Raw genomic sequence first — 55,672 nt, forward strand, 5'->3', positions numbered from 1 at the left:
GGTCCATGATCTCCAGGAAGTAGTTCTCCTTGCCGAAGATCTCCTGGTACCTCGCGGCGGCCTTCAGCGCCTCGTCGTACTGGCCCAGGCGCAGCCGGGTCTGCACCTCCCCAGAGGGGCAGCCGGTGGTGGCCATCAGCCCGTCGGAGTTCTCGGCCAGCAGCTCCGCGTCCATCCGCGGCCACTTGACGAAGTACCCCTCGGTGAACGACCGGGTGGTGAGCTTGAAGAGGTTGTGCAGGCCGGTCTTGTTCCGGGCCCAGATCGTCATGTGGGTGTAGCCGCCGCTGCCGGAGACGTCGTCGCTCTTCTGCTCCGGCCGGCCCCACCGCACCCGCTGCTTGTGGAAGCGCGACTCCGGCGCCACGTACGCCTCGATGCCCAGGATCGGCTTGACGCCCGCGGCCGTCGCCTGCTTGTAGAAGTCGTTCGCGCCGTGCATGTTGCCGTGGTCGGTCATCGCCACCGCCGGCATCCCCTGCCGGCTGACCTCGGCGAACAGGTCCTTGAGCCGGGCCGCTCCGTCGAGCATCGAGTACTCCGTGTGCACGTGCAGATGCGCGAACGAATCGCCCATGCGGAGCGCCCCCCAGGGTCGGATCATGGGATGGTCGAGGTCGGTCCGCTTACCCTATCCCCGCCGCGCCGGGGGTCTCCAGCAGCGCCGCACGGCACGCCGGGCCGGGTGGTGTGGATCTCTTCCCGGCCCCGCCCGGGCAGTCGGCTGCCGGACTCGCTCTCGCCGCCCCGGGCGGGCCCGGTCCACCTACCGGGTGGGGGCGGTGCCCGGTCGGCCACCGCCCCCCACTGCGGAAATCCGCGTCACAGCAGGGTGGCGTCCCAGTACGACAGCACGGGTCCGATCATCTGGAAGCGCACCCAGGAGGAGCATGTCCGGGTACCGCCCTGATTGTTGCGGGGACAGACGAACTGCGGGCTCGCCGCGCCGACGATGGTGCCCGCGTAGGCCCACCGGGGGCTGACGATGTGCACCGGGCCGCCGCTGTCGCCGTGCCCGGCGGCCGCCACCCCGTCTTTACCGGCGGTGGCCGTGCCGCAGGTCAGCCGGCCGGTGATGTCGGTGCAGTAGTTCGTCTTGATGACTGTCAGCCCGCCACACACCTCGCCGCTGTAGGCGCCGTTGAAGCAGACCCCCGAGCCCTCCGCCGACGTCCAGGGCGTCGCCGACATCGTCTGGATGGCGGTGTCGGTACGGAACATCGTCGGCGACCCCGTGCCGGTGACGATCGCCGTGTCCGTACCCCCGTCGCGGGTGTCGATCCAGTTCTTCCGGCCGACGTACTCGGAGCCGTTGTAGAGGTAGGCGCCGTTGGCGAAGCAGTGCGCGGCGGTGAGGAAGTAGTTGACGCCGTTGCGCCGGATGCCCGGGCCGATGGTGCACGACGAGTAGCCGTCGTTCAACTCGGCGCCCGCGCTCCAGGGAGAGAAGTCGTCCCAGCGGGAGAGGAAGAGGGAATCCTTCTCCGGCTCCGGAACCTCCTCGATCTCGACGTCCGCACCGAACTTGTCGCGCAGTGTCCGCACCGTTGCCTCGGACGGCTCGACCACCCCGAGGCGCAGCGTGTTGGTGGACTCGTGCGGCCCCCACTCGACCAGCCGGATGCCGGCCTGCCGCAGCGCCGCCACGTGGTCGCTCACCGTGTCCCGCCGGTCGACCAACTCCCGGTAGGTGTACCGGGCCCCCTCGTGCACGACCACGTCGCTGGAGATCGCCCGGACGGCGGCCGCACTCGCCGCCGCCGCGCCCCGCCCCTGGTAGGAGACGTGCACCCGGCCGTCCGGGTCCACCCAGTGGCCCGCGTACCGGCTGTCCCCGTGCGCCGCCCGCCACGCGTCCTGGGCCACGGCGGTGGCCTTCATCAGCCGGTCCTCGCTCGACGCCGGCGCGGCGCGGCCCGGCGCGCCGCTGGCCGCCCCCGGCGCGACGCCGGCGGCGGCCACCAGGGCGAGCACCAGGAGCGCCCCGGGCAGTGTCCTTCCTCGCATGTACAGCTCCTCTCACGGAAGCACTACCGCATGAGGACACACGGGAGCGACGGACGACCTGATCTGGTCGAGCCGTCGGAGGGCAGCGCTCCACGCAGAGCGCTGAGTCACGAACTGACAAAACGCGGCGTGGAGCAGCCGGCTCCGCGGGGCGGACGTCGGCTGGTCAGAAGTCGAGTCGTCAGTCGGAAGAGCTGGGTGCGCGCGATCGACAGGACATGGATCCCCCGTGATGATCCTCCGCCAAGAGATTGACGTGCGCCGAACTCTACGGACCCCGGAGAGCGATGTAAAGACCACGCAGCGGAACGGTCTCGGCTACTCAGACATCATCGTGTTCCAGCCCAACGATATGGGTGTGGACAACAGTGTGTGCCACACAGTATCGTGTGATGCATGGTCAGCGATGACACCCTCCGGACCCACCTCCAGGAGCTGCGACGGGGCACGGTCGTGGTGGCGAGCCTCATCGCCCTCCGCCGTCCCGACTACGGCTACGCACTGCTGCAACGGCTCACCGGCCACGGCTTCCCGGTGGACGCCAACACCCTCTACCCGCTGCTGCGCCGCCTCGAGGACCAGGGGCTGCTGACAAGCGAGTGGAACACCGAGGAGAGCCGACCGCGCAAGTTCTACCGGACCAGCGAGGAGGGCGAGCAGCTGCTCGGCCGCCTCCTGGACGACCTGACCGCCGTACAGACATCCCTCACCGGCCTCATCGAAGGAGTGGACCGATGACGTCCCTGACCGACCGCTACCTCGCCGCCACCCTGCGCGCGGTACCCGCCGCCCGGCGCGAGGAGATCGCGATCGAGCTGCGCGGCTCGATCGAGGACATGATCGACGGGCGCCGCGCCGAGGGGCGCGACGCCGAGACCGCCGAGCGCGAGGTGCTCACCGAGCTGGGCAACCCCACGCAGCTCGCCGCCCGCTACGCCGATCGGCGCCTCCAGCTCATCGGCCCGGCCTACTACCTGGCCTGGGAAAAGCTCATGAAGCTGCTGCTCAGCTTCGTCCCGGCCCTGGTCGGCGTCATCGTCGGCCTGCTGGAGGCGACCGACGGGGGCAACCCGGGCGGGGCAATCGGCGAGGGCATCTCCACCGCGCTCATGGCCGCGATCCAGATCGCCTTCTGGGTCACCCTGGTCTTCGCGGTGCTGGAACGCACCAACACCTCGCTGAACCTGCCGGCGTGGACGGTCGACCAGCTCCCCGAGGACCACACCAACCGGCAGATCACGCTGGTCGACACGGCCGCCGCGATCGGCTGGCTCGTGCTGGTCATCGCGTACCTGCCGATCCAGCACTTCCGCTCGTTCGTCCCCAGCGCCGACGGCGAGAACCTGCCGATCCTCGACCCGGCGCTGTGGAGCTTCTGGCTGCCGTTCCTGATGGCGGTGCTGGTCCTGAACGTCGGGCTGGAGATCGCCAAGTACCGCGCCGGCCGATGGACGTGGCCGCTCGTCGGGGCCAACGCGGTGCTCAACCTCGCGTTCGCGGTCCCGGTGATCTGGCTGATCTCGACCGACCGGCTGCTCAACCCGGACTTCGTGAACCGGTGGGAGTGGCTGTCCCGCGAGGAGAACCTGAACAACCTCGGCACCGTCGCGATCGTCGGCACGGTCCTGATCGTGCTCTGGGACGTGATCGACAGCGCCCGCAAGGCGTACGCCAACCGGCACTGACGCCACGGTCGTCGCGGCCCGGCACCCACGGGGGTGCCGGGCCGCGGCGCGTTCCGGGTGCGGCGTGTCCTCGGTCACGTTCCATCCGCGGCCGGTGCGGCGGTCGCGCCGCCCGGCCTGGACTGGCACCCGGGTGGCACCCCTCGGGGTGACATCCTTGGGAGGGTGACCACCCCCACCCCCGACGACGACTGGCGCCGGCCCGGCCCCACCCCCGAACAGCGGCGGCTCGACCTGTACGCCGGACTCGCCCTGACGGTGCTGGCGCTGTTCAGCCTCACGCTGACCCGCAGCACCGGGGCGTTCCTCCTGGGGCCGCCGCCTTCCGTGCCGGAACAGTTCTTCTGGACCGTGGCGGTGCCGCTGCCGCTGATCTGGCGACGGCGGTACCCGGCCAGCGTGCTCGTCGTCGTCGCGGCCGTGTTCATCGCCGCCCAGGCCCGCTCCGCCCCGGAGGCGCAACTCTCCTCCTGGGCGCTGTTCGCCGCGCTGTACTCGCTCGGCGCCTGGGGCCCGGACCGCCGGCTGTCCCGGCGGCTGCGCGTCGGGGTGATCGCCACGATGTTCGCCTGGCTGGGCGTCTACTACGCCGTCACCGTCGGCAGCATCCCGCCCGACGCGTTCGCCCGCGCCGTCGGGCCGGTGCCACCGGTGATCGCCGCCATGGTGAGCGGGGTGCTGGTCAACGGGCTGTACTTCGGCTTCGCGTACTTCTTCGGCGAGACCTCCTGGTTGGCCGCCCGCCGGCAGCACGAGCTGGCGGAGCAGGCGGAGGAGCTGCGCCGGTCGCAGGCCGACGCGCGGGGACGGGCGGTGATCGGCGAGCGGGTACGCATCGCCCGGGAGCTGCACGACGTGGTCGCCCACCACGTGTCGGTGATGGGTGTGCAGGCGTCGGCCGCGCGGCGGGTCTTCGACAAGGACCCCGGCAAGGCCCGGACGGCGCTGACGGCCATCGAGGAGACCGCCCGCACGGCGGTCGACGAGCTGCGACGCATGCTGGGCGTCCTGCGGGCGGGCGAGGGCACCCCGGAGCGGGCCGAACCGCCCGCCGGCATCGACCGGATCGCCGCGGTCGTCGACCGCGCCCGCGACGCCGGGCTGCGGGCCACCCTCGGGGTGTACGGGGAGCCGGTCCCGCTGCCGGAGTCGGTGTCCCAGGCGGCGTACCGGATCGTCCAGGAGGCGGTGACGAACGTGCTCAAACACGCCAGCGGCGCGGCGGTGCTCGACGTGCGGGTCCGGTACCTGGCGCGGGAGGTCGAGGTCGACGTGACCGACGACGGGCGGTCCACCCGCCCGGCGAACGCCGACGGGCTGGGCCTGGTCGGCATGCGCGAGCGGGTCGCGACGCACGGCGGCGCGCTGGAGGCGGGTCCCCGCGCCGGCGGCGGCTGGCGGGTACGCGCCCGCTTCCCCCTGGCGGTCGCCCTGGCGGAGGCGGCATGAGCGCCCCCGGGGCCGGCGGCATGAGCGCCGCCGAGGCGGGCGGCACGGGCGCCGTGCCCGGCGTGGACCGGCCGATCCGGGTGCTGCTCGTGGACGACCAGCACCTGGTGCGTACCGGCTTCCGGGTGATCCTGGAGGTGGAGGACGACCTGGAGGTGGTCGGCGAGGCGGCCGACGGCGAGCGCGCCGTGGGCATGGCCCGGGCGCTGCAACCGGACGTCGTGCTCATGGACGTGGAGATGCCCGGCATGGACGGCCTGGAGGCCACCCGGCAGATCACCGCGCCCGGCTCCCCGGGCGGTCCGGCCGTCCTGATCCTCACCACCTTCGACCGGGACGACTACCTGTTCGCCGCGCTGCGGGCCGGCGCCAGCGGTTTCCTGCTCAAGAACGGCACCCCGGAGGCGCTGATCGAGGCGATCCGGGTCCTGGCCCGGGGCGACGGTCTCCTCGCGCCGGAACTGACCCGGCGCGTGATCGCCACCTTCGCCCGACCCGGAGGCGGCACGGCGGCGGGCGGAGCGGCGGCGGGCAGGGCGGCGCTCGGTGAGCTGACCCCCCGGGAGCGGGAGGTCCTCGTGCTGCTGGCCAGGGGCGCGAGCAACGCCGAGATCGCCGCCGAGCTGCACCTCGGCGAGGCCACCGTGAAGACGCACGTGAGCCGGGTGCTCGCCAAGCTGGACCTGCGCGACCGGGTGCAGGCGGTGGTCTTCGCGTACGAGCACGGGGTGGTGCGGCCCGGCGGGTGACCCGGCTCCGCCGTCGGGGGGACACCGGAACTCCCCCGACGGACGGACGGCAGCCGGGGATCGGCGATCTAGCGTGATCGCCGTGACCGATGTGCTCCGCCTCGACGGCGTCGACCGTAGCTTCGGCGACCGCCAGGCGCTCAAGAACGTGTCCTTCGACGTGGTAGCCGGCCGGATGACCGGCTTCGTGGGCGGCAACGGGGCCGGCAAGACCACCACCATGCGGATCATCCTGGGCGTCCTCGCCGCCGACGCCGGCCGGGTGACCTGGCGGGGTGCGCCGCTGACCCGGGAGGCCCGCCAGCGCTTCGGCTACATGCCGGAGGAACGCGGCCTCTACCCCAAGATGAGCGTCCGCGAGCAGGTGACCTACCTGGGCCGGCTGCACGGGATGACCGCCGCGGCGGCCCGGCAGGCCACGGACGCGCTGCTGGAGCGGGTCGGTCTCGCCGAGCGCGGCGACGACCTGCTGGAGACTCTCTCGCTGGGCAACCAGCAGCGGGCGCAGATCGCCGCGGCGCTGGTGCACGAGCCCGACGTGCTGGTGCTGGACGAGCCGTTCTCCGGCCTCGACCCGCTGGCCGTCGACACCGTCGTCGGCGTGCTGCGCGAGCGGGCCGCCGCGGGTGTCCCCGTGCTCTTCTCCAGCCACCAGCTCGACGTGGTGGAACGGCTCTGCGACGACCTGGTGATCATCTCGGACGGGGTGATCCGGGCCGCCGGTGGCCGCGAGCAGCTGCGCCGGACGTACACCTCGCCCCGCTTCGAGCTGGTGGTGGAGACCGACGCCGGCTGGCTGCGGGACCAGCCGGGGGTGACGCTGGTCGACCTCGACGGCGCGCGCGCCGTGTTCGACCTCGCGCCGGACGCCGACGAGCAGCCGGTGCTGCACGCGGCGCTCGCCCGCGGCCCGGTGCGCGCGTTCCGCCCGGTCAGCCCGTCCCTCACCGAGATCTTCCGAGAGGTCGCCCAGTGAACACCATGCAGGCCACCCGCCTGGTCGCCGCCCGGGAGATCCGGGTCAAGCTGCGCGACAGGACGTTCCTCATCAGCACCGTGTTCTTCCTGCTGCTCGCCGCGGCGGCGACCATCCTGCCGGCCGTGTTCGCGGGCGGACCGTCCACCGTGGCCGTGACCGAGCAGGCCGCCGGCCCGCTGCGCTCCGCCGGACTGGAGGTGCGGGTCGTGCCCGACGACCGGGCCGCCGAACGGGCCGTGCAGGACGGTGACGTGGACGCCGCGGTGGTCGCCGGCCCGACCGTGCTGGCCCTGGACGAGGCGCCGGACGACGTGGTGGGGGCGCTGAGCACCCGGCCGCCCGTCCGGCTGCTCGACCCGGACGCGGTGGACCCGGCGGTGGCCTTCCTCGTGCCGTTCGCGTTCGCGTTCATCTTCTTCGTCACGTCGCAGGGCTTCGGCGTGCAGATCGCGCAGAGCATCATCGAGGAGAAGCAGACCCGCATCGTGGAGATCCTGGTCGCCGCGGTGCCCGTCCGGGCGCTGCTCGCCGGCAAACTCGTGGCCGGCACCCTGCTCGCCCTCGGCCAGATCGCCCTGGTGGCGCTGGTGGCGCTCGTCGGCATGGCGTTCGGCGGCGACGGCGGGCTGCTCTCCCTGCTCGCACCGGCGATCGGCTGGTTCCTGCCGTTCTTCCTGCTGGGCTTCGTGCTGATCGCGGCCATGTGGGCGGCGGCCGGCGCGCTGGTCAACCGGATGGAGGACATCGGTGGTGTGTCGATGCCGGTCCAGCTCACCGTGATGCTGCCGTTCTTCGCGGTGATCTTCCTGCACGACAACCCGACGGCCATGCGGGTGCTGTCCTACGTGCCGTTCTCCGCGCCGACCGCGATGCCGCTGCGGCTGTTCACCGGCGACGCGGCCGGCTGGGAGCCGGTGGTGGCGCTGGTCCTGCTGCTGGCCTCGGCCGTCGCGTTCCTGCTCGCCGGGGTCCGTGTGTACGAGGGTGCGCTGCTGCGGACGAACGGCCGCACGTCGATCGGCACGGCATGGCGGTCGCGGGAGACGGTGGCCTGAGCCACCGGCACGGCCGGACGGGGGCGGGCCGGGCCGACGCCCGCACGGGTGTGGCCCGGCCCGACGGTCAACAGGGGACGGTGTCCCAGCCGGCGGGCAGCCGGGGCGCCGGCCAGCCCGGGTCGGGCCGCCACGCGGCCCACCGCTCGTCCCACCAGCGCCGCCCGGCGTCCAGGAGCCCGGCGATCCGGTCGCCCTCGGCGCGGATCGCGTCGGCCATCCCCGGGTAGCGTCCCTCCGCGAGACGCTGCGCGAACATCTCCACGTCCTTCCAGACGTACCGCTCGGCGTCCGCGGCCCACCACAGGTCCAACTCGTGGTCGAGGGTGTCCACCCCGATCGGCGTACGCCGGAGCGGGTCCTGGAGGTTGAAGTACCAGCCCGCGAAGGCGCGGTCCGGCCCCGCCCAGAAGACGTCCACCGAGTGCGCCTCGCCGGGGCGGTGCAGCATCAGCTTGCCGTGCCCGCTCCACGCGCGGTGCCCGGCGGTCTGCCACGGGTGCCGTCCCGCCGGGAACGTGCCGGCGTCGGGGAAGCCGAACTCGGCGCCCGGCGGCAGGTACAGGGCCAGCAGGTCGGGCGAATCCTCGACGCAGATCGTCGGGCAGCCGAACCAGACCTCGCCGAGAAGGATCTCGCGCCGGACGACCACGTCGCCCGGCGCGAACCGACGCCCGCCGGCCGGTCCACCGCTCTGCCCGGCACCACCCCGCTGATCCACTCCCCCAACCTACCGACGGGAGTGTGCGCCCCGCCGGCGCGCGTCGTGCGTCGTACGTCCGACAGAAGCGGCGAGCGGGGCTGTCCGGCGCGGACGCATCCATTAGCATCCATCCCGCAAGCCCCCCGGCCAGGCGTACGGAGGCGAGCGTGACGATGTCCGGTTTCCAGGTCGATCCCGCGTCACTGCGGGCCAGCGCGGCGTTCCTCGACCAGACGGTGGATCAGCTGGCCGACGCCCTGGAGCAGTTCGAGAGCACCGTGCAGGCTCTCGGTCAGCCGTGGGGCGGCGACGACCTGGGCACCCTCATCGGTGAGCTCTACCTCGGCATCCACGACCTCGCCATGAGCTGTTTCGAGGGCAACGGCGAGGTGCTGGGGCAGTTCGCCGAGGGTCTGCACACGATGGCCGACACCTTCGAGGCGGTCGATCAGCAGGCCGAGGCGGCCCTACGGCGTATCGGCGCAGCACTCGGCGGGTGACCATGGGCCTCCAGCTTCCCGGTGAGCTCGTCGCCCTGCTCGGCATGCTCGGCTACACCTGGCCCGAGGCCGACGAGCAGAAGCTCTTCGAGCTGGGCCAGCACTGGCTGGAACTGGCGGGTACGGTGCAGGCGGCCGGCGCCGGGGCGCAGCAGGCCGGCCAGTCCGTCTGGAACGGCAACTCGGGCCAGGCGATCGACGCGTTCCAGCAGCGGTGGAGCGGGCCGGAGGCGCCGGTCGCGAACCTCTCCGACGGCGTCACCGCCGCGCAGGGCGTCGCGGTGGGACTGTTCCTGACCGCCGGGGTCGTCCTCGTCCTCAAGATCAATGTGATCGTGCAACTGGTCCTGCTGGCGATCCAGATCGCGCAGGCGATCGCCACCGCCGGGCCGACGTTCGGCGCGTCGCTGGCCGAGATCCCGATCTTCAAGATGATCACCTCCCTGGTGATCGACCAGTTGCTCGGCCTCGCCGTGGACGCGGTGCTCAATGGGTAAGGGGAAGCTGCGCCGGCTCCGCCGCCAGGGCCGCGGCGGCTTCGCCCGGGGTGTCTTCGGCCCGATCGGCGACCTGCTCCGCCCGGGCCAGGACCTCACCAACCTCAACCTGCCCCGCAACCGGCTGCGCCACCCCGGCGCCACGCCCTTCCCCGTCCGGTCCCTGCGCGGAATCTCCATCGGCTCCCTGCGGAAGCAACGCCCCCGGAACTGGACGGAGACGCCGACCCGCAACAACGAGGGCTTCATCTGGAAGGACGAGAACGGTGTCGAGCGGCTGCGCTTCATGCGCCCGACCGGCGACAACCCGAGCAACAGCCAGTGGAGCCGCCAGGCCAACGGCTACCTCCGGTGGCAGTCGTCCCAGTCGGGCGACAGCCCGGCGGATAACCTCTTCCTCGATCAGGACGGCCAGATCGTGGACAGGGACGATCCGCTGTTCGCCGAGAAGACACACATCGTCTACGAAGGCCCTTATCCGTAAGGAGAGAGCGTGGAACCGATGCGGGACCCCGGAGCGGCACTCGGCCACATCATGGAGGCCCTCGTCTTCTCCTACGTCTACGAGCCGGAACGGGCCACCTTCACACTGGTCACCGAATACCCGTTCAAGTCACCCGGCAGCATCCGCGAGTTCGCGGCGTTCGTCCTCTCGGCCGCCGAGTTCGAACGGCTCCCCGGCGACCTCGCGCCCTACCAGCGCTTCCGGGAGTCCTACCAGGGCAGCGGGCCGGGCGGCATGGTGGTGCAGGACGTCCAGCAGCGGGACGTCGGGCCGGACCGGCACCGCCTGGAACTCTGGTTCGGCGACAACTTCGGTGGGGTTGCCGTGACGTACGGCGAGGCGCGCGGCTGGACCCGGGGATCGACGGCGGAGCAGGTGGGCCCGCGGCAGTGGGTCTACCGCGACCTGCGGACGAACGAGCCGTTCGATCTCGACTACCCGTTCCCGAGCCTGGCCGGCGGACCCGCCTGAGACGACTGTCGGCCCCCGGTGGGAGCACCGGGAGCCGACGGTGGGCGGGGTACGACCGGCCGCGGTCAGCCGACCGCGGCCATCACCTCGTCGCTGACGTCGAAGTTCGCGTAGACGTTCTGCACGTCGTCGCAGTCCTCCAGGACGTCGATCAGCTTGAAGATCTTGCGAGCGCCCTCCTCGTCCAGCGGGACGTTGACGCTCGGGATCAGCGAGGACTCGGCCGACTCGTACTCGATGCCGGCGTCCTGCAGGGCGGTGCGCACCGCGATCAGGTCGGTCGGCTCCGAGACCACCTCGAACGCCTCACCGAGGTCGTTGACCTCCTCGGCGCCCGCGTCGAGGACGGCCATCATGACGTCGTCCTCGGTGGTCCCCGTCTTGGGGACGATCACCACGCCCTTGCGGGAGAACATGTACGACACCGAGCCGGCGTCGGCGAACGAGCCGCCGTTGCGGGTCAGCGCCGTCCGCACCTCGGTCGCGGCGCGGTTGCGGTTGTCTGTGAGGCACTCGATGAGCAGGGCGACGCCGTTCGGGCCGTACCCCTCGTACATGATCGTCTGGTAGTCGGCGCCGCCGGCCTCCAGGCCGGAGCCCCGCTTGACCGCGCGGTCGATGTTGTCGTTGGGGACCGAGTTCTTCTTCGCCTTCTGGATGGCGTCGTAGAGGGTCGGGTTGCCCGCCGGGTCACCGCCGCCGGTCCGGGCCGCCACCTCGACGTTCTTGATCAGCTTGGCGAACATCTTGCCGCGCTTGGCGTCGATGACGGCCTTCTTGTGCTTGGTGGTCGCCCACTTTGAGTGGCCGGACATCTGCTACCTCCGTCTGTCGTTCCCACGCCTGCGTCGACTGCCACGCCGATCTCTGCCACATGCGGCGGTCGTTGCCGTATCCAGCGATCCGGCGGCCGGTCGGCTCCCGCGGGAAACGCCACGCGGGCGATGGTCCTGCCGAACCGCGGCAATCCTACCGAGCCCGCGCCCCGACATGTCACACCCGGTCACCGCCGGGGACCGCGCCGGGCTTCCGGGCGCACCCTGGAGACAACGCCCGCCGGCCGGAAAACATGCCCCGCCGCCCCGGGGAATTCACCCGTGTGGCCTTGAGCCGTCAGGTGGCGGAGCGGACCAGGTCCACGAAGTAGGCGTGCAGCCGGCGGTCGCCGGTCAGCTCCGGGTGGAACGAGGTGGCCAGCAGGTTGCCCTGCCGCACCGCCACGATCCGCCCGGCTGCCGGGCCGTCGCCGACCTGGCCCAGCACCTCGACGCCGTCGCCGACCCGCTCGACCCAGGGCGCCCGGATGAACACCGCGTGGAACGGCTCCCCCTCCACGCCGGTGATCGACACGGGAGCCTCGAACGAGTCGACCTGGCGGCCGAACGCGTTGCGCCGGACGGTCATCGCGATGCCGTCGAACCCGCGCTGGTCGGGGCGCCCGTCGAGCACCTCGGTGGCCAGCATGATCATGCCGGCGCAGGAGCCGTAGACCGGCATCCCGCCGGCGATCCGCTTGTCGATCGGCTCGCGCAGCTCGAAGATGTCGACCAGCTTGCTGATCGTCGTGGACTCCCCGCCCGGGATGACCAGGCCGTCGACGGCGTCCAGTTCCCGCGTACGCCGGACCGGGCGGGCGTCCGCCCCCGCGGCTGCCAGGGCCGCGACGTGCTCGCGCACGTCGCCCTGGAGGGCGAGCACCCCGATCACTGGCGTCCCGCTGGTCACGTCCGTCCCTCCCCGGTCCCGGCCGGCGTGGCCGCGGTCACCAGCCGCGCTCGGCCAGGCGGTGCGGCTGCGGAATCTCGTCGACGTTGATGCCGACCATCGCCTCGCCGAGGCCCCGCGAGACCTTCGCGAGCACGTCCGGGTCGTCGTGGAACGTCGTCGCCTTGACGATCGCGGCGGCGCGCTGGGCCGGGTTGCCGGACTTGAAGATGCCGGAGCCGACGAACACGCCCTCGGCGCCAAGCTGCATCATCATGGCGGCGTCGGCCGGGGTGGCGATCCCGCCGGCGGTGAAGAGCACCACCGGCAGCTTCCCGGTCTCGGCGACCTCCCGGACCAGCTCGTACGGCGCCTGGAGCTCCTTGGCCGCGACGTACAGCTCGTCGGTGGGCAGCGACTGGAGCCGGCGGATCTCCTGGCGGATCTTCCGCATGTGGGTGGTCGCGTTGGAGACGTCGCCCGTGCCGGCCTCGCCCTTGGAGCGGATCATGGCCGCGCCCTCGGTGATCCGGCGCAGCGCCTCACCCAGGTTGGTGGCGCCGCACACGAACGGGACCGTGAACGCCCACTTGTCGATGTGGTTCTCGTAGTCGGCGGGGGTGAGCACCTCGGACTCGTCGACGTAGTCGACGCCGAGCGACTGGAGGATCTGCGCCTCCACGAAGTGGCCGATGCGGGCCTTGGCCATCACCGGGATGGAGACCGCGTTGATGATGCCGTCGATCATGTCCGGGTCGCTCATCCGGGACACGCCGCCCTGGGCGCGGATGTCCGCGGGGACGCGCTCCAGCGCCATGACGGCGACCGCGCCGGCGTCCTCGGCGATCTTGGCCTGTTCGGGGGTGACCACGTCCATGATCACGCCGCCCTTGAGCATCTCGGCCATGCCGCGCTTGACGCGCGCGGTGCCGACGACCGGGCTGGTGCTGCTGGTCTCGGAGGCGGTTTCGGGCACGGGACATCGCTCCTCAGGCGTGCTCGGGAGGTGACGGCGAAATGCTACGTCCGCTGCAACGCCGTTCCGACAGCCAATCAGACCCCCGGTGGCCTGGACTGTGCGGGCCGTCACCGCGTCCCTGGACGGCCCGCGCCCGGGGGCGCCCATCAGGGCCGGAACCGGACGCCGGACGTGATCGACACCAGATCGCCGAAATCGCGCTATCGGGACGCGCGGAACACCGCGACTTCCGGGAACCGGAGTCGATCACCTCGGGCGGTGACCCAGTCGTGTAGGCGCTGTCGAGCTGCCTCAGGCATGGGGCGCGGAGGGGTCACCCGTCGTCAGCCGGGGCGTCCCACCAGCTCAGGCGGTCCGGTCCGGCGGCGAGCGCGGCGTACTCAGCCGGTGGGCACGTCCGCCGGTGCGCTCAGGGTGGGATCGTCGATGTCGAAGTAGCGGGGCCACTCCCGGCCCCGCCCCATCCGCAGCAGGCGTACCAGCGGACGGCCGCGCGCCGCCCGCGCGTCCCGCACCAGGTCGGTGTGCACCTGCCGGGCCAGCGCGAGCCGGCGGCTGGCCGCGATGACCGCCTCGCAGTCCGGGTCGGTCGGGTCCAGCTGCACGGCGCGCAGCTGCCGGGTCAGGTCGTTCTCGGCGGCCTCGCGCTCGTCCGGGCGGGCGTCGAGCGCGATCCGCGCCGCCGCGTACAGCTCGACGCCGTAGCGGCGCTCGGCCAGCACGGCGGCGGCCGCCGCGCGCCGCAGCAGGTGCGCGTCGAGCGCGCGGGCCGCGAGCTCCGCGCGGTCCTGCAGCCGCTGCACCCGGCCGGCGGTCCAGACGAGGTACGCCGAGACCAGCCCGACGGCCACGGCCGCGCCCACCGCCCACCACATGCCCGGCATCGTAGTGCTGCTCCGTTCCCGTCCCGCGGGGCCCGGCCGACGCGCGCTCGCTCACGTCGATGCCTCGTGGCCCTCGTCCCGCACCCGCCGGTGGGCGGGCGCCGGTTCAGCCCAGCCCCACCCACTCCTCGTCGATGACCCGCCCGTCGGTGGCCTCGATCGCCGCCGCGTACACCTCGAGCACCCGCCGCGCGACCACCGGCCAGTCGAAGCTCGCCACCACCTGGTCGCCGCTGGCGGTCAGCACGGCGCGCGCGGGCGCGTCGTCGAGCAGCTCGACCAGCGCGTCGCCCAGCGCCGCCGCGTTCCCTGTGGGGAAGAGCCGCCCCGCCCGACCGCCGTCGAGCACGCGGCGGAACGCGTCGAGGTCGCTCGCGACCACGGTGGTACCGGCGGCCAGCGCCTCGGTGAGGATCATGCCGAACGACTCGCCGCCGGTGTTGGGCGCCACGTAGAGGTGGACGCTGCGCAGCATGCGCGCCTTGTCCGGCTCGGACACGAGGCCCAGGAAGGTGACCCGGTCGCGCAGCGCGGCCGGGAACTGGTCGAACAACTCGTCCGGCTCGCCGGGCCCGGCCACGAGCAGCCGCAGCCCGGGGCGGCGCGGCGCCAGCGCGACGAACGCGTCGCGGAGCACCGGGAAACCCTTGCGGGGCTCGGTGAACCGGCCCAGGAAACCGAGGGTTCCGCCGGTGCCCGGGCCGCACTCCCCGGGCCAGCCGGGCAGCGGCTCGGCGTCGGCGAACTTGGCGACCGCCACCCCGTTCGGGATCTCGACGGCGCCGCCGTCCAGGTGCTCGACCTGCACCTTGCGGGCCAGCGCGCTCACCGCGATCCGGGCGGTGATGCGTTCCAGCACGATCTGGAGCACGCCCTGGGCGGCGGCCAGGGCCCGGGACCGGGTGATGGCGGTGTGGAAGGTGGCGACCACCGGCCCGCGCGCGGACAGGACGGCGAGCAGGGACAGGCTCAGCGTCAGCGGCTCGTGGACGTGCAGCACGTCGAAGTCGCCGCGGGTGATCCACCGGCGGACCCGCGCGGTGGAGACGGGCCCGAACGCGATGCGCGCCACCGAGCCGTTGTACGGAAGGGGGACGGCCCGGCCGGCCGGCACCACGTACGGCGGCAGCGGGGAGTCCTCGTCGGCCGGGGCGAGCACGCTGACCTCGTGGCCGAGCGCGATCAGCGCCTCGGCGAGGTCCATGACGTGGTTCTGCACCCCGCCCGGGACGTCGAAGGAGTACGGGCACACGATGCCGATCCGCACGTCATCGCCCTCTGTCCGCGTTCGTGGTGCGGCGCTGGTCGAGCCACATCCGTTGCAGCATGTGCCAGTCCTCCGGGTGCCGGGCGACGCCCACCGCCAGCTCGTCGGCGATCCGCTGGGTGAGCGCCCGGACGCGCTGGTCGAGCGGCCCCTCGTCGGGGCCAGGCACCGGCAGCGGGCCCTCGATGGCCGCGCACGCCCGGTCCGGTTCGAACCACAGGGAGGCCACGTAGAGGGGCGCGCGGGTGCGCAGGGCCAGCAGGGCCGGCCCGGCCGGCATCCGGGTCCGGGAGCCGAAGAAGTCCACCTCGACACCGCGGGCGGAGAGATCCCGGTCGGCCAGCAACGGCACCACGGCACCGGCCCGCAGCCGGTCGACGAGCACGTCGAACGCTGGCCGTGGGCCGCCGCGGTTGGGCAGGATCTCCATGCCGAGACCCTCCCGGAAGGCGACGAAACGCTCGAACATGCCCTCCGGCAGCCGCTCGGCGACCGTGGTGATCGGCCAGCCGTTGGCGGCCACCCACGCCCCCGCGGCGTCCCAGTTGCCGGCGTGCGGAAGCGCGATCACCGCGCCCCGGCCGGACGCCACGGCCGCCGCCAGCTCCTCCTCGCCGTCGAGCCGGAAGGTGGCGAGGATCTGCTCGCGGCTGAGCGAGGGCAGTCGGAACGCCTCCATCCAGTACCGGGCGTACGAGCGCAGGCCCCGACGGACGAGGTCGTCCAGCTCGGCGTCCGGCATGTCGGGCCCGACCACCCGGCGCAGGTTCGCCCGCAGCCGGTCCGTGGCGCCGCCGCCTCGCCGGTGGACGCGATCCGCACCGGCCCGGAACGCCGCGGCCACGACGGGCCGCGGCAGCGCGCGCACCACCCGCCAGCCGGCGACGTAGCCGAGCTCGGTGAGATTCACCCGTTTCCGCCCGGTGTGGGGACCTGCCGCGCCTGCCGGTAGACGTGCGTCATGCGCTGCCCGACCGTGAAGATCGACACGGCCGCGAGCAGCCAGAGCGCGATCTGCAGGGCCGGGTCGACGCCCAGGCCGGTGAGCAGGCCGCCGACCCCCACGATCAGCAGCCGCTCGGTGCGTTCGGCGATGCCCACGTTGGCGGTCATGCCGAGGCCCTCGGCGCGGGCCTTCACGTACGAGACCACGCTGCCGGCGGCCAGACAGAGCAGCGCCGCGGCCACGCCGGCGTGCTCACCCTGGGTGGCCAGCCAGTACGCGACCGCGCCGAACACGGCGCTGTCGGCGATCCGGTCCATGCTCGAGTCGAGGAACGCGCCGAACCGGGTGGAGCCGCCGCTCATCCGGGCCATCGTGCCGTCGAGGAGGTCGGTGAGCGCGAAGACCGTGACGATCAGCGCGCCGGCGACCAGGTGACCGCGGGCGCCGAAGCCGAGCGCGCCGACCAGCACGCCGACGGTGCCGGTCACGGTGACCGCGTTGGGGGTGACGCCCGCCCGGAGCAGGCCGCGTGCGAGCGGCTCGACGACGCGGGTCATCCCCGCGCGGGCCGACACTTGGAAGATCTTCGCCATGGCGGTCCCACGATAACGGTCCACCGAGGTGCGGCGATACGGCCGGTCAGGGCACGGCCGCCGCGGAGGCTTGTGCCCGCCCGGCAACGGGTGTGAGATCGGGTCAGGAAGGTGACCCAGGTCACCCGCCCGACCGTCCAGTTCCCGCTGTGCAGCAGACCACCGGAGGATATCGCCGCGCACTCGCCCCGGGCCGCACCCCGTCACGCGCGGCGGTCGCCACCACCACCGGCTGAGGGAGGTGCGCCCGATGGCGCAGAAAAGTCAGGAGAAGGGTGTCACCGGCGTCGCGCCGGTGGTGACCGAGCCCGGCAGGGTTCGCAACGTGGTGCTCGTCGGGCACTCCGGCGTGGGCAAGACGACCCTGGTCGAGGCGCTGCTCACGGCCAGCGGCACGATCGGCCGCGCCGGCACGGTCACCGACGGCACCACGGTGTGCGACCACGACCCCGCCGCCGTACGGCAGCAGCGGTCGGTGAGCCTGGCCTGCGCGCCGCTGCTGCACGACGGCATCAAGGTCAACCTTCTGGACACCCCCGGTTACGCGGACTTCGTGGGCGAGCTGCGCGCCGGGCTGCGCGCCGCCGACGCCGCGCTGTTCGTCGTCTCCGCCGCCGACGGGATGGACGCGGCCACCGCCGCGCTCTGGGAGGAGTGCGCCGCCGTCGACATGCCCCGGGCCGTCGCGGTCTCCCGGCTGGACCACCCGCGCGCCGACTTCGACGAGGCCGTGGCGCTGTGCCAGCGGGTCTTCGGCGACAACGTACTCCCGCTCTACCTGCCGATGCTCGGCGACGACGGCGTCTCCACCGTCGGCCTGCTCGGCCTCATCACCCGGCGCGTCTTCGACTACAGCAACGGGCTGCCCGCCGACGTCCGTGAGCCGGACCCGGAGCACCTGCCCGCGATCGCCGAGTCCCGCAACGAGCTGATCGAGGGGATCATCGCCGAGAGCGAGGACGAGTCGCTGATGGACCGCTACCTCGGTGGCGAGGAGATCGGCACGGACGTACTCATCGACGACCTGGAGAAGGCCGTGGCCCGCGGCCACTTCTACCCGGTGGTGCCGGTCTGCGCCGAGACCGGCGTCGGGCTGGACGCGCTGCTGGAGGTGCTCACCGCCGCGTTCCCGTCGCCGCTGGAGCACGAGCTGCCCGCGGTCAGCGGGGTGGACGGCTCCCCCCGCCCGCCGCTGACCTGCGACCCGGCCGGCCCGCTCGTCGCCGAGGTGGTCAAGACCACCATCGACCGGCACGTGGGGCGGGTGTCCCTGGTCCGCGTCTTCTCCGGCACGCTGAGCCCGGAACAGACCGTGCACGTCTCCGGGCACGGCATGGCCGAACGCGGGCACCCCGACCACGACGCCGACGAGCGGGTCGGGCACATCTACACCCCGCTCGGCGCGACCCTGCGCGAGGTGTCGTCGTGCGTGGCGGGCGACATCTGCGCGATCACCAAGTCGGGCAGCGCCGAGACCGGCGACACCATCTCCGCCAAGGACGAACCGCTGCTCATCGCGCCGTGGGAGATGCCCGAGCCGCTGCTGCCCGTGGCGATCGTGGCGAAGTCCCGGTCGGACGAGGACGCCCTGGCCCGCAACCTGGCGCGGCTGGTGGCCGGCGACCCGACCCTGCGACTGGAACGCAACGCCGAGACCCACCAGCTGGTCCTGTGGTGCATGGGCGAGGCGCACGCCGACGTGGTGCTGGACCGGCTGCGCGCCGGCGGCGTCGAACTGGAGACCGAGCCCGTACGGGTGGCGCTGCGGGAGACGTTCACCAGCGGCGCGAAGGGGCACGGCCGGCACGTCAAGCAGTCCGGCGGCCACGGCCAGTACGCCGTCTGCGACATCGAGGTCGAGCCACTGCCCCGCGGCGGCGGCTTCGAGTTCGTCGACCGGGTGGTCGGCGGCGCGGTGCCGCACAACTACATCCCGTCGGTCGAGAAGGGCGTCCGGGCGCAGATGGAGCGCGGCCTCGTCGCCGGATACCCGGTGGTGGACCTGCGGGTGACGCTCTACGACGGCAAGGCGCACAGCGTCGACTCCTCCGACGCCGCCTTCCAGACCGCCGGCGCGCTCGCACTGCGGGACGCGGCCGAGAAGGGCCAGCCGACGCTGCTGGAACCCGTCGACGAGGTGACCATCCGCGTACCGGACAGCGCGGTCGGCGCCGTGATGGGCGACCTGTCGGGGCGGCGAGGGCGGGTGCTGGGCACCGAGCCGGACCCGGACGGCGAGGGACGGACCCTGGTCCGCGCCGAGGTGCCCGCCACCGAACTGCTCCGCTACGCCGTGGAGCTGCGGTCGATGACTGCCGGCACCGGCACCTTCCGGCGTACCTTCGTCCGCTACGACCCGATGCCCCCACACCTCGCCGACCAGGCCCGCAAGGAACACACCGCAACCTGACCCCCGCGCGGGTCTACGACGCCCGCCCCCGCGCGCCAGACCTCCCCGCCGAGCCCGACCTCCCCGCCGAGCCCGACCTCCCCGCCGATCATGCAGTTGTGGTGCCCGAGCTCTCCGCTTTCGCCAGGTTTGCGGGGCACCACAACTGCATGATCGCGGGCGAGAGGCGCCGGAGTGCGGGCGTGTTCCTGTCGGGGGGTGTGTTTCGGGCACGGTGGGCGGGCCTGGGGTGTGGGCTTCCGACAGCGGCTTCCCGGCACCGGATCCCCGCGGGGCCTCCCCGCCGATCATGCAGTTGTGGTGCCTGGAGTCACCGCTTTCGCCGGGTTTGGGGGGCACCACAACTGCATGATCGCGGGCGGGGGCGGGGCCGGGAGCGCGGCTGGGCGAGGGGCGGCTGCTCGACATGGTCTTCGCCAACGATCGCGCGGTTCCTGGGCGGGGGCAGGCGGGACATCTCAGGGGCGCGGGGGCTGTCAGGGGTGGGTCGCGGGCACGGTGGGGCGGGGCCAGCGCGGGTGGTCGGCGTCGCGCAGCGCCGCGCTGCGTAGGGCAGCGAGTTGGCGTTCGACCTCGGCGAACTGGTCCGGGCCCAGCGGGCCGCGCCGCAGGGCGGCGGCGTTCTCCTCCACCTGGGCGACGGTCCGGCACCCGGGGATCGGGATCGTCCGCCCGCTGCGCGCCCAGATCCAGCCCAGCGCGCCCTGGGCCAGGGTGCGCCCGTCGCCGGTCAGCGCCTCGCGTACGGCGGCCACCCGGCGCAGCCACTCCGGCGCCGGACGGCCCCCACGGAACCACTCCAGCCAGCCCGGCGCTAGCCCGCGTACGTCGTCGCGGGGCAGCGTGGAGTCCGCGGTGTACTTGCCGGTCAGCAGGCCCATGCCCAGCGGCCCCCGGTTGACGCTGGCCAGGTCGTACTTCTCGCACACGGCGAGCAGCTCGGGCGCGTCGCGCAGCACGGACAGCGCGTGCTGCACGGCGGTCGCGCCCGGGGCCCCGTGGCCGAACGCGGCGGCCCGGTCGGGGCGGTCGGTGCTCCAGCCGTACGCCCGGATCAGCCCCTCGGCGACCAACTCCTCCAGCGTGCCGATCAGCGCCTCGGCCCGCGACAGCGGCAGGTCGGCGAGGTGCAGCTGGTACAGGTCGATCCAGTCGGTGTCCAGCCGGCGCAGCGAGGCGGTGACGGCCCGGCGCAGGTACGCCGGTGAGGCGTCCTCGCCGGTGGCCTGCCGCGTCGCCTCGTCGAAGGTGTAGCCCCACTTGGTGGCGATGACGGCCTCGTTCCGTCGGCCCGCGAGGGCGCGGCCGATGATCCGTTCGCTGTGGCCCGCCCCGTACGTGTCGGCCGTGTCGAACAGCGTGACGCCGAGGTCGAGCGCACGCCGGACGGCCCGCACGGACTCGTCGTCGTCCACGGCGCCCCAGCCCAGGGGCTGGCTCCCCTCAGCCCACGGACCACCGATCGCCCAGCACCCCATGCCCAGGGCGCTCACCTCGATGCCGCTGCGTCCCAACGTCCGCGTCGTGACAACCACCGGCCGATCCTGCCACCTCGAGTCCGCTCAACCGCAACAAAACCGCACCGGGACTTCCGCGCCCTGCCGACCCCGGTGATCATGAAGTTATTGCCGCGACACGCCGTGTAATCGAGCAATAACTTCATGATCACCGGGGTCGGGGCGGGAGTGGCGCGGGACGGGGGTTGGTGCGGCATGATCGGCGCATGCGGCGGCTCGGGGTGGACATCGGCGGCGTGATCATCGAGCCGAGCGACGACGACGCGGACACGTCGTTCTTCGGCGACCACTACCTGCGTACGCCGGCGGTCGCGGGAGCCTTCGACGCACTCGCGACGCTCTGCGCCGAGATGGACGAGGTGCACCTGGTCAGCAAGTGCGGCGAGGACACCGAGCGGCGGACCCGCGAGTGGCTCGCCCACCACGACTTCCACACCCGCACCGGCGCACCGGCGGATCGCGTGCACTTCTGCCGCACCCGCCCGGCGAAGGCGCCCATCGCCCGGCGACTCGGGCTGACCCACTTCGTCGACGACCGGCTCGAGGTGCTCGGCTACCTGGAGACGGTGCCGCACCGCTACCTGTTCCGCGGCCGGCCCGCCGAGGTCGCGGCGCACCGCGCGCAGCTGCCCGGCGTACACCAAGTCGCGAGCTGGCCGGAGCTGGTCGCGGCGCTGCGCGCGACCTGATCCACCGACGCCGGCCGCCATGCGATGCCGACGCCGACACCGCTCGGCCGGGTCGGACGAGACGCCCCGCCACCGCCGGCCGCCGTGCGATGCCGACGCCGACACCGCTCGGCCGGGTCGGACGAGACGCCCCGCCACCGCCGGCCGCCGTGCGATGCCGACGCCGCGAGACCGGGTCGGACGCCGCGCCACGCCACCCCCGGAAGCCGTGACGCCCGCGAGCGCCACCCGGGCCTCCGCCCTCAGGACGGCCAGGCGCTCGCGAACAGGTCGCGGGTGTCGCCGAGCAGCTGCGGGAGCACCTTGGTCCGCCCGATCACCGGCATGAAGTTGGCGTCGCCGCCCCAGCGCGGCACCACATGCTGGTGCAGGTGGGCGGCGATGCCCGCGCCGGCCACTCCGCCCTGGTTCATCCCGAGGTTGAAGCCGTGGGCGCTGCTGACCTTGCGGATGACCCGCATCGCGGTCTGGGTGAACGCGGCCAGCTCCGCGGTCTCGGGCTCGTCCAGCTCGGTGTAGTCGGCCACGTGCCGGTACGGGCACACCAGCAGGTGGCCCGGGTTGTACGGGTAGAGGTTGAGCACCGCGTAGACGCGCTCGCCGCGCGCCACGACGAGACTCTCCCCGGGCGGGAGCTGCGGCGCCCGGCAGAACGGGCAGCCGGTCGGCTTCTCGTACCCCTCGGCGGGGCGGTCCTCGCCCGAGATGTACGTCATCCGGTGCGGCGTCCAGAGCCGCTCGAGGCCGTCGGCCATCCCGTCGCTGTCCGTGTGCCGTTCCACCCCACTCACGCAGGCGATCCTACGGACCGCCGCCGAGACGCCGCCCGCTGCCACCCGGCGCCCGTCCCCCGCGAAACCCGCGCGGGACACACGCGAGGCCCGCGCAGTTCCCACGACCGGAATGTCGGCTGTTCAGCAACGCGTCAAATGGAAGTTGTTGACGATCCAACACCCAGCACTGAAACTTCCATTCATTCATGTACTTCCATGAGTCGATGGAGGACTCCCGTGATCCGACGTATCGGCACCTTTCTCGCCGCCATGGCACTGACCGTCGTCAGCACCGTGGTCGGCGTCACCGTCACCACCAGCGCGGCACACGCCGACGGCTGTTACACCTGGGGACGCACCCTGTCCGAGGGGATGTCCGGTGACGACGTCCGGCAGCTGCAGATCCGCGTCTCCGGCTACCCGGGCTACGGCGCCGTCCTCACCATTGACGGCGCGTACGGCCCGGCCACCCGCGCCGCGGTGCAGCGCTTCCAGCAGGCGTACGGCCTCTCGGCCGACGGCATCGCCGGACCGCAGACCTTCAACAAGATCTACGCCCTGCAGGACGACGACTGCACCCCGGTCAACTTCAGCTACGCCGAACTCAACGACTGCAACAGCGACTGGTCGGGTGGTGCGGTGTCGGCCAGCACGGCCAAGTACAACGCCCGCGTGGCCATGTGGAAGCTCCAGGCCATGCGGCACGCGCTCGGCGACCAGCAGATCGTCGTGACCAGTGCGTTCCGCAGCTACGCGTGCAACAACGCGGTCGGCGGGTCGTCGACCAGCCGGCACCTCTACGGCGACGCCGTCGACCTCGGCGCCGGGCCGCACTCGCTGTGCCGGCTCGCCCAGCAGGCCCGCAACCACGGCTTCAACGAGATCCTCGGCCCCGGCTACCCCGACCACAACGACCACACCCACGTGGCGCACAAGTCGACCCGGACCTGGTCCGCGCCGAACTGCGGGATCTGACGCGCACCGCCGGCCCGTCGCCGGAGATCGTGCCCGGACATGGAAGTAGTGGCCTCCCCGCCTCGGGGAGGCCACTACTTCATCGATCGTGCGTGATCATGGCCGCGCGACCACGACGGCGCGACCACGACCGCGCGGCCGCGACCGGGCTCGCGACCACGACCGCACGGCCGCGACCGCGACCGCCGGTCGGCTACTCGGCGGCGGCGGACGGGCCCGAGTTCGTGCGGGAGCCGACCACGTCGAGGATGTGGGACACCGCCTCCGGGATCGGTACCCCGTTGCGCTGGGACCCGTCTCGGTAGCGGAACGACACGGTGCCGGCGGCCACGTCGTCGTCACCGGCGATCACCATGAACGGGATTTTCTGCTGCTGCGCCGTACGGATCTTCTTCTGCATGCGGTCGTCGCCGGCGTCGACCTGGGCGCGGATGCCCTCGGCCCGCAGCGCGGCCACGAAGCCGTGCAGGTAGTCGGTGTGGTCCTCGCGGATCGGGATGCCCACGACCTGCACGGGGGCGAGCCAGGCCGGGAACGCGCCCGCGTAGTGCTCGGTGAGCACCCCGAAGAAGCGCTCGATCGACCCGAAGAGCGCCCGGTGGATCATCACTGGCCGCTGGCGGGTGCCGTCGGCGGCCTGGTACTCGAGCCCGAACCGCTCCGGCTGGTTGAAGTCGACCTGGATGGTGGACATCTGCCAGGTCCGGCCGATGGCGTCCTTGGCCTGCACCGAGATCTTCGGCCCGTAGAAGGCCGCGCCGCCCGGGTCGGGCACCAGCTCCAGGCCGGACTGCTCGGCCGCCGTGCGCAGCGCCTCGGTGGCCTCCGCCCAGTCCTCGTCGCTGCCGATGAACTTCGGCGAGTCGTCCCGGGTGGACAGCTCCAGGTAGAAGTCGTCCAGGCCGTAGTCGCGCAGCAGGTCCAGCACGAAGGTCAGCAGGGTGCTCAGCTCACCGGGCATCTGCTCGCGGGTGCAGTAGATGTGCGAGTCGTCCTGGGTGAGCCCGCGTACCCGGGTCAGGCCGTGCACCACGCCGGACTTCTCGTACCGGTAGACCGTGCCGAACTCGAACAGCCGCAGCGGCAACTCCCGGTAGGACCGCCCGCGCGCCTTGAAGATCAGGTTGTGCATCGGGCAGTTCATGGCCTTGAGGTAGTAGTCCGCGCCCTCCAGCTGCATGGGCGGGAACATGGTGTCCGCGTAGTACGGCAGGTGGCCGGAGGTCTCGAAGAGGTGGGCCTTCGTGATGTGCGGGGTGTTGACGAACTCGTAGCCCGCGTCCTCGTGCCGGCGGCGGGAGTAGTTCTCCATCTCCCGCCGGATGATCCCGCCCTTGGGGTGGAACACCGCGAGACCCGAGCCGATCTCGTCGGGGAAGCTGAACAGGTCGAGGTCCGCGCCGAGCTTGCGGTGGTCGCGCCGGGCGGCCTCCTCCAGGAGCTTCAGGTACGCCTTGAGCTCGTCGCGGGTCGGCCAGGCGGTGCCGTACACCCGCTGCAGCTGCGGGTTCTTCTCCGACCCCCGCCAGTACGCGGCGGCCGAGCGCATGAGCTTGAACGCCCCGATGAGCCGGGTGTTCGGCAGGTGCGGGCCGCGGCACAGGTCCGACCAGCAGACCTTCTCCTCGTTGGCGGCGAGGTTGTCGTAGATCGTCAGCTCGCCACCGCCGACCTCCATCACCTCGGAGGAGTCCAGCCCCTCCCCCTTGATGTCGATCAGCTCCAGCTTGAACGGCTCGGCGGCCAGCTCGGCCCGGGCCTCGTCGAGGCTGCCGAACCGGCGGCGCCGGAACCGCTGCCCGGACTTGATGATCTCCTGCATCCGCTTCTCGAGCTTCGCGAGGTCGTCCGGCTGGAACGGCTTGTCGACGGCGAAGTCGTAGTAGAAGCCGTTCTCGATGGGCGGGCCGATGCCGAGCTTGGCCTCCGGGAAGACGTCCTGCACGGCCTGGGCGAGCACGTGCGCGGTGGAGTGGCGCAGCACGTTCAGCCCGTCCGGCGAGTCGATGCTGACCGGCTCCACCTCGGCGTCGGTCGCCGGCCGCCAGTCCAGGTCGTGCAGCTGGCCGTCCCCGTCGCGGACCACCACGATCGCCTTGGGGCCGGCCAGGGGCAGCTCCGCCGCGGCCACCGCGTCGGCCGCCGTCGTCCCGGCGGCGACGACGACGGGGTCGGCCACGGCGGGGGTACGGGGTGCGGACACGGTGACTCCTCACAGCAGACGGCACGAACGGGCCGGTACGGCCCCCGCCGATGCTATCGGTCGCCCCGTCCGCCCCGACCGCCGACGCCTCAGCCGCGGAACGCGCCCCCGTCACCGTTGAACCTTTCGCGTCCGCCGGCCGAACTACCGGGTGTGGCCGGAGACCGGTGCCGGCCCCGTGGACACGGATGGGGAGCGACATGGCGATGACCCGAGGGAACCGTCGACGCCGGGCCGGGGCGCTCGCCGCCCTGGTGGGCGTCGCGGTGCTGAGCGGGCCCGGCGCCGCGTACGCCGCGGAGGTGACGACCACGCCGGGCCAGGCCCGGCAGGGCGACGCGGTGCGGCTGGAGTTCGTGGTGCCCGAGGAGCGACCCGGCACCCGCACCCGCCAGATCGAGATCCAACTGCCGGCGGACGCCCCGATCGCCGAGGTGTACCCGATGTCGGTGCCCGGCTGGGCCCCGCGGATCAGCTCCCGCACGCTCGACGAGCCGGTGGCCGGTATGCACTCGTCCGGGGTGAGCACGGTCACCACCGCGGTGACCTGGATCCGGGTCGGCGAGGACACCGCCGGGCCGGCCCGGCTGCCGCTGTCCATGGGGCCGCTACCCCGTACCGACCGGCTCGCCTTCCCGGTGGTCCAGACGTACGCCGACGGCACCGTGGTGCGCTGGGCCGGAGCGGCCGGGTCGCACCCGGCCCCCGTGCTCACCCTGCTGCCGGCCGACCCGGCCGCGGCGGGTGGGCCGGCCGGGCACGCGGGTCACGGCGGCGCCCCGGCCGGCGGGTCGGCCGGGCACGGGGGTCACGGCGGCGCTCCGGCCGGCGGGTCGGTCGGTGCCGGTGCGGCGCCGGGAGACGCCGCCGCGGCCGCGCCCGCCGGCGTCGGGGACGCGGGCGCGGCCGGCGACGCGGGCGCGACCGACCGTGCGGGCACGGCCGGGCACGCGGGAGGCGGAAACGCGGACGCCCTGCTGGCTGCGGGCCTGCTCGCGGGCCTCGGCGGCGGCGCGGCGATCGGCTGGCTCGCGAGCCGCTGGCGCCGCCGCTCCCCCAACCCCTCGCCGACCGACACCCCCACCCCCGACTCCGCCCTCCCCCCGGAGGACCCGCGCGTCGATCATGAAGTTGTTGCCGCGACACGCCGAGGTTGAGGGCGATAACTTCATGATCAACAGGCCGAACGTGGAGGGGGCCGGTCAGGGGAGCCAGGGTGGGAGGGGTTCGCGGGTGGCCAGCCAGTCGGCCGGTACGCCGCCCGGGGTGCCCACGCCGGCGTACGCGGCCACGATCCCGCCCACGATGGCGGCCGTGGTGTCCACGTCCCCGCCCGCCGTGACGCAGTCCCGGATCGCGGCCGGGTAGTCGTGAAGGTGCGTGGCGGCGACCCACAGGGTGAAGCCGACGGTGTCCTGCGCGGTGACCCGCGCGCCGTTGCCGAGCACCCCCACCACGCGCGGCAGCGGGTGGCCGAGCAGGTCGCCCGCGCGGCGTACGCGCCGGTACACCTCGGTGCCCGGGTCCAGCGCGGCGGCCACCCCGGCGAGCAGCCGGGGCGCGGCCGGCCGGTCCCCGTCGAGCCGGCCGCGGGCGGCCAGCGCGGCGGCCACCGCCACCGCGACCGCGCCGGCGATCCCCTCGGGGTGGGCGTGGGTCACCTCGGCCGACGCGCGGGCCTCGGCCGCCGCCCGGGACGTCGAGTCGGCGAAGTACGCCCCGACCGGCGCGACCCGCATGGCCGCCCCGTTGCCGCAGGAGCCCTGCCCGTCGAACGCGGACGCGGCGGCGACCGGCCAGGGCGTGCCGGTGCGGATCAGCCGCAGGATCGTGACGGCTCCCGGGCCGTAGCCCCGGTAGGGCTCGGCGCGTTCGGCGAACGCGAGGGCCAGCCGGTCCCGGTCCACCCGGCCCGACTCGGCCAGCTCCGCCACCACCGAGCACGCCATCTCGGTGTCGTCGGTCCACTCCCACGGCGGCGGCGGGAGCAGCCCGGCGGCCAGGTCGCCCGGGTGCCGGCCCGGGACGAAGAACTGCGAGCCGAGCGCGTCGCCGACGGAGAGACCGGCGAGGCTGTCCCGGGCGAGCGCCAGGCGGGTGTCGGCGAAGAGCGTGAAGGACATCGTCGTACCAGCTTGCCGGGTTCCCAGGTGCGCCGCAACGCGATCAACTTGCCACGCCAAGTACCGTCTTGGGGTGGCCACCGTGCTCCTGGTCGAAGACGACCACGTCGTACGCGGCGCGATGCTGCGATCCCTCGCCGATCGGGGGCACGCCGTGCACGCCGTCGGCACGGCGCTGGACGCGCTTCGCCGGGTGGCCGCCGAGACCCCCGACCTCGTGGTGCTCGACCTCGGCCTGCCCGACCTGGACGGCTCGGACGCGCTGCGGATGCTGCGCGGCATCACCGACGTGCCGATCATCATCGCCACGGCGCGCGACGACGAGCAGTCCGTGGTGCGGCTGCTGCGCGCCGGCGCCGACGACTACATGGTCAAACCGTTCACCGGGGCCCACCTCGACGCCCGGATCACGACCGTGCTGCGCCGCGCCGGCCGGGCCAGCCGGGCCGTCCAGCCGGCGGTGCACGTCGTCGGCGGGCTGCGGGTGGACGTGGGTGAGCGCAGCGCGCACCTCGACGGGGAGCCGCTGGCGCTGACCCGCAAGGAATTCGACCTGCTGGCGTATCTCGCCGCACGTCCCGGACGGGTAGTGTCCCGCCGGGAACTCTTGGAGGAGGTATGGCGGCAGCCATCGGTCGGCGAGGATCAGACAATCGACGTTCACCTCTACTGGCTGCGCCGCAAAATGGGCGAGTCCGCGGCGAAGCCACGCTACCTGCGCACCGTGCGGGGGGTCGGCTTCCGGCTGGTGGCGCCGGACTGAGGAGTTCGCTGGCCCGGCTCACGGCCGGCGTGTGCGCCGCGGTGGCGCTCGCCTTCCTCGTCCCCCTCGCGCTCAGCCTGGGCGACCGCGCCCGGGAGGAGGCGATCGCCGACGCGGCGCGGCGCAGCGCCCTGGTCACCGGCGCGTTGGCGGTCAGCACCGAACCGGCGGTGATCGAGCGGGCGGTGGCGGCCAGCGGCGGCGACGTGGCAACCAGGCCCGTGGTGTACGGGCTCGACGTCGACACGGGCAGCGGCCGCGCCGCCCCGGAGGATCTCGACCGGGCGCGCGCGGACCGGCGTTCCCTCGTGGCCGACGTGGCCGGCGGTGTGGTCCGCCTCGACCCGGTGGTGCTCGGGGACCGGGTCGCGGTGGTCGAGGTCTTCGTGCCCGACGCCGCCCTGGGCGAGGGCGGCGGCCGGCGCTGGCTGCTGCTCGGCGCGGTCGCCGCGGTCCTCGTCGGCGCGGCGGTCGTGGTGGTCGACCGGGTCGCCGCCCGTACGGTCGACGCCACCCGAGGGCTGGTGCAGGGGGCGCTCGCGATCGGCGACGGGGACCTGGGAGCGCGGGTGGAGCCGAGCGGGCCGCGGGAGCTGGCCGAGGCCGGGCACGCGTTCAACCAGATGGCCGAGCGGCTGGTCGCCGCCCGCGCCGACGAGCACGAGCTGGTCGCCGACCTGTCGCACCGGCTGCGTACCCCGTTGACCGCGCTGCGGCTCGACGCCGAGGCGCTGGAGTCCGACGACACGAGCATCGGCACCTTCAGCGAGGCCGAGCTGGACCGCCGGCGCGGGATCCGGCGGATCCGGCAGGCGATCGTGACCCTCGAAGGCGAGGTGGACGTCCTCATCAAGACCACCCGCAAGGCGGTCACCCACGACGCCGGGCCCGCCACGTGCGACGTGAGCGAGGTGGTCCGGGACCGGATGGTGTTCTGGTCGGCCCTCGCCGGCGACCAGAACCGCCCGCACAAGGTGTTCGGGGCGCAGTTGCGCATCCCGGCTCCGGTGCCCCGTGCCGAGCTGGCCGCGGCGCTGGACGCAGTGATCGGCAACGTCTTCCGCTACACCCCGCAGGGCACCGCGTTCGAGGTCGCCGTCTCCCGTCGCGACGGGTACGTGGCGATCCGCGTCGACGACGCGGGCCCGGGCATCGCCGACCCGGACCGGGCCCTGCGCCGCGGCACCAGCGACCAGGGGTCCACGGGGCTGGGGCTGGACATCGCGAAGCGGGTGGCGTTGCAGGCCAAGGGCTCGGTGAGCATCGACCGGGCCCGGCTCGGCGGGGCGAGCGTGGTGATGCTCCTCGCCGACCCGGAGGCGACGCCCCGGCCGGTGAACCGGTTCGGGCTGGTGGGTCGCATGGCGCGGGAGGGCCGGGACCAGAAGGGCACCGGTCGCCGCTGGCCCCGGCCGCGCCCCGGCGAGCGCTGAGGCCGGTTGTGGGGCGGCGCAAGTCTTCCTTAGATCCGGGTTAACGGCGCGGCCGGTGGGCCGGGCGGCTGGGACGATCGGGGTACGAACCCATCAGTTCCACCGGTGAGCGCACTACGCACCCACTTCACCGGTGGGGCCGTGCGCGCGGCGGGAGATCGGTCCCCCCACACCTGCTCCCGCCGCGCGCCCACCCCTCAGGAATCAGCGCCCGGCCGTCGCGACGTACGCGTCGATCTCGGCGGCGATGCGCTGCTTGCCGGCGGCGTCGAGGAACGAGGCGTCCACCGCGGCCCGGGCCAACGCCGCGACCCCCTCCGGCCCGACGCCGAGCAACCGGGCGGCCACCGCGTACTCGTCGTCGAGGGTGGTGCCGAACATCGGCGGGTCGTCGGAGTTGATGGTCACCAGCAGTCCCGCCTCGACCAGTCGCGGCAACGGGTGCTCGTCGAGGGTCGCCACGGCCCGGGTGCGCACGTTCGAGGTGGGGCAGACCTCCAGGGCGATCCGCCGCTCGGCGAGGTACGCCATCAGTTCGGGGTCGTCCGCCGCGGCGATCCCGTGCCCGATCCGCTCGGCGCCGAGCTCGCGCAGCGCGTCCCAGATGGTCTGCGGGCCGGTGGTCTCCCCGGCGTGCGGCACGGACCGCAGGCCGGCCGCCCGCGCCTGGTCGAAGTACGGCTTGAACTGCGGCCGGGGTACGCCGATCTCCGGCCCGCCCAGCCCGAAGCTGACCAGGCCGTCGGGGCGTTCCTCCAGCGCGATGCGCAGCGTCTCCTCGGCCGAGGCCAGGCCGGCCTCGCCGGGGATGTCGAAGCACCAGCGCAGGTCGATGCCGAAGTCGGCCTCGGCCCGCTTGCGCGCGTCCTCGATGGCCTCGCAGAACGCCGGCGCCGGGATGCCCCGCCGTACGTGGGAGTACGGGGTGATGGTCAGCTCCGCGTAGCGGACCTGCTGGCGGGCCAGCTCGCGGGCCACCTCGTGGGTGAGGATCCAGACGTCCTCCTGGTCGCGGATCAGGTCCACGACGCTGAGGTAGACCTCGATGAAGTGGGCGAAGTCCCGGAACTCGAAGTAGTCGACGAGCGCCGCCGGGTCGGCCGGCACCGGGCTGCGCCCCTCGTGGCGGGCGGCCAGCTCGGCCACGATGCGGGGCGAGGCGGAGCCCACGTGGTGGACGTGCAGCTCCACCTTGGGCAGTCCGGCGATGAAGGTGGACAGGTCGGTCACTGGTTCTCCTCGGCACGGGCGCCGGTGCGGGCGACGACGAACACGCGGCGGAACGGGAAGTACACCTGACCGTCGCGGGCCGGGTACGCCTCAACGAGGCGTACCTCCAGCTCGGCGCGGAAGTCGGCCCACCGCGCGGCGTCCAGTGCGGCGCGGACCGGGCGCAGCGCCGTCCCCTCCATCCAGGCGAGCACGGGGTGCGCGGCGGCAGGGCGGGCCGGGAGCAGGTGCACGTACGTAGTCTCCCAGGCGTCCACCGCGCAGCCCGCTCCGGTCAGCAGCGCCGCGTAGCCGGCCGGGTCGTCGACGGGGGCCTCGCGCAGCAGCGGCAGCAGGTCGTCCCGCCAAGCCGGCCGGCGGGCGACCTCGCGCAGCGCCCGGTGCGACGGCGCGTCGAAGTTCCCCGGCACCTGCACCGCGAGCCAGGCGCCCGCCGGCAGGTCGTGCGCCCAGCGCCGCAGCAGTTCCCGGTGCTCCGGGACCCACTGCAGGACCGCGTTGGTCACCACCACGTCGACGTCGGGCGTGGGCCGCCAGTCGCGTACGTCGCCGACGGCGAACTCGACGGGGGCGCCCAACGCCGTGGCCTGCCCGATCATCTCCGGCGACGAGTCCAGCCCGACCACGCGGGCGGCCGGCCAGCGCGCGGCCAGGGTGGCGGTGAGCTGGCCGGGGCCGCAGCCGAGGTCGACCACGGTACGCGGGCCGTCGGCCGCCACCCGGGCGACCAGGTCGTGGAACGGCCGTGACCGTTCGTCGCCGTAACGCAGGTACGTCGCCGGATCCCACATGAGCGCCTCCAAACAAACCGTACGTCCGTCTTGTTTACCGTACGGGGCGTCGGCCCGCCCGGGCAACCCGGGTCTAGGCTCGGTGTCATGGAGCAGCGCACCTTCCCCCGACTCGGGCGGACCGTCGGGATCATGGGCCTCGGCGCCTGGCAGCTCGGCGCCGACTGGGGCACGGTCACCGAGGACGACGCGATGGCCGTCCTGGCCGCCGCCGTGGACGCCGGAGTCACCTTCCTGGACACCGCCGACGTGTACGGCGACGGCCGCAGCGAGCAGCTGATCGGCCGCTTCCTGCGTACGCGTCCGGACGCCGGCCTCACCGTGGCCACGAAGATGGGCCGCCGGGTCGAGCAGCGGCCGGAGGCGTACACCCTGGCGCACTTCCGCGAGTGGACGGACCGGTCCCGGGCGAACCTCGGGATGGACACCCTGGACCTGGTCCAGCTGCACTGCCCGCCCACCGCCGTCTTCGCCGACGACGTCGTCTTCGACGCCCTCGACACGCTCGTCGCCGAGAAGGCCATCGCCGGGTACGGGGTGAGCGTGGAGACCTGCGACCAGGCGCTCACGGCCATCGCCCGGCCCGGCGTGGCGAGTGTCCAGATCATCCTCAACGCCCTGCGCCACAAGCCCCTCGACCGGGTCCTGCCGGCCGCCGCGGAGGCCGGCGTGGGCATCATCGCCCGCGTGCCGCTGGCCAGCGGGCTGCTGTCCGGCCGGTACGACGAGCACACCACGTTCCCGCCGGACGACCACCGCGCCTTCAACCGGCACGGCGAGGCGTTCGACGTCGGCGAGACGTTCTCCGGCGTCGACTTCGACCTGGGGCTCGCGGCCGTACGCCGGCTGGCGCCCCTGGTCGGTCCGGGCCGCACCATGGCGCAGTTCGCGCTGCGCTGGGTGCTGGACCAGCCGGGCGTGACCGTGGTGATCCCCGGCGCGCGCGACGCCGGGCAGGCCCGGGGCAACGTGGCGGCGGCGGACCTGCCGCCGCTCTCGCCGCAGGAGCTGTCCGCCGTCCGCGAGGTGTACGACGAGCTGATCCGCCCGCAGGTGCACGACCGGTGGTGACCCGCCCGCCCCGGGTCCTCGCCCCCGCGACCCTGTCCGGGGATGCTGGAGACCCGGGGCGCCGGAGAGGGGGTACGCCGTGAGGGGCTGGTTCCTGCTCACGCTCGGCCTGCTGGCCGTGGTGATCGGTGCCGTCTGGACGGTGCAGGGTCTCGGCTTCGTCGAGGGCAGCGTGATGACCGGCGAACGGATCTGGGTGGTGGTCGGCCCGGTGGTGTCGCTGGCCGGGCTGGTGGCGCTCTGGATCGGCCTGCGGTCCCGCCGCCGACGCCCCTGACGCCTCGAACGGCCGGGCGGCCAACGGGAAAGCCCCGCATCCCGGACGGGATACGGGGCTCCACTGTTGATCCGAAGGTGGATCAGCCCAGTGGCCGGCGGGGGCCGGCCGGCACTGCTCAGAGGGGGCGGACCTGCTCAGCCTGCGGGCCCTTCTGCCCCTGAGCGATCTCGAACTCCACCCGCTGGTTCTCCTCCAGCGTGCGGTAGCCGCTGGTCTGGATGGCCGAGAAGTGGACGAACACGTCAGCACCCCCGCCGTCGACGGTGATGAAGCCGAAGCCCTTGTCAGCGTTGAACCACTTCACGGTTCCCTGCGCCATGTGTATCTCCTTCTAAAACTGGCGGCCGAGCACGCTGCGGCCGATTGGCCGTTTTCGAGCAGCGGCGCCTGAGGCGGCCCCCGGTGAAGGAGACTTCTCTCAACCCACGCCATCTCTCAACAGCGTGGAACAGCAAACCACGTACGCAAAAACTCTGCACAGCCTACCCGACGAAATTCTCCGACATGTGACCTGACGGATGCCCGAGATCCGCTGGGTGGGTCCTCTCGACCATGCGAAAGGACCCCTTACCGTCGATGCGGCAAGGGGTCCCGTGCACAGTCCGTCACTGCGGCCAACGCCCTGTGAGCCGGCGTACGCCCACCGCGCCGCCGCGGTCGACCGCCGCCCGTACGACCGCGAAGATGGCGCCCTGCAACGCGGCGGCCGCGAGGATCTCGCCCCAGTGGCGGTCCTCGTCGGTGGCGTCGGGCGCCTCGCCGTCGCCCGCGGTGAGCTTCCAGACCTGCCGGAAGATCGCGCCGGCGACCGTGCCGGCGGCGATGCCGAGCAGCACGCCGACCGGCTTGTAGGCGGCCCTGCTGATCGCCTTGCTCACCTGCGCCTCCCCTGGATGATCAGCAGCACGACGGCGACCGCCGCCGCACCGGCGGCGACGGCCACCCACGGCGCCGGGTTGCGCCGCATCATCTCGCCCTGTTGGGACATGTCGGCGCGGGCCAGGCCGGTCATCTCCGCCGCCTGGGCGCGCATCCGGGCCACGGCCTGCCCGGCCTGTTCCCGCATCCGCTGCCGCGCCTGGTCGGCGGACTCCCGGAGCCGGGCCTTGACGTCGGCCTTGGCGGCCAGCAACTCCATCGTCTCGCCCAGCTCGACCCGGGTCCGCCGGATCTCCTCCCGCAGCGCCTCGGTGTCGCCGCGGCCGTTGCCCATCATGACCGTCCCCTGTCCTTCACCGCGGCCGCGACGGTGTCCACGTCCGCCCGCAGGCTGCGGACCGTCGCCGCCGGGACCGGCGGGACCGCGCGGCTGACCTGCTGCTTGCCGACCAGTGCGAGGATGCCGGCGAGCAGGAAGAGGCCGACCGCGATGAGGAGCGCGGCGGCCCACGCCGGCAGCACCAGGTCCAGCAGCAGCACCGCGGTGACGACCAACGCACCGAGGCCGTAGAACGCCAGCGCCCCGCCGCCGCCGAAGAGGCCGATGCCGATGCCAGCGTGCTTGCCCTTGCGGGTCAACTCCGCCCGGGCCAGCGCCAGCTCGTCCCGCACCAGGCGGGAGATCTGCTCGGTGGCCCGCTGCACCAGCTCCGCGGTGGAGGGCTCGCTCCCGTCGCGGGATGTGCGGGCGTTCGCCACGTCAGCCATGCTGTCCTCCTTTCATCATCACCGCGCTGTATGCCCGGAGTCGCCGCTCGCCAATCCTGTGCGTGGTCCGCCGGACCTGTGGAGAGACGTCCGGCAGCAGGTCCCCCGCAACGCGCGCGTCAAACCTCCCGGATCGGGCGACTCAGCGCAGCCGCCGCACCGACCCCCCGCCACAGAGAACGCGTCCACCCGCCGGCAGGACACTCCCGGTACGCCGGATCGCGGGCGGCGGTCGGCCCGATCGCGGCCGTCAGCGGCGGGACGGCGCGGGTTCGTCGGGGCCGACGAACGCTTCGCTGCGGGCGTCGCCGTCGTCGCTGCCGCCGAAGAGCCGGGCGTCGTCGGGCACGTCCCCGTCGGCCAGCCGGCGGGCCGGGCGGCGCGGCTGCACCCACTGCCAGGGCAGGTCGCTCCCGGCGTCGCCCAGTTCGGTGCGTACCCGGGGCATCGCGGTGGGACGCTGGTCGCGCACCCAGGCGACCAGGTGCTCGCGGACCAGGCAGCGCAGGTCCCAGAGGCTGCCCGCGTCGGCGGCGCTGACCAGGGCGCGGATCCGGACCGTGCCGCCCGTCGCGTCGGTCACCTGGAGCACGCACACCCGGCCGTCCCACAGGTCGGTGCTCTCCACGAGGCGCCGCAGCTCCTCCCGCATCGCCTGCACGGGGACGGCCCAGTCGACGTCGAACTCGGCCGTGCCGAGCACCGCGGCCTCGGTCCGCGTCCAGTTCTGGAAGGGCTTGCTGGTGAAGTACGAGGTGGGCAGGATGAGCCGCCGGTCGTCCCAGATCTGCACCACCACGTAGCTGAGGGTCAGCTCCTCGATCCGCCCCCACTCCCCCTCGACGACCACCACGTCGTCGAGCCGCACGGCGTCGCTGAAGGCCAGCTGCAGGCCCGCGAAGACGTTGCCGAGCAGGCTCTGCGCGGCCAGGGCGGCGACCGCGGCGACCACACCGGCGCTGGTCAGCACGCCGGCGCCGATGCCCCGCACGCTCGGGAAGGTCATGAGCATCACGCCGACGGTCAGGATCACGATGACCGCGATGGTCAGCCGGCGCAGCATCACCACCTGGGTGCGGACGCGCCGGGCGTGCCGGTTGTCCGGCACGTCGACCCGGAACCGGGCGAGCGCGGTGTCCTCGACCACGACCAGCAGCGCGGCGACGAGCCACGCGACGCTCGCGATGACCGCGAGCAGCAGGAGGTGCAGCAGGGCCTGCCGCCACCCGGTGCCCACCGCGTAGCCGGTGGTGAACCGGACGGCGAACTGCACGGCCAGCACGGTGGCGGCCACCTGGAACGGGTGGTGGGCGTGCTCGGTCAGCTCCGTCATCACCCGCGACCGGCGGCCGAGCCGGCGGTTGACGCGGTGCACCACCGCGGCCACGAAGAGGGCGGTCGCCGCCGCGGCGAGCGCGGCGGCGACCGTTTCGAGGTAGTTCTGCACGGACGTCCTCCCTCGGAACGAGCACCACAGGTTCGGGCAAAAGCCCCATGGTGCCCGGTGTCACCGGTATCGACCAGGTCAGACCTTGCGGTACCGGGACTGGAGGAAGCAGTAGACCCCGAAGGCGGCGATGCCGAGCGCGACGAGGGTCAGCAGCACGGTGCCGTAGGACTGCTCACGCAGCGTCCGCAGCGCGCCGTCCAGGCCACGGGCCTTCTCCGGGTCGTACGTCACCGCGGCCGCGATCACCAGGACGCCCGCGATGGCGTACGCGACGCCCTTGGCCACGTAGCCGGCGATGCCCAGGCGACGGGCGAGCTTGTGGGTGCCGGGGCTCATCTCCCCGGTCTTCAGGTGCTTCTCGAAACGCTTGACGAGCCCGTAGATCACCAGCCCGACGCCGATCGCGGCGAGGACGAGCCCGGCGAGACCGACGAGCCACCGCCCACCGGAGGACTCCATGGCGCGGCCGGTGAGCGCCTCCTGCTGGTCGGCGCTGTTCGAGCCGGCGTCGGAGAAGACCTTGTACGCGGTCCAGGCGAAGTAGAGGTAGACCAGGGTCCGCCCGAGCGAGGCGAGGCGTTCCCAGGTGCGCTCCCGGCCGCGCTCCGCGCGGTGCCCGACGGCCGCCTCGAGCGCCTGCCAGATCGCCATGGCGAGCAGGCCCACGGCGGTCGCCACGACCAGCGCCTTGCCGAGCGGCTGGGCGGCGAGCGTCCGGAGGGCTCCGGACTGGTCGCCGTCGTCGGACGAGTTTCCGAACGCGATCTGCAGGGCCAACCAGGCGAAGAGCAGGTGCACGATGCCGTAGCCGATGAACCCGGCCCGGGCGAGGAGTTCCAACCAGCGGCTGTCAGCCGTACGGGAGGCGGTGGCTCCGGCGCTGTGGGTCAGTGACATGCGGGTCACAATCTCCGCCCGCCGTGATCCTCAAACGTCGGCCGCCACCTTCCCGACACCGACGCGAGCAGGGTCTGACTAACCGAGGCGGCGCCGCCAAGACTCGTCGTCGACGACATGGCATTCTGCCTACTTGTCGCAGGCGCATTTGCCGGGAAATGTCTCTACGCTCACGCGTTCAGAAGGCGACGCCTTCTCGGCCTGCGGGCGAGGAGCAGCATCGTGGTCGGGCCACCGTTGACGGAGTAGGAGGCGGTCCAGCCGGCCTGCGGCGCCTCCGTGACCTGGCACAACGAGCCCGCGGTGACGGTGACGGCTTCGGCCGGTCCGCCCGAGGCGGGCAGCGTCACCGTCTGGTCGGACGGAGTGTCGCATTCGATTCGGGCGGTGAAGTCCGCAGGCGGTGAGACCGGCGTGGCGTCGATTCGCTTGACCAGCTGAACGGTGCCCGTCTGTACCGCGATCCGTCAGAAGTCGTTGGTTATCGTGCCGCTGATGGTCGTCCCGCGCGAGATCACCACCGTGGAGGGTGAGCACGTGCTCCATTGCCCACGTTGAGCCCGGCTCGCGGGTCGGAGGGTGTTGCCCGAAGTTGCGCGTACCCGGGGGAGGCCAGGAGGAGGGCGCCGGCTGTCACGGCGGCGACCACACCGGCTTGGACACCCGCCCGGTCCAGCCGCACGTTCCTCTTCGAGTTCATTCGTCACTCCACGCTGAGGTGCGACAACGACGACCGCCCGTCCAGTGGGCATGTTCAGGTCGAAGACTTCCGGTACCTTTTCGTCACCACTGGCTCGCCGTCGCACCAACGCAAGATCCACAAGTTGCATTGACTGATATGCTGCTCTCGCCGTACCTCTGGAGGAGAGACGCCGAAGTGAAGAAACTATCAAGCGTCGCGTCCGTGCTCGTACTCTCAGTTGGAATCGCTATTGCCCCGGCAGCGTCCGCCCACGCGGCTACGGACAGGAGCGGGGCGGAACGGCTGAGCATCCCGAACAGCAGTGCGTGCAAGGCGGGCCGCACGGTCATGCAAGGCATGGTGGCAGGTCCAGGCGGCCAGCTTTACATCGTTTTCACCAAGGCAGCCGGCGCGGAGCCTGTCCTGTCCAGATGGTTGCGTGACGGCTCGACCTGGGACGGCGCCAGCTGGGTCTGCGCCGGGGCGCCCACCTCCATTCCCACACTCGGCCACGGTAACGACCTCGCCTACAATCCGAACTATCTGGGCCAGGGCCCGGCACTGATCGCCACCCAGGGGAGCCAGTCCGCGTTTCCGAGCGACAAGGTGACAATCGTGCGCCTGAACGTCGACGGATCTTTTGGCGCAACCGGGGAAGTGCGGCTACCGATAGGCAATATCAGCGGCCTCTGCTACAGCGCGACGGCTGCCGGCGGAGCCGGCAAATATGCTGCCCGACGGCTGGGTAGCCTGTGGACCCATCCTGGCGCCGGTGCGCTCACGAGCGGATGGACGCTGGTGAAGAGCAACCTGACGAGTCACGATAATCGTTCCGACCAAGGCATCGACTGCTCTGAGAACTATATCTGGAACACCAAGTCAATCAACACCTCAACGCCCGCTACCGGGTGGAACTGGGTATACCAGTACAACTGGTCTGGAGGCGATGTGGAGAGCGACATCGGAATTCCGGGGAACAACCTGACCGACGAAATCGAAGATGTTACCCACGTGGGGAGCGAATTCTTCGTCGGCATCAACCGAAACGACGGGCTAGCCGACTCCGTGAAGGTGCTCATCGAATAAATTCGAGCAGTCGTAGTCTGTTGACGTATCTCCGGGAGACTTGGCTAGCTTTGTCGGTTTAACCGAGAAGGAGCCTCGCAGGACGCGCAAAACTGACAATGGGCGCCTCCTGGCTGGCCTGCGACGGGCGCATTGCGTGAGTTTTCCGGCGGGTGTATTGCGGGCGTCCGGACCCCTCCCTCGGCGACCCGTGTCGCCTCAGCTCAGGTGTCTGGGAAACCGGGGGAAGCTCACCGGGTCCACGGTGGTGCTGGCCCCGCCTCCGGACCCCGGCGACATTGTCGGCGATCTCTCCGGTCCACGCACCGCCACCAGCGTCGTCCGCCCTCGCGCTGGCGCGCCGTGCCGAAGCTGCTCCCCGATCAGCCGGGAGACCCTCGACGGATCAGAACCTCTCCCAATGACCCACGCCTCAACGGGCCGGCAGCGCCGGTCGTATGAGGGTGAAGGCGCGGTCCAGTAACGCTGCCCGGTCGGCGGTGCCGTCGGAGCGCAGCCATTCATGCGAGACGGTGTCCAGGGCAGCGGTGGCGGCGTTGGTCAGCAGGTCCGCGGTGAACGCGTCGAGCCCCGCGTCGGGTCGATCGCGTAGCGCGTCGCTGACCTGCTGCCGCCAGTGCGCGCGTTTTTCGTGCAGGCGTGCGCGCAGTGACGGTGTCGACTCGATCAGGCGAACGCTGGCCAGAGCCTGCTCGGACGCGTGGATCTGCTGCTGCCACCGGCGCAGCACCTGGTGCAGCGAGTGCCACGGGTCCTCGTCGCCGGGACGGGCGTGGATGTCGTCGACGACCTGCTCGCCGGTGACGTCGACGGCGGCGAAGACCGCGTCCTCCTTGGCCGGGAAGTAGCGAAAGAAGCTTCGCTTGGTCAGCCCGGCGGTTTGGGCGATCTCGTCGACGGTGGTCTGGTCGAAGCCTCGCTCGGCGAACAGCCGCAGCGCTATGTCGGCGAGCTCGGCTCGCACCGCCCGCCGCGTACGCTCCCGCAACCCCGCCACGCACCCAAGGCTACTTCACAACACCAGATGACAAACATGTCACCTGGTGTCGTACAGTGGCGGCCATGACGGAACCATTGCGTGGCAAGACGGTCCTGGTGACCGGCGGCACCGGCGGAATCGGCAAGCAGACCGCCCGAGGGCTGGCCCGCCTCGGCGCCCGCGTCCTGGTGGTCGGACGCGACCCCGGTCGGGCGCGGAAGGCCGTCGAGGAACTGCGCCGCGACACCGGCAACGACCAGGTGGACTCGCTGACCGCGGACGTAACCCATCGACGGGACCTGCACCACTTGGCCGACCAGGTAAAGGACCGTCACGGGACCCTCGACGTGCTGATCAACAACGCGGGCGTGACCATGGCGCGGCGGGAACTGACCGAGGACGGCGTCGAGACCGCCTTCGCCGCGAACGTGCTCGCGCCGTACATCCTGATCCACCGGTTGCTGCCGGCACTGACCCGCGCGACGCCGGCCCGAGTTGTCAACATCACCGGCGGCGTCCCACGCGGCCGGATCGACCTGGACAACCTGCAAGGCGAACGGTCGTATGTCGGGCTGTCGTTCTACAACCAGACGAAGCTGGCGCTGATGGCGATGAGCTACACATTCGCCGAGCGCCTACGCGGCAGCGGAGTAAACCTCAACGTGGCGTATCCCGGACACGCGTACACGTCGATGAACCAGAGCCTCACGATCGACGCGTACCCACCCGCAGCGCGCCCGATCGTGCCGCTGCTACGGCTGCTGATGCCGGTCCTCTACGGACAACGCGCCCTGGTCAAGGCCTCCCGGTCCAGCATCTACCTGGCATCGAGCCCTCACGCCGCCGACCTGCACGGCACCTACATCAACAGCAAATGCCAGCGCACCCCATGGCCCACCGCCGTGCTCGACCAACGCAACCGCGACGCCATCTGGACACTCTGCGAAAAGCTAGCCAGCTGACACGCGTGACGGCCGCTCCCGGGGGGGGGCGAGCACCGCCCGCCACGTCGGCAGAACGACAGGCAGAACTCGGGCGACAAGGTGCGGATCCGATGCGACATTGATCACATACGCATCTGGAGATCGTCCGCTGAGCTGCGTGATCTCCATCCGTCCTGGTGACCGGTCCGGCTGTGGAAACGCGCGCGGTATCGCAGTGAAACGCGCTGATGAACACAATCAGACGGTTCAAGATCAGCGCGTTGGACTGGAGACGATCCCTATGCGACAACGCCGACTACTGGCGTACGGCACACTTGGCGTCACGCTCGCGACGCTGCTCATCGCACCGAGCCACGCCGCCGCCCAGCCCCTGGCTGCGGCCCCGGCGAGCGCGCCGGTGCCCGGCGCCGCCGGGCTGGAGCCCACGCGGAAGGTGACCCTGTTCACTGGCGACCAGGTCACCGTCAACGGCACACAGCTGTCCGTCACTCCGCGAGCAGGCGTCCACTTCGCGCGCTTCCGGCGGGACAAGGCTGACTACATCGTCCCGTCCGACGCCATCCCGCTGTTGAAGGCGGACCGGTTGGACGAGCGGCTGTTCAACGTCACCGCGCTGCTGGAATTCGACTTCGACACGCTGGACCACCTGCCGCTGGTGGTCTCCGACGCGATTGCCGTACGCGGACTGGCCGCCGGACCGGAGTTGGAGGCCGTGGACGGCTTTGCCACGAAGGTGCCGATCGCCGATCTGGCGAAGACCTGGCAGACCACTCGGACGTCGCTGACCAAGGGCAAGATCTGGCTCGACGGGGTCCGGAAGTCTGCGCTGGACGTGAGCGTGCCGATGACCGGTGCGCCCGGAGCGTGGGCGGCCGGCTACGACGGCACCGGGGTGACGGTCGCGGTGCTCGACACCGGCATCGACGACACCCACCCGGACCTCGCCGGCAAGGTGATCGCGCGGAACAACTTCGTCGCCGAGCATGAGACCGGCCTGGACCTGAACGGGCACGGCACGCACGTGTCGTCGACCATCGCGGGTAGCGGCGCGGCGTCGGGCGGCAAGTACAAAGGGATGGCGCCGGGCGCGTCGCTGATCGACGGCAAGGTGTGCTGGAACGTGCAGGGCGCGGGCATGTGCTCGGACTCGGCGATCTTGGAGGGAATGCAGTGGGCGGCCGAGTCGGGCGCCAAGGTGGTCAACATGAGCTTGAGCGGGCCGGACGAGCTGGGCGTCGACCCGCTTGAGCAGGCGATCAACGAGCTGTCGGCTGAGTACGGCACGTTGTTTGTCTGTGCCGCGGGCAACTGGGGCGGCTCCACCTTCCAGGTCGGCTCGCCGTCCACCGCGGACGCGGCGCTCTCGGTGGCGAACTTCGACAAGACCGGCGAGCTGGGCTGGGGCTCGCTGCACGGCCCGCGGATCGGTGACTACGGCGTCAAGCCGGAGATCGGGGCGCCGGGCACCGACATCACTGCGGCCCGGTCGCCCGGCGCCCTGGACCACCTGCCTGCGGGGCAGTACGTGACGATGAGTGGCACCTCCATGGCCACACCGCATGTGGCGGGCGCTGCCGCCATGCTGGCCCAGTCGCACCCGGACTGGAGGGGTACGCAGGTCAAGGAGGCGCTGATGGCCAGCGCCATACCGAACCCGCAGTACGACGTGTTCGCCCAGGGCGCCGGCTTCCTGAACGTGGGCCGGGCGCTGAGCCAGCCGCTCACTGTCAGCCCCGCCGCGCTGAGCATCGGAGCGCTCGAGTGGCCGCATACTGAGGCCCCCAGCGCGCGGACGATGACCTACCACAATCGCGGCGACCAGCCGGTGACCCTTGATCTGGCACTGGCCGGCAACGCACCGGACGGGCTGCTGACGCTGAGCGCGCAGACGCTGACCGTTCCGGCCCGAGGCGACGCGAGCGTCGAGGTCATCGCCGACGAAAGAGTGGCCAGCGCCTACGGCTTCTACAGCGGACGGCTGGTGGCCACCGGTGGTGGTGCCACGCTGCAGACCCCGTGGAGCGTCTATCTCGAGCAGCCAGCGGCGACTCTGAAGATCTCCGTCATCGGCAGGGACGGCGGTGCGCCCGGCACGGTGATGGTCAACCTTTCCAACCCCGACCCGGCGATCTACGAATTCCACACGTTCTACACGGCGAGCAACACGCTGCGGGTGCCGCTGAACACCACGTGGCACGTCGCGGCGTACGTGCTGAACGATGACGGCACGACCGCGCTGCTGACCAACAACAAGGTCGTGGTGACCGCGGACCGGGAGTTGGTGTTCGACGCCCGCAACGCGCGGCCGCTGGACATCACCGTCCCGGACCGCACGGCGAGCGCATACGACGCTTCAGCAGTGGTCAACCGCGCGGCCGACGGGTACCCGACGTACGAGGGGCTCTCCGGCGATCCCGCCACCATCCTCACCGCCGACGAAGGCCCGACCGGCCTGCCTGGCGTGATCACCCAGGTCCAGGCGGTATTCCAGGCGCCAGCGAAGAAGAGCAACGCGCCGGACGTCTACCAGATCGGTTGGCGTACCGAGGGCTCCTTCATCAACGGCCTGACCAAGCACGTGCCGCGGCGGGAACTGGCCACGGTGGACGTCGACTACGCGCAAAACGCGACCGGCGTGGCCGCGTGGCGCACCAACAACATGCCCGAGCCGTCCATCCCCGGCGACTACCCGGCCAGCAGCCAGCTGCCGCCGGTGTCGACGCCGGCCCACCGCACCGAGTACTACAGCGGCGACGTACCGTGGCGGTCAGGAATCGTCGAGAAGACCATCGCGGACGACCTGTGGATCCTCGACCTGGCGCAGAAGCAGGACCCGGACTACCAGCCAGGCCGCCGCTACCACGAGCGCTGGAACGGCGCGGCGCTGAACACCACCCTCGCCCCGGTCAGCACCGGCAACCAGGCCGTGGTGCGGCAGGGCAACGGCATCTGGGCAAACTTCAGCGGCTACGTCGACAGCGACGGCCACATCGGTTGGCTGCACACGATGACCGGCAACCGCCTTGGTCTGTACCAGGGGGATGCCCTGCTGGGCGAATTCACCGGCGTTTTCGGCACCTTCGGCAACTGGGAGGTGGCCGCCGAGGCAACCACCTACCAGATGCGGTACTCGTTCGACCTGCCTGACCCGTACCGGCTGTCCCGGCGGTTGGAGTCGGTATGGACCTTCACGACGTCGGCCGACCAGGAGGGTGAGCTACCGCTCACCTCGATCGGGTTCCAGCCCGAACTGGCGCTGGACAACAGCAGCCAGGCCGGGACCAAGCTGACCATCCCGCTGACGTTCGCTCAGCAGGCGACGGCGGGCCGGGTGACGTCAGCGGAGGTGTCGGTGTCGTACGACGACGGCACCACCTGGGTGTCGGTCCCGACCACGGAGAAGAACGGGAAGTACACCGCGGAGGTGCGGCAGCCGAAGGACAAGACCGGGTTCGTTTCACTACGGGCGACCGCTGCGGACAGCAAGGGCAACACGGTCACCACCACCGTCCATCGGGCGTACGAGCTCAAGTAACGGTGTCAACGCCTGCGGGGGTCGGGCAGGGATCTGCCCGACCCCCACGCCAGGGCTCCAGGCGCCAGACGGTCAGCCGCTTCCTCGGTCCGATCGGCCGGTGGCTGAGAGATTCCCGTGGCTGCAGGCGAGGGCCGAGGAGAGCGGCGCACGGTCAGGCGGTCAGCTGCCGGAGCAGCTCGGCCGAGTCGTGCAGGTTCGTCATCTGGACGAATCGGCCGTCACGGACCTTGTAGATGGCGTACTCGACAATCTTGAAAGAGGCGCCGGAGGCTGGGACACCGAGCCACTCCTTCACCGGGGTGCCGGTGTTGATGGCGCGGACGGCGATGCCGTCCCGGTCGATCAGCAGTTCGTCGACCTCCCAGTTAATGTCCGGAACGGCGTCGGCGATCCCCTTCAGGACCGTGACGACGTCGTCGCGGGTGCCGGGCTGGCCGCCGAGCAGCACCTGGTCGTTGATGAACTCGTCCATGCGGTCGAACTCGTGGGCGTTGAGCGCCTCGGCGTAGCGCATGTACCAGTCACGCAGATCACTCTCGGTCATGGTGTTCCTCTTCCCCCTAGGCCGCGAAGAGCGGCTATGAGCTGGCCAAACTTCTGCACCGATCGGTGCAGAATACGACCGTATCACTTCGGCACCGATCGGTGTCGAAGCTGTAGGATGTGGCAATGAGCACGTCACAGATCGGCCGCCCACGGGCGTTCGACGCCGAGGCGGCGCTCGAGAAGGCGATGATGGTCTTCTGGGCGCAGGGTTACGAAGGTGCCAGCCTCACCGACCTGACCGAGGCCATGGGTATCTCCCGTAAGAGCCTGTACGCGGCCTACGGCAACAAGGAGGATCTGTTCCGCAAGGCGTTGCAGCGCTACGCGGAAGGGCCCGGTGCCTACATCGCCGAGGCGCTGCAGGCACCCACCGCCCGCGAGGTCGCCATGGCCTTCCTCGCTGGCGCAGCCCGTGCCAACACACTGCCCGGACTCCCCGCCGGCTGCCTCGGTGTCCAGGGCGCACTGGCCGCCGGCGAAACCGGACGAGTCGCCCGCGACACCCTGGCCGAGTGGCGTGCCCACGGCGAAGCGCTGCTCCGCGACCGGTTCCGGCGGGCCGTCCAGGTGGGCGACCTGCCCGCCAGCGCTGACCCGGAGAAGATCGCCCGCTACGTCATGACGATCGCGAACGGCGTGGCCGTACAGGCAGCCGGAGGCGCGACATGCGAGGACCTGCAACAGGTGGCCGACGCAGCTTTGCGGAACTGGCCACCGGCCTGACGATGCGGTCCCACAGCGGCCGCCCGAAGGTCATCGACGATGACTCGCTCACCGTCGCCCTCGCACTCAAAGGCCAGCACCTCGCCACCCTCGGAATCTACGTCCGGCTCGGCGAGGAGATCTCCGCCCGCATCACCGCCGAGAACGACGAGCACCACCGGCGGCACCGATGCTGATCCTGCATCCCGCGTACCGCGATCGAGGGAAACGGCGAAGTCGCTCCTCGGCAGCTCTCCACCGTGCGGCAACCACCCAGGTACCGGCCTAGATCAACTGCGTGGTGTTGTCTTTGGTCTTCAGCACCGGCCTCGGACGCCGAGGTCGCGGCCGTCCGCGCCGAGCTGCACCGCGTCGACCCCAAGGCGTCGGGTTACCTGCAGACGGCCGGGTGCTGCTCGGCGCCGGCCTCGCCGCGTCGGGCACAGCAGCAGGCGCACGCGTACCCGTATTGGCGTGGCGGTGCGGTCAGCCCTCGGCGTTGGCCGACACCTGCACCTTGACCTGCTGGTCGGTGACGCTGTCGAGGGTGACCGCGAACCCGCCCACCTCGGCGGCCTGCTGGCCCGTGGTCAGGGTGAGCTGCTCGCCGGCGACCTCGATGGTCACCTGGTCGCCCTGCACGCCGACCAGCTTGGCCTCGACGCCGAGGATGCTCGCGTTGGCGTCGACACCGCGCTCGAAGGTGACCGTGCAGGCGTTGATGCCGCAGTCGGTGGAGGCGCCCTCGGAACTGCAACCGGCCAGCAGGGCGACGCCGAGCGCCAGGCCGGCCAGCACGCCGGCGGCGCGGCGGGTGGGGGTCAGCGGGGAGTTACCGGGTCGGTTCGTCACCTGGACAAGGGTACGAGACGCCCGCCACGGGGCAGTCCGGCGACGGCGGTAGGGTCGCGGCATGCCGTTCGACATCAACCGGGTCCGGGCCGGCTACCCCGCCCTGGCCGAGGGTTTCGTCCACTTCGACGGTGCCGGAGGCACCCAGACCGCCGCGCCGGTGATCGACGCGGTCGCGGGCGCCATGCGGGCCGCGTCCGGCAACCGCAGCACGGCGTTCCGCCCGGGCCAGCGGTCGCTGGAGCTGGTGGCGCAGGCCCGCTCGGCGGTGGCCGACCTGGTCGGCGGGGACCCGGCCGGTGTGGTGCTCGGGCCGAGCGCGACCGCGCTGCTCTACACGCTCGCCCGTACGCTCGGCGCGGGCTGGCGTCCGGGCGACGAGGTGGTGCTCTCCCGCCTCGACCACGACGCGAACGTGCGGCCCTGGGTGCAGGCCGCCGAGGCGGCCGGGGCGACGGTGCGGTGGGCCGAGTTCGACCGGGCCACCGGCGAGCTGCCCGCCGACCAGTACGCCGACCTGGTGAGCGAGCGCACCCGCCTGGTGGCGGTGACCGGGGGCAGCAACGCCATCGGCACCGTTCCCGACGTGCCGGCGATCGCGAAGATCGCGCACGCCGCCGGCGCGCTGGTGTGCGTGGACGGGGTGCACGCGGTGCCGCACGCGCCGACCGACCTGGCCTCGCTCGGCGCGGACGTGCTCGTGACCAGCGCGTACAAGTGGTCCGGGCCGCACCTGGCCGCCATGGTGGGTGACCCGGGGTGGTGGGAGACGCTGCGCCCGGCGAAGCTCATCCCGTCGTCGGACGCGGTGCCGGAGCGCTTCGAGTACGGCACGCCGAGCTTCCCGCTGCTCGCCGGGGTGGCGGCCGCCGTGGACCACCTGGCGGGGCTGGACCCGGCGGCGACCGGTGACCGGCGGGCGCGGCTGCGCGCCGGCCTGACCGCCGCGCAGGCGCACGAGGAGGCCCTTCTCGACCGGCTGCTCACCGGGCTCGCGCCGCGCGACGCCGTCACCGTCTACGGCTCCCCTGCCCGGCGCTGGCCGACGGTCTCGTTCCGGGTGGCCGGGATGTCCCCGGCGCAGACCCAGGCGGCGCTCGGCGCGGCCGGCTTCTGCCTCTCCGCCGGCGACTACTACGCCTACGAGTACTTCACGGCCATGGGGCTGCGGGACACCGGTGGCGCGGTGCGGGCCAGCGTCTACCACTACAACACGGCGGACGAGGTCGACCGGTTGCTCGCCGAACTCGACCGGCTGGTGGCCGCCGGGTAGACAATGACCGGGTGAGCAGCCTGGTCGAGGACAATCCCGCCAAGCGCCGGTTCGAGATCCTCGTCGACGACGCGCTGGCGGGGTTCGCCGCGTACGAGCAGCCCCAGGGTGAGGTGCTGGTCTTCACGCACACCGAGGTCGACCCGCGGTTCCAGAACATGGGCGTGGGTGCCGAGCTGATCCGCCGGACGCTCGACCAGGTGCGCGAGCGGGGCGGCCGGGTGGTGCCGCAGTGCCGTTTCATGGCCGGCTTCATCGACCGCCACCCCGAGTACTCGGCCCTGGTCACCGACCAGCCCTGACCCGCCGGGCGCGGCGGGTCAGGGCCAGCGGCGGGTCAGGGCCAGCGGCGGACCGGCCCGCGGCGGGTCAGCGGGCGCCGGTCAGCAGCTCGGCGGCGGCGCGTCCCGCGGCGCGGGTCGCGCCGTGCGTCGCGACGTGCACCGCGCCGGTGACCAGCTCGGGCACCCCGAGTTCGACCACGACCGCGTCCGGGTGGGCGGCCAGCGCCCGGGTCACGGCGTCGCGCATCCAGCCGTGCCGGTGCAGGTCGCGGACGACCAGCACCACCGGCCGGCCGTCGGCGCCGGCGGCCGGGTCGGCCGGCACGTCGGGCTCCGCGTACCGGCGGGTGGTCGTGCCGGGCAGCAGCGCGGCGAGCGGGGCGCCCACGCCCCACGGGGTCTCCGCCCCGATGGCGATGTTGCGCGGCGGTTCGAACTCCACCACGTACGCCGGCCGGGTCAGCGGCAGGACGCCCTGGCCGGTGACGCGCAGCGCGCGCCGGGCGGCGGCCATCCCGACCGGCGAGGCGTCGGCCGGCAGGCCGCGCCGGGTCGGGCCGGCGCTGCGGGCGGCGGCCGTCCACGCGGCCAGTTGGCCGACGCGCTTGGCGGCCTCGGCGAGCCGTTCCTCCGGCAGGTCCCCGGCGACCACGGCGGCCACGATGGCGTCGCGCAGTTCGCGTGCCGACTCCTCGTCGGCGCGCTCGCCACCGATGCAGATCGCGTCGGCCCCGGCGGCGAGCGCCCGGACCGCGGTGCCCGCGAAGCCGTACCGGTCGGCGACCGCCCGCATCTCCACCGCGTCGGTCACCACCACACCGGAGAAGCCCAGCTCGTCGCGGAGCAGCCCGCCCAGGATGCGCGGGCTCAGGGTGGCGGGCAGCTCCGGGTCGAGCGCCGGGACCAGCAGGTGGCCGGTCATCACCGCCTGCGCGCCGGCCGCCACGGCGGCACGGAACGGCGCCAGCTCGGTGGCGTCGAGCGCGTCCCGGTCGCCGGTGATGACCGGCAGGTCGTGGTGCGAGTCGACCCGGGTGTCGCCGTGCCCGGGAAAGTGCTTCGCGCAGGCGGCGACGCCACCGGCCTGGAGCCCGCGGACCCAGGCCGCGGTGTGCCGGGCCACCAGCGCGGGATCCGCGCCGAAGGACCGCACGCCGATCACCGGGTTGGCCGGGTTGGAGTTCACGTCGGCGTCCGGCGCGTAGTTCAGGGTGACGCCGAGGCTCGCGAGGTCGGCGCCGAGATCCCGGGCCACCTCCTCGGTCAGCTCCGGGTCGTCGACGGCTCCGAGGGCGAAGTTGCCCGGGCGGGAGCTGCCCCGGCCCGACTCGACCCGGGTGACGTCGCCGGCCTCCTCGTCGATGGCCACGATGACGTCGGGCCGCTCGGCGCGCAGCGCCGCGGTGAGGGCGGCCACCTGGGCGTCGTCGACCACGTTGCGGGCGAAGAGCACCACGGAGCCGAGCCCGTCGCCGAGCCAGCGGCAGACCCAGGGCGGCGGCGTGGTGCCGACGAACCCGGGTTGCAGGACGGCGGCCGCGAGCGCCGCCAGGTGACCCCCGGGCACGCTCATGCCGACGTCTCCCGCCGCTCGGCGCCCGTGCCCGGCGTTCGCCCGCCGTGCCCGACCGTCCGCTCGCTGCGCTCGCTCATGCGGCCCCCGTACCCCCACTTCCCCGCGCCTGGCGGCCCGCCCCGGGCGGGCGGTGCTGCCATGGTCACACCACGCGATCAAATAGTCAATAAACCTTACAGTTGCCGGCGGGGGGCCGCGGTGGGCAGAGTGCGGGCATGGATCCCGCGCTTCTGGCCGACGCGACCAGCCCCGCCGACATCCCCGGCGTACGCCTGCTCGGGCTCGTGGTGGGCGGCCTGCTGCTGCTCGCGGCGATCCGCGCCATGTTCGGCCGCCGCTGACCCGGGCCCCGCGCGAGCCGGCTCCCGGCGGCACCGGTGTGCGAGCGCCGGTGCCGGGGTACGGCTTCCCTCGTTGACCCGGTGACGTCGCGAGGGGGAAGAATGAAGATCGGCTACTTCCTGTCCACCGAGGAGTACGGGCCGGCCGAGCTGCTGGAGCAGGCGCGCGGCGCCGAGCGCGCCGGCTTCCAGGCGCTCTGGATCTCCGACCACTACCACCCCTGGGTCGACGCCCAGGGGCAGAGCCCCTTCGTCTGGTCGGTCATCGGCGCGCTGAGCCAGGTGTGCGCGCTGCCCGTCACCACCGCCGTCACCTGCCCGACCGTGCGGATCCACCCGGCCGTGATCGCCCAGGCGGCCGCGACCAGCGCGGTGCTGCACTCCGGTCGGTTCGTGCTCGGCGTCGGCAGCGGCGAGGCGCTCAACGAGCACATCCTCGGCGACGCCTGGCCGCAGGCCGACGTGCGCCTGGAGATGCTGGAGGAGGCGATCGAGGTGCTGCGCGAGCTGTGGCGCGGCGACTTCGTCAACCACCACGGAAAGCACTACACGGTGGAGCACGCCCGCATCTACACCCTGCCGGACACCCCGCCGCCGATCTACGTCTCCGGCTTCGGACCGAAGGCCGTGGACCTCGCGGCCCGGCTCGGCGACGGCTACATCAGCACCATGCCCGACGCCGACCTCGTCCGCCGATTCCGGGAGGGCGGCGGCGGTGACAAGCCGTGCCAGGCCGGGTTCAAGGCGGCGTACGCCGACAGCGAGGACGAGGGGATGCGGATCGCGTACGAGCGGTGGCCGAACTCGGGCGTGCCCGGCGAGCTGTCCCAGGTGCTCCCGTCGCCCCGGCACTTCGAGCAGGCCGCCCAGCTCGTGAAGCCGGAGATGATGAAGGAGTCGTTCGTCTGCGGCAACAGCGCCGAGGCGCACGTGGAGATGATCGAGCAGTACGCCAAGGCCGGGTTCGACGAGGTCTACGTGGCCAACACCGGCCCCCACCACCAGGGCCTGTTCGACCTCTACGAACGCGAGATCCTGCCCCGCTTCCGCTGACCTCGACGCCCGGGCGTCGCCGCGCGCAGGGCCCCGGCCGGCGTCAGCCGCCGGTCGGGGCGATGCCCCGCCACACGGTGGCGACCAGGTCGCTCACGTCCCGCTCGGACAGTCCGGCCGGCGCGGGCGCCGCCGGGTCGAGCAGGTGGGTGAGCACGAGGTCGTGGCTGACGCCGATGAGCAGTGTCACGGCGGCGTCGACCCGGGCGCGCCGGGCCACGCGGCCCAGCCTCTGCTCCGCGCGGAGGTAGTCGGTGAGCGCGGCACGCACCACCTGCCGGCCCGACACGGAGCCCGGCAGGTCGGCCAGGCGCGCGAGCACCGCCGGCTGGTGCAGCAGGCCGGCGAAGGCCGGCAGGATCGCCGCGTGCAGCGCGACGGAACGGGTCAGGTACGCGCGCAGGTTGGCCTCGACGGTGCCGCTGCCGGCCTCCGGTGGCGGGCCGCCCGCCGCCGCCTCCGCCGCGCGCACGTGCGCGTGCAGGGCGTACGCGAGCAGCTCCTCCTTGTCGGCGAAGTGGTTGTAGAGCACCCCGTCGGCGACTCCAGCGGCACGGGCGATCTCGCGCACGGTGAGGCCGCCCGTGCCGCGCTCGGCGATCAGTCGCTCGGCGGTGGCGATCAGGTGCTCCCGCAGGCTCCGGTCGCCGTCGCGTACCGCCGCCGCTCTCCTCGGTGACACAACCGGATCGTAGACAGGACGTCTCAGTCCGGACGGCGTGCGGTGACCAGCCAGGCGGTGCCGCGCAGGCGTACGGCGTCGGGCCGCTCGTGGGGGCGCAGCGCGTCCACCAGCGCGGCGCGCGCCCGCGCCGCGGCGGCCGGGGCGAGGTTCCGTGCCTGGTGCTGGACCGGGCCCCAGGCGAACAGGAACCCGGCGGCGTCCTCGGCGTCGCGGCCCCAGACCTGGGGCGCCTCCACGGGGACGCAGTCGACGTCGGTGAAGCCCGCCGCCGTGAGCACCCGGCGGGTCACGTCCGGGTCGGCGAGGGACAGCGGCTCGGCCACGCCGGTGCCGTCACCGTCCGTCGGCGGAAGGTGCGGGACGAGCGTGCCGAGCACCGGCCCGAGGTCGCCGCGGCGGGGGTCGTCCAGGCAGACGAACGCGAGCCGCCCGCCGGGCCGCAGCGCGGCGCCGACGGTCGTGAAGGCGGCGACCGGGTCGGCGAAGAACATCACGCCGAAGCGGCTCAGCGCCACGTCGAACGTGGCCGCGGGGAATGGGTGGACCTGCGCGTCGCCGCGTACGAACCGAACGTTGGACACCCCGTCGGCCTCGGCGGTGGCCCGGGCCCGTTCGAGCATCGGGGCGGAGAGGTCGATGCCGACCGCTTCCCGGCAAAGGCCGGCGGCCAGCCGGGTCAGCTGCCCGGTGCCGCAGCCCACGTCCAGGACCCGGTCACCGGGGCGTACGTGCCGCAGCAGCACGGCGTTGAACCCCGCGTTGACCGCGTCGTAGCGGTCGTGGTGCTCGGCCCAGTGCCGCCCCTCGTAGCCGTTCCACGCCTGCGCCTGCCGGTCGTTGACGATCATCGCCGCCCCCTTGTGAACGCTTGTTCATGAACGTGCGTTCATAGTGACCGGAGCGATCCCGGCTGTCAACGCGTCCCGTACCACCCGTCCCGGTTTCGCCGCTGATCAGCTCGGGTACCTCCGGCCCTCGATGAAACTCACCCGGAACTCGACGACGTTGCGCCGCGCGGCCCGCAGCCTCTTCGGCTGGAACGCCCTCCGGCCCAACCAACTGGCCGCCATGCGAGCGGTCATGAAGCGACGCGACGCCCTGGTGGTCCTCCCCACCGGCGCCGGGAAGTCGGCGATCTACCAGATCCCAGCCAGCCTGATCCCCGGACCGACCGTGGTGGTCTCGCCGCTGCTCGCGCTCCAGCAGGACCAGATCGCGGCCCTCAACGAACGCCAGCGGCCCGAGCTGCGCGCGGTCCGCATCAGCTCACACGAGAGCCCCGCGCAGCGGGCCGAGGCGATCGAGGAGATCCGGGCCGGGCGGGCCGAGTTCCTCTTCATCACCCCGGAGCAGCTCAGCAACCCGGACCGGATGGCCGAGGTCCGCTCGCTGAAGCCGGCGCTGGTGGCCGTCGACGAGGCCCACTGCATCTCGGCGTGGGGCCACGACTTCCGCCCCGACTACCTGGCTCTCGGGCATCTCGTCGAGGGCATCGGGCGGCCGCCGGTGGTGGCGCTGACCGCCACCGCGTCCCCGCCCGTCCGCGACGACATCGTGGCGCGGCTGCGGCTGCGCGACCCCGAGGTGGTGATCTCCGGGCTGGACCGCCCGAACCTCTTCCTCGAGGTCGCGTACTGCCCCACCGAGGACTACCGGTGGCGGCGCCTCGTCGCGCTGCTCCAGGAGGACGAGCGGCCGGGCATCATCTACGTCCCGACACGGCGCGCCGCCGAGGAGCTGGCGGCGCGGCTCACCGATGCCGGCTTCCCGTCGCGGTACTACCACGGCGGGATGCCCATGGGCGCCCGCGGCGAGCTGCACGAGGCGTTCCTCGCCGACCAGGTGCCCATCATGGTGGCCACCTCGGCGTTCGGGATGGGGATCGACAAGCCGAACATCGCCTGGGTGGTGCACATGGCGCTGCCCGACTCACCGGACAGCTACTTCCAGGAGATCGGCCGCGCCGGCCGTGACGGCGAACCCGCCCGGGTGCTGCTGCTCTGGCAGGCCGAGGACGTCGGCCTGCAACGCTTCTTCAGCGGCGGGCTGCCCGACACCACCGAGCTGCGGGACCTGGCCGCCCTGCTACGCAAGGAGCCGCGCACGAGGACGCAGCTGCGGGAGCTGACCGGGCTCGGCCCGCGCAAGCTCGGCCAGTACGTGTCCCTGTTGGAGCAGGTCGGCGCCGCCGAGCCCCGGAGCCGGGGGCGGATCGGCGCGCCCCGGTACGCACCGAAACCGGTGGACGCGGCCACGGCGGCCCTCGCCGAGGCCGAACGGCAGCAGACGCTCACCCGGTCCCGTACCGACATGATGCGCGCGTTCGCGGAGACGACGGGCTGCCGCGGGCAGGCGCTGCTGGCGTACTTCGGCGAGCAGATGACCGAGGTCTGCGGGCACTGCGACAACTGCCACGCGGGCACGAGCACCGCCGACGACGGCGCGGTCGGGCCGTTTCCCGTCCACAGTCAGGTCCGCCACCCCGAGTGGGGGCCGGGTCTGGTGCTGAGCTACGAGGAGGACCGCATGACGGTTCTGTTCGACGAGGTGGGGTACAAGACGCTGTCGGTGCGTGTGGTGTCCGAACAGGGCCTGCTGGCACTGGACTAGCCTGAGCCGGGCGCCGCCCGCTCGGCGCGCGCCGACGGATTCGCGTGGACAGACAGGCGGAAGGGGCGTTGCCGTGATCGAACAGCCGGCGTACACCGGGTTCGGTTTCTCCGACGGGGAGTGGGGGCTGCTGGTCGGGCTGCCGCAGGCGGTACTGACCGCGGCGAGCGCCGCCGAGTCCGACGGCACCCGGCGCACCATGGCCGAGAACGCGGCCGGTCTGGAGACCATCGCCGCGGGCCGGGAGTCGGCCAGCCCGCTCGTGGCCGCGGTGGCCGGGGAGATCGTGTCGCGGGTGGGTGACCCGGAGGCGGGCGAGGAGCTGCCGGTCATCTCCCCCACCGATCCGAAGGCGCTGATCGACGACGTGCTCGCGCGTGCCGCCGAGGCCGCGGCCCTGCTCGCCGTGCGGGTCGACGAGGGCGAGGCCGGCGCGTACCGGCACTGGCTCGTGGAGATCGCCGAGCAGGTGGTGGGCGCCGCGTCCAGCGGCGGCGTGCTCGGGCTCGGCGGCGACGTGGTGAGCGACTCCGAGCGCCGCTTCCGCGACCGCCTCTCCCAGGTCCTGAACGACTGACCCCCCCCCCGCGATCTTGCACTTTCTGCCCTGACATACAGGACACATGCCGCATCTCAGGGGCCGAAAGTGCAAGATCGCGGAAAAAGGGGGCGGAGGTCACGGGGTCGGGGTCAGCTCCGGGTCCGGGGTTGAGGTTGGGGTTTCGGTGGTGCGGGTTCCTCGGAGGGTGGCCACCGTGAGGATGCCGGCTAGCAGCATCAGCACCCCGGCGGTGGCGGCGGCCAGGTGCAGCCCGTCGGTGAACGCCGCCACGGCGGCGTGCCGTACGGCCGCGGCCACACCCCCGGGCAGGTCGGCGGCGACCGACAGCGCACCGGCCAGGGTTTCCCGGGCGGCGGCGCCCGCGTCGGCGGGCAGCCCGCCCGGCAGGCCGTCGACCACCTCGCGCCGGTAGACGGCGTTGCCCACGCTGCCCAGCACCGCCATGCCGAGCGCGCCCCCGAGTTCGCTGCTGGACTCGGTGAGCGCCGAGGCCACACCGGCGCGCTCCGGCGGCGCGGCGCCGAGCACCAGCTCGGTGACCAGCGACATCACCGCCACCAGCCCGGCGGCGTAGACGGTGGCGCCGACCAGCAGGGTGACCAGCCCGTCGTCGACCGGCACCCGGGTCAGCACCACGAAGCCGGCGGCCGCCAGGACGAATCCGGCACCGATGAGGTACGCCCGGTCGATCCGCCGGGCGAGCGCCGCCGCGACCGGCGCGATCCCACCCACCA

General features: G+C 72.5%; 59 protein-coding genes (2 of these 59 cut by a window edge). 29 read left to right on the forward strand and 30 right to left on the reverse strand.

Going from position 1 to position 55,672, the window contains the following annotated elements:
* Positions 1-577 carry the 5' end (the start) of a DNA polymerase III subunit alpha gene (gene dnaE / locus D7193_RS00780; RefSeq protein ID WP_120777458.1) on the reverse strand. Its footprint begins 2,957 nt before the window's first position, so 577 of the gene's 3,534 nt are visible here — the first part of the coding sequence; its start codon is at positions 575-577; its stop codon lies beyond the left edge, outside the window.
* Between the two features lie 245 nt (positions 578-822).
* Positions 823-2,007, reverse strand: a complete 1,185-nt coding sequence (locus tag D7193_RS00785) for a chymotrypsin family serine protease (RefSeq protein WP_147434307.1) — start codon at positions 2,005-2,007, stop codon at positions 823-825.
* A gap of 396 nt (positions 2,008-2,403) precedes the next feature.
* Between D7193_RS00785 and D7193_RS00790 the strand changes: the two genes are divergently transcribed.
* The 6 genes from D7193_RS00790 (at position 2,404) to D7193_RS00815 (ending at position 7,924) form a co-directional block, all read left to right on the forward strand.
* On the forward strand, positions 2,404-2,745 hold the full coding sequence (locus tag D7193_RS00790; RefSeq protein WP_120777460.1) for a PadR family transcriptional regulator: 342 nt from the start codon (positions 2,404-2,406) through the stop codon (positions 2,743-2,745).
* Positions 2,742-3,692: a permease prefix domain 1-containing protein gene (locus D7193_RS00795; protein WP_120777461.1), complete on the forward strand. Its 951-nt coding sequence runs from the start codon at positions 2,742-2,744 to the stop codon at positions 3,690-3,692. Before D7193_RS00790 ends, D7193_RS00795 begins: the two co-directional genes overlap by 4 nt.
* Before the next feature lie 165 nt (positions 3,693-3,857).
* Entirely contained in the window at positions 3,858-5,141 is a 1,284-nt protein-coding gene (locus D7193_RS00800) for a sensor histidine kinase (RefSeq protein ID WP_120777462.1), read from the forward strand.
* A gap of 20 nt (positions 5,142-5,161) precedes the next feature.
* Positions 5,162-5,890: a response regulator gene (locus tag D7193_RS00805; RefSeq protein WP_120779149.1), complete on the forward strand. Its 729-nt coding sequence runs from the start codon at positions 5,162-5,164 to the stop codon at positions 5,888-5,890.
* An 82-nt stretch (positions 5,891-5,972) separates the two neighbouring features.
* Positions 5,973-6,866, forward strand: coding sequence for an ABC transporter ATP-binding protein (locus D7193_RS00810; RefSeq protein WP_120779150.1), 894 nt, complete (start codon positions 5,973-5,975; stop codon positions 6,864-6,866).
* Positions 6,863-7,924 (forward strand): ABC transporter permease, encoded by a 1,062-nt coding sequence (locus tag D7193_RS00815; RefSeq protein WP_120777463.1) that lies wholly within the window; start codon positions 6,863-6,865, stop codon positions 7,922-7,924. The genes D7193_RS00810 and D7193_RS00815 overlap by 4 nt, the downstream gene beginning before the upstream one ends.
* Positions 7,925-7,991: 67 nt before the next feature.
* Here D7193_RS00815 and D7193_RS00820 read toward each other — a convergent pair whose 3' ends face one another.
* A complete protein-coding gene (locus D7193_RS00820; protein WP_241562769.1) occupies positions 7,992-8,645 on the reverse strand; it encodes a ribonuclease FAU-1 family protein in 654 nt (217 codons plus the stop codon).
* 149 nt (positions 8,646-8,794) lie between these two features.
* On the opposite strand from D7193_RS00820, the gene D7193_RS00825 reads away from it, so the two are divergent.
* Genes D7193_RS00825 through D7193_RS00840 form a run of 4 tightly spaced genes read left to right on the forward strand, consistent with a single transcriptional unit; the run spans position 8,795 to position 10,600 of the window.
* Positions 8,795-9,127, forward strand: a complete 333-nt coding sequence (locus D7193_RS00825; RefSeq protein WP_120777464.1) for a WXG100 family type VII secretion target — start codon at positions 8,795-8,797, stop codon at positions 9,125-9,127.
* Between the two features lie 2 nt (positions 9,128-9,129).
* Complete coding sequence (locus D7193_RS00830) at positions 9,130-9,624, forward strand: WXG100-like domain-containing protein (RefSeq protein ID WP_120777465.1); 495 nt, start codon at positions 9,130-9,132, stop codon at positions 9,622-9,624.
* Positions 9,617-10,108, forward strand: coding sequence for a hypothetical protein (locus D7193_RS00835; RefSeq protein WP_120777466.1), 492 nt, complete (start codon positions 9,617-9,619; stop codon positions 10,106-10,108). Before D7193_RS00830 ends, D7193_RS00835 begins: the two co-directional genes overlap by 8 nt.
* 9 nt (positions 10,109-10,117) lie before the next feature.
* Positions 10,118-10,600, forward strand: coding sequence for a hypothetical protein (locus tag D7193_RS00840; RefSeq protein WP_120777467.1), 483 nt, complete (start codon positions 10,118-10,120; stop codon positions 10,598-10,600).
* A gap of 65 nt (positions 10,601-10,665) precedes the next feature.
* Here the strand turns inward: D7193_RS00840 and D7193_RS00845 are convergent, their stop codons facing one another.
* The 7 genes from D7193_RS00845 to pgsA form a co-directional block, all read right to left on the reverse strand.
* Positions 10,666-11,415: a YebC/PmpR family DNA-binding transcriptional regulator gene (locus D7193_RS00845; protein WP_120777468.1), complete on the reverse strand. Its 750-nt coding sequence runs from the start codon at positions 11,413-11,415 to the stop codon at positions 10,666-10,668.
* A 298-nt stretch (positions 11,416-11,713) separates the two neighbouring features.
* The gene (gene pdxT / locus D7193_RS00850; RefSeq protein ID WP_120777469.1) at positions 11,714-12,325 is read right to left on the reverse strand and encodes a pyridoxal 5'-phosphate synthase glutaminase subunit PdxT; all 612 of its coding nucleotides are present in this window, start codon (positions 12,323-12,325) and stop codon (positions 11,714-11,716) included.
* Positions 12,326-12,362: 37 nt separating this feature from the next.
* Positions 12,363-13,280: a pyridoxal 5'-phosphate synthase lyase subunit PdxS gene (pdxS, locus tag D7193_RS00855; protein ID WP_120777470.1), complete on the reverse strand. Its 918-nt coding sequence runs from the start codon at positions 13,278-13,280 to the stop codon at positions 12,363-12,365.
* 383 nt (positions 13,281-13,663) lie between these two features.
* Positions 13,664-14,167 (reverse strand): hypothetical protein, encoded by a 504-nt coding sequence (locus D7193_RS00860; protein WP_120777471.1) that lies wholly within the window; start codon positions 14,165-14,167, stop codon positions 13,664-13,666.
* Between the two features lie 106 nt (positions 14,168-14,273).
* Positions 14,274-15,434: a glycosyltransferase family 4 protein gene (locus tag D7193_RS00865; RefSeq protein WP_120777472.1), complete on the reverse strand. Its 1,161-nt coding sequence runs from the start codon at positions 15,432-15,434 to the stop codon at positions 14,274-14,276.
* 1 nt (position 15,435) lies between these two features.
* Positions 15,436-16,344 carry a phosphatidylinositol mannoside acyltransferase gene (locus D7193_RS00870; protein ID WP_120777473.1) on the reverse strand — a complete coding sequence of 303 codons (909 nt, stop codon included), beginning with the start codon at positions 16,342-16,344 and terminating at the stop codon, positions 15,436-15,438.
* Positions 16,341-16,973 (reverse strand): phosphatidylinositol phosphate synthase, encoded by a 633-nt coding sequence (gene pgsA, locus D7193_RS00875; RefSeq protein ID WP_120777474.1) that lies wholly within the window; start codon positions 16,971-16,973, stop codon positions 16,341-16,343. The genes D7193_RS00870 and pgsA overlap by 4 nt, the downstream gene beginning before the upstream one ends.
* Positions 16,974-17,223: 250 nt before the next feature.
* Between pgsA and D7193_RS00880 the strand changes: the two genes are divergently transcribed.
* Complete coding sequence (locus D7193_RS00880; protein ID WP_120777475.1) at positions 17,224-19,383, forward strand: elongation factor G-like protein EF-G2; 2,160 nt, start codon at positions 17,224-17,226, stop codon at positions 19,381-19,383.
* 476 nt (positions 19,384-19,859) lie between these two features.
* On the opposite strand, the gene D7193_RS00885 is transcribed toward D7193_RS00880, so the two are convergent.
* On the reverse strand, positions 19,860-20,918 hold the full coding sequence (locus tag D7193_RS00885; RefSeq protein WP_120777476.1) for an aldo/keto reductase: 1,059 nt from the start codon (positions 20,916-20,918) through the stop codon (positions 19,860-19,862).
* A 188-nt stretch (positions 20,919-21,106) separates the two neighbouring features.
* On the opposite strand from D7193_RS00885, the gene D7193_RS00890 reads away from it, so the two are divergent.
* Positions 21,107-21,589: a hypothetical protein gene (locus D7193_RS00890; protein ID WP_120777477.1), complete on the forward strand. Its 483-nt coding sequence runs from the start codon at positions 21,107-21,109 to the stop codon at positions 21,587-21,589.
* Positions 21,590-21,831: 242 nt separating this feature from the next.
* Here D7193_RS00890 and D7193_RS00895 read toward each other — a convergent pair whose 3' ends face one another.
* Positions 21,832-22,344 (reverse strand): HIT family protein, encoded by a 513-nt coding sequence (locus D7193_RS00895; RefSeq protein ID WP_174242580.1) that lies wholly within the window; start codon positions 22,342-22,344, stop codon positions 21,832-21,834.
* 255 nt (positions 22,345-22,599) lie between these two features.
* Between D7193_RS00895 and D7193_RS00900 the strand changes: the two genes are divergently transcribed.
* A complete protein-coding gene (locus D7193_RS00900) occupies positions 22,600-23,337 on the forward strand; it encodes a D-Ala-D-Ala carboxypeptidase family metallohydrolase (protein WP_241562770.1) in 738 nt (245 codons plus the stop codon).
* Between the two features lie 193 nt (positions 23,338-23,530).
* On the opposite strand, the gene thrS is transcribed toward D7193_RS00900, so the two are convergent.
* The gene (gene thrS, locus D7193_RS00905) at positions 23,531-25,540 is read right to left on the reverse strand and encodes a threonine--tRNA ligase (protein ID WP_120777479.1); all 2,010 of its coding nucleotides are present in this window, start codon (positions 25,538-25,540) and stop codon (positions 23,531-23,533) included.
* Between the two features lie 206 nt (positions 25,541-25,746).
* On the opposite strand from thrS, the gene D7193_RS00910 reads away from it, so the two are divergent.
* Complete coding sequence (locus tag D7193_RS00910; protein WP_120779153.1) at positions 25,747-26,697, forward strand: YcnI family protein; 951 nt, start codon at positions 25,747-25,749, stop codon at positions 26,695-26,697.
* 45 nt (positions 26,698-26,742) lie between these two features.
* Here the strand turns inward: D7193_RS00910 and D7193_RS00915 are convergent, their stop codons facing one another.
* A complete protein-coding gene (locus tag D7193_RS00915; RefSeq protein ID WP_120777480.1) occupies positions 26,743-27,663 on the reverse strand; it encodes an ADP-ribosylglycohydrolase family protein in 921 nt (306 codons plus the stop codon).
* 73 nt (positions 27,664-27,736) lie between these two features.
* On the opposite strand from D7193_RS00915, the gene D7193_RS00920 reads away from it, so the two are divergent.
* Positions 27,737-28,426: a response regulator transcription factor gene (locus tag D7193_RS00920; RefSeq protein ID WP_120777481.1), complete on the forward strand. Its 690-nt coding sequence runs from the start codon at positions 27,737-27,739 to the stop codon at positions 28,424-28,426.
* A gap of 8 nt (positions 28,427-28,434) precedes the next feature.
* Positions 28,435-29,859 carry a HAMP domain-containing sensor histidine kinase gene (locus tag D7193_RS00925; RefSeq protein WP_421930403.1) on the forward strand — a complete coding sequence of 475 codons (1,425 nt, stop codon included), beginning with the start codon at positions 28,435-28,437 and terminating at the stop codon, positions 29,857-29,859.
* 204 nt (positions 29,860-30,063) lie between these two features.
* Here D7193_RS00925 and D7193_RS00930 read toward each other — a convergent pair whose 3' ends face one another.
* Complete coding sequence (locus D7193_RS00930) at positions 30,064-31,089, reverse strand: adenosine deaminase (RefSeq protein ID WP_120777483.1); 1,026 nt, start codon at positions 31,087-31,089, stop codon at positions 30,064-30,066.
* Positions 31,086-31,880, reverse strand: a complete 795-nt coding sequence (locus D7193_RS00935) for a trans-aconitate 2-methyltransferase (protein WP_120777484.1) — start codon at positions 31,878-31,880, stop codon at positions 31,086-31,088. Before D7193_RS00935 ends, D7193_RS00930 begins: the two co-directional genes overlap by 4 nt.
* Positions 31,881-31,967: 87 nt before the next feature.
* Between D7193_RS00935 and D7193_RS00940 the strand changes: the two genes are divergently transcribed.
* Entirely contained in the window at positions 31,968-32,951 is a 984-nt protein-coding gene (locus tag D7193_RS00940; RefSeq protein ID WP_120777485.1) for an aldo/keto reductase, read from the forward strand.
* Between the two features lie 79 nt (positions 32,952-33,030).
* On the forward strand, positions 33,031-33,228 hold the full coding sequence (locus D7193_RS00945; protein WP_120777486.1) for a hypothetical protein: 198 nt from the start codon (positions 33,031-33,033) through the stop codon (positions 33,226-33,228).
* A gap of 118 nt (positions 33,229-33,346) precedes the next feature.
* Here the strand turns inward: D7193_RS00945 and D7193_RS00950 are convergent, their stop codons facing one another.
* From D7193_RS00950 to D7193_RS34785, 7 genes are all read right to left on the reverse strand, one after another.
* A complete protein-coding gene (locus D7193_RS00950; protein ID WP_011905669.1) occupies positions 33,347-33,550 on the reverse strand; it encodes a cold-shock protein in 204 nt (67 codons plus the stop codon).
* Between the two features lie 286 nt (positions 33,551-33,836).
* Entirely contained in the window at positions 33,837-34,097 is a 261-nt protein-coding gene (locus tag D7193_RS00955; protein ID WP_377456429.1) for a DUF4235 domain-containing protein, read from the reverse strand.
* Between the two features lie 8 nt (positions 34,098-34,105).
* Positions 34,106-34,447, reverse strand: coding sequence for a DUF3618 domain-containing protein (locus D7193_RS00960; RefSeq protein WP_120777488.1), 342 nt, complete (start codon positions 34,445-34,447; stop codon positions 34,106-34,108).
* Positions 34,444-34,878 carry a phage holin family protein gene (locus D7193_RS00965; RefSeq protein WP_120777489.1) on the reverse strand — a complete coding sequence of 145 codons (435 nt, stop codon included), beginning with the start codon at positions 34,876-34,878 and terminating at the stop codon, positions 34,444-34,446. Before D7193_RS00965 ends, D7193_RS00960 begins: the two co-directional genes overlap by 4 nt.
* A 250-nt stretch (positions 34,879-35,128) precedes the next feature.
* On the reverse strand, positions 35,129-36,325 hold the full coding sequence (locus D7193_RS00970) for a mechanosensitive ion channel family protein (protein ID WP_120777490.1): 1,197 nt from the start codon (positions 36,323-36,325) through the stop codon (positions 35,129-35,131).
* A gap of 78 nt (positions 36,326-36,403) precedes the next feature.
* Positions 36,404-37,225 (reverse strand): DUF1206 domain-containing protein, encoded by an 822-nt coding sequence (locus D7193_RS00975; protein ID WP_120777491.1) that lies wholly within the window; start codon positions 37,223-37,225, stop codon positions 36,404-36,406.
* A 170-nt stretch (positions 37,226-37,395) separates the two neighbouring features.
* Complete coding sequence (locus D7193_RS34785) at positions 37,396-37,689, reverse strand: DUF5979 domain-containing protein (protein WP_421930404.1); 294 nt, start codon at positions 37,687-37,689, stop codon at positions 37,396-37,398.
* Positions 37,690-38,255: 566 nt separating this feature from the next.
* Here D7193_RS34785 and D7193_RS33150 point away from each other — a divergent pair.
* Positions 38,256-38,993 carry a hypothetical protein gene (locus D7193_RS33150; RefSeq protein ID WP_158674750.1) on the forward strand — a complete coding sequence of 246 codons (738 nt, stop codon included), beginning with the start codon at positions 38,256-38,258 and terminating at the stop codon, positions 38,991-38,993.
* 412 nt (positions 38,994-39,405) lie between these two features.
* Here the strand turns inward: D7193_RS33150 and D7193_RS00985 are convergent, their stop codons facing one another.
* Complete coding sequence (locus D7193_RS00985; RefSeq protein ID WP_206611833.1) at positions 39,406-39,990, reverse strand: TetR family transcriptional regulator; 585 nt, start codon at positions 39,988-39,990, stop codon at positions 39,406-39,408.
* Between the two features lie 98 nt (positions 39,991-40,088).
* On the opposite strand from D7193_RS00985, the gene D7193_RS00990 reads away from it, so the two are divergent.
* Together D7193_RS00990 and D7193_RS00995 are read left to right on the forward strand one after the other, a co-directional pair.
* Positions 40,089-40,934, forward strand: a complete 846-nt coding sequence (locus D7193_RS00990; protein WP_206611834.1) for an SDR family NAD(P)-dependent oxidoreductase — start codon at positions 40,089-40,091, stop codon at positions 40,932-40,934.
* A 262-nt stretch (positions 40,935-41,196) separates the two neighbouring features.
* The gene (locus D7193_RS00995) at positions 41,197-44,451 is read left to right on the forward strand and encodes a S8 family serine peptidase (RefSeq protein WP_120777494.1); all 3,255 of its coding nucleotides are present in this window, start codon (positions 41,197-41,199) and stop codon (positions 44,449-44,451) included.
* 154 nt (positions 44,452-44,605) lie between these two features.
* Here D7193_RS00995 and D7193_RS01000 read toward each other — a convergent pair whose 3' ends face one another.
* On the reverse strand, positions 44,606-44,998 hold the full coding sequence (locus D7193_RS01000) for an ester cyclase (RefSeq protein WP_120777495.1): 393 nt from the start codon (positions 44,996-44,998) through the stop codon (positions 44,606-44,608).
* 125 nt (positions 44,999-45,123) lie between these two features.
* Between D7193_RS01000 and D7193_RS01005 the strand changes: the two genes are divergently transcribed.
* Together D7193_RS01005 and D7193_RS34010 are read left to right on the forward strand one after the other, a co-directional pair.
* Positions 45,124-45,723 (forward strand): TetR/AcrR family transcriptional regulator, encoded by a 600-nt coding sequence (locus D7193_RS01005; protein ID WP_120777496.1) that lies wholly within the window; start codon positions 45,124-45,126, stop codon positions 45,721-45,723.
* A gap of 2 nt (positions 45,724-45,725) precedes the next feature.
* The gene (locus D7193_RS34010; protein ID WP_241562771.1) at positions 45,726-45,899 is read left to right on the forward strand and encodes a hypothetical protein; all 174 of its coding nucleotides are present in this window, start codon (positions 45,726-45,728) and stop codon (positions 45,897-45,899) included.
* 289 nt (positions 45,900-46,188) lie between these two features.
* On the opposite strand, the gene D7193_RS01015 is transcribed toward D7193_RS34010, so the two are convergent.
* Positions 46,189-46,554, reverse strand: a complete 366-nt coding sequence (locus D7193_RS01015; protein WP_120777497.1) for a hypothetical protein — start codon at positions 46,552-46,554, stop codon at positions 46,189-46,191.
* A gap of 61 nt (positions 46,555-46,615) precedes the next feature.
* On the opposite strand from D7193_RS01015, the gene D7193_RS01020 reads away from it, so the two are divergent.
* Complete coding sequence (locus tag D7193_RS01020; RefSeq protein WP_120777498.1) at positions 46,616-47,827, forward strand: cysteine desulfurase-like protein; 1,212 nt, start codon at positions 46,616-46,618, stop codon at positions 47,825-47,827.
* Positions 47,828-47,838: 11 nt separating this feature from the next.
* A complete protein-coding gene (locus D7193_RS01025) occupies positions 47,839-48,129 on the forward strand; it encodes a GNAT family N-acetyltransferase (protein WP_120777499.1) in 291 nt (96 codons plus the stop codon).
* 67 nt (positions 48,130-48,196) lie between these two features.
* Here D7193_RS01025 and D7193_RS01030 read toward each other — a convergent pair whose 3' ends face one another.
* Positions 48,197-49,684, reverse strand: a complete 1,488-nt coding sequence (locus D7193_RS01030) for a glycoside hydrolase family 3 protein (RefSeq protein ID WP_120777500.1) — start codon at positions 49,682-49,684, stop codon at positions 48,197-48,199.
* Between the two features lie 218 nt (positions 49,685-49,902).
* Between D7193_RS01030 and D7193_RS34505 the strand changes: the two genes are divergently transcribed.
* On the forward strand, positions 49,903-50,028 hold the full coding sequence (locus D7193_RS34505; RefSeq protein WP_277749887.1) for a hypothetical protein: 126 nt from the start codon (positions 49,903-49,905) through the stop codon (positions 50,026-50,028).
* Positions 50,029-50,130: 102 nt separating this feature from the next.
* Positions 50,131-51,081 carry a TIGR03557 family F420-dependent LLM class oxidoreductase gene (locus tag D7193_RS01035; protein ID WP_120777501.1) on the forward strand — a complete coding sequence of 317 codons (951 nt, stop codon included), beginning with the start codon at positions 50,131-50,133 and terminating at the stop codon, positions 51,079-51,081.
* 43 nt (positions 51,082-51,124) lie between these two features.
* Here D7193_RS01035 and D7193_RS01040 read toward each other — a convergent pair whose 3' ends face one another.
* Entirely contained in the window at positions 51,125-51,763 is a 639-nt protein-coding gene (locus D7193_RS01040; protein WP_120777502.1) for a TetR/AcrR family transcriptional regulator, read from the reverse strand.
* Positions 51,764-51,786: 23 nt separating this feature from the next.
* Positions 51,787-52,614, reverse strand: a complete 828-nt coding sequence (locus D7193_RS34015; RefSeq protein WP_120777503.1) for a class I SAM-dependent methyltransferase — start codon at positions 52,612-52,614, stop codon at positions 51,787-51,789.
* A gap of 130 nt (positions 52,615-52,744) precedes the next feature.
* Between D7193_RS34015 and D7193_RS01050 the strand changes: the two genes are divergently transcribed.
* Both D7193_RS01050 and D7193_RS01055 read left to right on the forward strand, forming a co-directional pair.
* Entirely contained in the window at positions 52,745-54,376 is a 1,632-nt protein-coding gene (locus tag D7193_RS01050) for a RecQ family ATP-dependent DNA helicase (protein ID WP_120779155.1), read from the forward strand.
* 73 nt (positions 54,377-54,449) lie between these two features.
* Positions 54,450-54,953 (forward strand): hypothetical protein, encoded by a 504-nt coding sequence (locus D7193_RS01055; RefSeq protein ID WP_120777504.1) that lies wholly within the window; start codon positions 54,450-54,452, stop codon positions 54,951-54,953.
* A 99-nt stretch (positions 54,954-55,052) separates the two neighbouring features.
* On the opposite strand, the gene D7193_RS01060 is transcribed toward D7193_RS01055, so the two are convergent.
* Positions 55,053-55,672, reverse strand: partial view of an MFS transporter gene (locus tag D7193_RS01060; protein ID WP_120777505.1) — the 3' portion only. Its footprint extends 937 nt past the window's final position; only the last 620 of its 1,557 coding nucleotides appear in the window; its start codon lies off the right edge, out of view — the gene reads right to left on this strand; it ends in the stop codon at positions 55,053-55,055.

Source organism: Micromonospora costi, from assembly GCF_003626655.1.
In the GTDB taxonomy this organism is placed as follows: Bacteria; Actinomycetota; Actinomycetes; order Mycobacteriales; family Micromonosporaceae; genus Micromonospora; species Micromonospora costi.

Excerpts from the sequence above, each read along its gene's own strand:
- D7193_RS00785 (WP_147434307.1), bottom strand. The coding sequence starts at position 2,007 with ATGCGAGGAAGGACACTGCCCGGGGCGCTCCTGGTGCTCGCCCTGGTG.
- D7193_RS00790 (WP_120777460.1), top strand. The coding sequence starts at position 2,404 with ATGGTCAGCGATGACACCCTCCGGACCCACCTCCAGGAGCTGCGACGG.
- D7193_RS00795 (WP_120777461.1), top strand. The coding sequence starts at position 2,742 with ATGACGTCCCTGACCGACCGCTACCTCGCCGCCACCCTGCGCGCGGTA.
- D7193_RS00805 (WP_120779149.1), top strand. The coding sequence starts at position 5,162 with ATGAGCGCCGCCGAGGCGGGCGGCACGGGCGCCGTGCCCGGCGTGGAC.
- D7193_RS00830 (WP_120777465.1), top strand. The coding sequence starts at position 9,130 with ATGGGCCTCCAGCTTCCCGGTGAGCTCGTCGCCCTGCTCGGCATGCTC.
- D7193_RS00835 (WP_120777466.1), top strand. The coding sequence starts at position 9,617 with ATGGGTAAGGGGAAGCTGCGCCGGCTCCGCCGCCAGGGCCGCGGCGGC.
- D7193_RS00845 (WP_120777468.1), bottom strand. The coding sequence starts at position 11,415 with ATGTCCGGCCACTCAAAGTGGGCGACCACCAAGCACAAGAAGGCCGTC.
- D7193_RS00860 (WP_120777471.1), bottom strand. The coding sequence starts at position 14,167 with ATGCCGGGCATGTGGTGGGCGGTGGGCGCGGCCGTGGCCGTCGGGCTG.
- pgsA (WP_120777474.1), bottom strand. The coding sequence starts at position 16,973 with ATGGCGAAGATCTTCCAAGTGTCGGCCCGCGCGGGGATGACCCGCGTC.
- D7193_RS00880 (WP_120777475.1), top strand. The coding sequence starts at position 17,224 with ATGGCGCAGAAAAGTCAGGAGAAGGGTGTCACCGGCGTCGCGCCGGTG.
- D7193_RS00890 (WP_120777477.1), top strand. The coding sequence starts at position 21,107 with ATGCGGCGGCTCGGGGTGGACATCGGCGGCGTGATCATCGAGCCGAGC.
- D7193_RS00895 (WP_174242580.1), bottom strand. The coding sequence starts at position 22,344 with ATGGCCGACGGCCTCGAGCGGCTCTGGACGCCGCACCGGATGACGTAC.
- D7193_RS00910 (WP_120779153.1), top strand. The coding sequence starts at position 25,747 with ATGACCCGAGGGAACCGTCGACGCCGGGCCGGGGCGCTCGCCGCCCTG.
- D7193_RS00915 (WP_120777480.1), bottom strand. The coding sequence starts at position 27,663 with ATGTCCTTCACGCTCTTCGCCGACACCCGCCTGGCGCTCGCCCGGGAC.
- D7193_RS00935 (WP_120777484.1), bottom strand. The coding sequence starts at position 31,880 with ATGTGGGATCCGGCGACGTACCTGCGTTACGGCGACGAACGGTCACGG.
- D7193_RS00940 (WP_120777485.1), top strand. The coding sequence starts at position 31,968 with ATGGAGCAGCGCACCTTCCCCCGACTCGGGCGGACCGTCGGGATCATG.
- D7193_RS00950 (WP_011905669.1), bottom strand. The coding sequence starts at position 33,550 with ATGGCGCAGGGAACCGTGAAGTGGTTCAACGCTGACAAGGGCTTCGGC.
- D7193_RS00960 (WP_120777488.1), bottom strand. The coding sequence starts at position 34,447 with ATGATGGGCAACGGCCGCGGCGACACCGAGGCGCTGCGGGAGGAGATC.
- D7193_RS00965 (WP_120777489.1), bottom strand. The coding sequence starts at position 34,878 with ATGGCTGACGTGGCGAACGCCCGCACATCCCGCGACGGGAGCGAGCCC.
- D7193_RS00975 (WP_120777491.1), bottom strand. The coding sequence starts at position 37,225 with ATGTCACTGACCCACAGCGCCGGAGCCACCGCCTCCCGTACGGCTGAC.
- D7193_RS33150 (WP_158674750.1), top strand. The coding sequence starts at position 38,256 with ATGCAAGGCATGGTGGCAGGTCCAGGCGGCCAGCTTTACATCGTTTTC.
- D7193_RS00995 (WP_120777494.1), top strand. The coding sequence starts at position 41,197 with ATGCGACAACGCCGACTACTGGCGTACGGCACACTTGGCGTCACGCTC.
- D7193_RS01000 (WP_120777495.1), bottom strand. The coding sequence starts at position 44,998 with ATGACCGAGAGTGATCTGCGTGACTGGTACATGCGCTACGCCGAGGCG.
- D7193_RS01005 (WP_120777496.1), top strand. The coding sequence starts at position 45,124 with ATGAGCACGTCACAGATCGGCCGCCCACGGGCGTTCGACGCCGAGGCG.
- D7193_RS34010 (WP_241562771.1), top strand. The coding sequence starts at position 45,726 with ATGCGGTCCCACAGCGGCCGCCCGAAGGTCATCGACGATGACTCGCTC.
- D7193_RS01020 (WP_120777498.1), top strand. The coding sequence starts at position 46,616 with ATGCCGTTCGACATCAACCGGGTCCGGGCCGGCTACCCCGCCCTGGCC.
- D7193_RS01030 (WP_120777500.1), bottom strand. The coding sequence starts at position 49,684 with ATGAGCGTGCCCGGGGGTCACCTGGCGGCGCTCGCGGCCGCCGTCCTG.
- D7193_RS34505 (WP_277749887.1), top strand. The coding sequence starts at position 49,903 with ATGGATCCCGCGCTTCTGGCCGACGCGACCAGCCCCGCCGACATCCCC.
- D7193_RS01035 (WP_120777501.1), top strand. The coding sequence starts at position 50,131 with ATGAAGATCGGCTACTTCCTGTCCACCGAGGAGTACGGGCCGGCCGAG.
- D7193_RS34015 (WP_120777503.1), bottom strand. The coding sequence starts at position 52,614 with ATGATCGTCAACGACCGGCAGGCGCAGGCGTGGAACGGCTACGAGGGG.
- D7193_RS01050 (WP_120779155.1), top strand. The coding sequence starts at position 52,745 with ATGAAACTCACCCGGAACTCGACGACGTTGCGCCGCGCGGCCCGCAGC.